Here is a 56,414-nt window from a genome sequence, read left to right as displayed (position 1 = left end):
GCCCAGAGGCGCGGAGCGGCGGGCGGAGATTCTCCGCGCCACCATCGAGGAGATCGCCGAACGCGGCTACCGCGGCACGACGTTGGGCGCGGTGGCCGAGCGGGTGGGCCTCACCCAGCAGGGACTGCTCCACTACTTCCCCACGAAGGAGGCGCTGCTCCTCGCCGTCATGGACGAGCGCGACCAGTGGGACACCGGGGGCGGCAGCCGGGGCGCGGACGGCTGGCGGCTGGAGCTGCTGACGTCGATGGTCGACTACAACGCGATGCGGCCCGGGATCGTGCAGACCTTCTCGGCGCTGCTCGGCGAGAGTGTGACGGAGGGTCACCCCGCCGGGGAGTTCTTCACCCGCCGCTATGTGCAGGTACGGGGCAACATGGCGGGCGTGCTGCGTGACGAGTTCGGCGACCGGCTGCCGAGCGGGCTCACACCCGAGCAGACGGCGCCGCTGCTGGTGGCCGTGATGGACGGGCTCCAGTACCAGTGGCTGCTCGCACCGGAGTCGGTGGACATGCCGGAGGCGTTCCGGGCGTTCGTGACGCTGCTGCGGGGTGGGGCGGAAGGGCCTGAGCGGTAGCGGGTGGCGGGCGCGGTAGCGGGTGGCGGGCACCGGAGGTGATACTTCCGCCACCCGACGGAAGGACTCCCGTGAGACTCGTGCGCACCACCGGCAACAAGGGCCGGCTCGGACTGGTACTGCTCGCATCGGCCGCACTGGTCGCCGTGGCGCCTCCCCCACAGGCCACGGCCGCCGTCGGCGCCCCCGCGGTCACGGTCGAGGAGGGGCGTCTCGACGGGGATGTGCCCCGGCGGATACTCGACGACAGCGGCTTCGACGGGGTCGCCCCGGCGTTCGCGACGTCGCTGCGCGGCGCCGGCTCGTACGCGCAGGCGGAGCGCGCGGCCGTACGGCATGGCGAACAGCTGTGGCAGCGGGCGGTGGACCGCGCGCAGGGGCGGGGTCCGGCGGGCGGTGAGCTGAGCCGGGACGACGACAGGCCGCTGTACTGGGCGCGGCTGGCCATGACCCGTGAACTGCGCGCGTGGCACGCGGAGTCCGGGCTCTCCGAGGCGGCGGGCGTACGGCTGCTGGAGCGGCTGGAGAGCGCGTCGCGCGGCCAGGACTCGATGACGGACCGGGGCAAGGAGCGGGCGCGGGACCGGGCGAAGGGCGTCAAGCGGATCGTGGTCACCGGCTTCGACCCGTTCACGCTGGACCGGGACATCCGGATCAGCAACCCGTCCGGGGCGGTCGCGCTCGCGCTGGACGGCACGGTCATCAGTACGGCCGACGGACCGGCGCGCGTCGAGACCGCCGTGTTCCCGGTCCGCTGGGGGGACTTCGCCGACGGCACGGTCGAACGCGCCCTGCGCCGTGCGCTGCCGCGCGCCGACCTTTTCGTGACGGTCAGTCAGGGACGGGTGGGGCGCATCGACGTCGAGCGGTACAACGGCGCCTGGCGCGGCGGCTTCGGCGACAACGAAAACGTGTCCGAGACCGGGCTCGTACCGGTGAAGGACCCGGCCACCCAGCCCCAGTGGACGAAGACCACGCTGCCCTACGCGGGCATCGTGGCGGCCGACACGGGGCGTTTCCCGGTGTACGACAACACGTCGGTCACCGAGATCCCGGCGGGCGCCACCGCCCCCGTCGTACGCCCGGACGGGCCGACGCCCGGCTCGGCGGCCCGCGCCGGTGGCGGCGGGGACTATCTGTCGAACGAGATCGCCTACCGGGCGACGCTGCTGCGTGACCGGCTGGGGCTCGACATCCCGGGCGGCCATGTCCACACGCCGGTGCTCCAGTTCGGGCCGGGCAACACCGACCCGGCGACCGGGACGGTGTCGGATCCGGTCTTCGTACAGAACAGGCAGGACATCACGGCGCAGCTTCGCACCATCGTGCGGGTGGCGGCGGAGGAGTCGTAGGGCGGGGACCGGAGCGGCTCACCGGGCCCGCCCGGTGAGCCGCGCGACCCGGCCGATGACCGCGTTCACCAGTCGCGCGGGACCTCGGGCGCCGCGCCGGAGCGGCCGGGTGCCGGAGCCGTACCACCGGTGAGGGGCGAACCGGCCTGCCCCGGCGCCGTGTTGAAGCGCAGCGTCGCCGGGTCCGCAGGGCCGGTGCCCGCGCCCTCCCCCGTCAGGTCGCGAGCCATCAGCGTCGCTCCCGCCACCGCGCCCGGCATCAGGAACACCGCGACGAACGGCACCAGGAAGGCGAGCGTCAGCGGGACCCCGAAGCCCACGGTGAGCAGCCGGCGGCGGCGCAACAGCGGGAGGCGTTCCTTGAGTTCGATACCGCGTCGCTGCATCGCGACCGCCGTGAGTTCCTCCGTGAGGAAGAAGCCGGACACGCAGAAGCCGAGCACGGGGACGACGGTCTGGCCGACGACGGGGATGAAACCGAGGGCGAAGAGCAGGACGCCGTACAGCACCACCCGTCCCAGGATCCGCAGGCTGTCCCGCGCGGAGATCCACAGTTCGCGCCAGAGCGGCAGACCCGACTCCGGTACGTCGCCGCCCTCCGACCGGTCCACGGCCTCGGACAGCGATTCGTAGAAGGGCTGCCCGACCAGCAGGGTCACGGCGGTGAAGGTGATCACGGCGACGAACAGCACGAGCGCGAAGAGCAGCACGGTGAGGAACCCGCGGAACAGCCCCTGCCACAGCGAGGACCAGTCGTCGGCGAAGGGCGTCGCCCAGGCCGTCAGGTCGTCGGCGCCGTAGAGCAGGCCGACGAGCGCCGCCGCGTACAGCACGAGGGTCACCAGTCCGGGCAGCAGCCCGAAGCCCAGCCATCTGCCGTGTGCGCCGACCCAGCGCTGGCCTTTCACCAAGTAGCCGAAGCCCACACCGAGATCACCCATGCCGTCACCCTATCGGGGTTGTTCCACGGCTGTTTCGGGGTGGTTCCCGGTCGGTTCCATGGTGCGGGCGGGACGGATGAGAGTCCGAGCACCCCTTGTTGTTGACACGTTCAACCGGTATGACCTGCCTATTGAACCGAACGATCGCCCCCCGCACGACCCGGAGGTACATCCGCATGGGGATGCCCAGACCCGTTCTGCTCGCCACCGCCACGGCCACCGCCGCCCTGATGCTCGCGCCGCTGCCCGCGCTCGCCGCCCCCGGCGCCGACGGTGACCGCTCGTCGCACCCGGTACGGGAGGGCGGCACCACGGACAGCCGCGTGGCCTCGTCCGCACTGCCCTCGGCCGGTGCCGCCGCGCTCTCCTCGGTGGGCAAGACCTCCCTCGGTCTGCGCAAGGACGGCGGCTACCCGCGCCGGAACGTCCTCGACACGCTGCCCGAGAACCCGGCCGACAAGGCCATCAAGCTGGGCCTGGCGCCGTACCACGCGCTCGCTCCGCGTCTCAACGCCCTTCAGGAGCTGGGCAATCGGGTCAGTGTCGAGGTCACCGGCCGGTCGGCCGGCGGGCACGACCTGTATCTCGTGACGGTCACGGCCCCGGAGAGCGCGAAGGAGGCCGCCGAGCAGGAGCGGATGCGCGAGCGCATCGAGAACTCCCCCGCGTCGGCCGCCAAGGACAAGCGCATCAAGGAGAGTTACAAGACTCCCGTCTTCATCAACAACAACATCCACGGCAATGAGTGGGAGGGCACCGACGCGGCCCTGAAGCTCATCGAGGAGCTGGCGAAGGCCAAGGACAGCCGTACGAAGAAGCTGCTGGCCACGAGCCGGATCCATCTCAACGTCACGGCCAACCCGGACGGCCGGATAGCCGGAACCCGTGCCAACGGCAACGGTATCGACCTCAACCGCGACTTCATCACCGCCTCGCAGCCGGAGGCGCGCGCGATCCGGCAGATAGCCGTCGACAAGCAGCCGGCGGTCATGCTCGATCTGCACGGGTACGTCAACGGCACGCTGATCGAGCCGACGACGCCGCCGCACGGCGAGAACTACGAGTACGACCTGTTCCTCAAGAATTCCTACGCCAACGCCCTCGGTATGGAGGAGGCGGTCAACGACCTCGGCTACACGTCCGAGAAGGACGGCGTCGAGCCGCCCGTCATCCCCTTCCGGGACCAGGAGGAGGGCTGGGACGACTGGCCGCCGATCTTCACCCCGCAGTACATGGCGTTCCAGGGCGCGGTCGCCTCGCACACCATCGAGATCCCGATGCGGGTCAACAACAACGACTACAACACCCTGCCCGTCGAGGAGTTGCGCCGCAGGTCCGCGATCAACACGGACGTCGCGGGCGCCGCGATGCGCTCCACGCTCGACTTCGCGCTGGACAACCGCAAGACCCTGATCGCCGACCAGATCGAGACGTTCCGGCGCGGTGTGGCGGGCGAGAAGCAGCGGGTCATCTCCGAGGAGACGGTGCCCGGTGTGCCCGGCATCGGTCCGGAGGACATCTACACGACCGACTTCCCGCGCGCGTACGTGATCCCGGCCGGCGACGGCCAGCGGTCGGCCTCGGCCGCCGCCCGGCTCGTCGACCACCTCATAGCCAACGACGTGAAGGTCGAGCAGGCCCGTAAGAGCTTCAAGGTGGCCGGCCGTAGCTACCCTGCCGGTTCGTACGTGGTCGACATGGAGCAGGCCAAGCGCGGTATCGCCAACGTCATCCTGGACGAGGGCCGGGACATCAGCGCCGACGTGTCGTCGATGTACGACATCTCGGGCTGGAGCCTCGGGCTGCTGTGGGGTGCGAACGTCACCAAGGTCCAGCGGGGCGGGCTGGACTTCTCCGGGCGCGAGGTGAACGCGGCCTCTCCGGTCGGCTCGGTGGCCCGTAACGGCGACCTGAAGCTGCGGCTGGACGACCCGAAGGAGTTCGCCGCCGTCAACTCCCTGCTCGCGCAGGGCGTGAAGGTGCGCAGGACCGCGGACGGCGCGGCGATCGTGCCGTCGTCGGCCCGTAAGAAGGCCGAGATCCTGGCCGACCGCTACGGCGTCGTCTTCACCGCCACGAAGGACAAGGGCGTCGCGGCGCTGCGTCGTACGACGGTCGCCGCGGCGGTCAACTCGGGCGAGCTGTTCGCGCTGCGCGAGATGGGCTTCGAGGTGCTGCCCGTGTCGACGGCGACGGCCAACGCGGGCTTCGACTGGTCGAAGGCCGACGCGCTGTACGTGTCGACGGGGCTGAGCCACAAGGCGCTCAACGAGACCGCCCGCGCGGCGCTCGGTGAGTTCCTCGCCGGGGGCGCCACGGTGGTGGCGCTGGGCTCCGGCGGTGCGACGTTCAACGCCGAGGCCGCGCTGCTGACGGCAACGCCGGTGCGGGGCAACGGGAACGCCAACGGCGTGGTGCGGGTGCTCAACACGCCCGGACCGATCACCGGTGGCACGCAGCCGCACTCGTTCGTCTACTCGCCGATCTGGTACACCGCGCTCGGCAAGGGCGTGCGTACGGAGCAGTCGTACGGCGGCGGCAACCCGCTCGTCTCGGGCCACTGGCGCGCGAATGAGGACGGCACGGGCGGTCCGCAGGCCGCGGCAGGACAGGCGGCGATCGTGAGCGGTACGTCGGCGGCCGGGGCGCCGGTCACGCTGTTCGGCACCGAGCCGCTGTTCCGCGACCACCCGAAGGGCTCGTTCGCCCAGGTGGGCAGGGCGCTGCTGAACCGGCTTCCGTAGGAGGCGCGCGCACGAAGGGCCGCACCCCGCTCGTGGGGGTGCGGCCCTTCGCGTGGCTATGGAGCGGCCGTACGGTCAGTCGTGCGATCGGCCGGTTGGACGGCCGACGGCCGGACGGTCCGTCAGACGACGGACAGCTCGACCTTGATGTTGCCGCGTGTGGCGTTGGAGTAGGGGCACACCTGGTGCGCCTTCTCCAGCAGGTCCTTCGCGGTGGCCGCGTCCACGTTCGGGATGGACGCTTCCAGCTCGACCTCAAGTCCGAAGCCGCCGGCCTCGGTCTTGCCGATGCTGACCTTGGCGGTCACGGTCGAGCCGGAGATGTCAGCCTTCTCCTTACGGGCCACGACGCCGAGCGCACTCTGGAAGCAGGCGCTGTAACCGGCGGCGAAAAGCTGCTCCGGGTTCGTACCGGCGCCGCTGCCACCCATCGACTTGGGCGGGTTGACGACGACGTCGAGCTGGCCGTCGTCCGAGGAGACGCGGCCGTCACGGCCGTTCTCCGCGGTGGCGACGGCGGTGTAGAGGGAGTCGATCTTCTGGATGGTCATTCGGGGTTCCTTCTTCTTTGTACGTCGCGGCTCGCGCCCACGGACCACGACGGCCTGGCACGAGCCTAACGGCTGAGGGTCGGTCGCCGTGGGTCGGACGGCGGTCGGTTGAGGGTGACGATCAGTCGAGGGTGACGATCATCTTTCCGGTGTTCTCGCCCCGGAGCAGCCCGAGGAAGGCGTCGTAGCCCTTCTCGATACCTTCGACCGACGTCTCCTGGTACTTGAGCTCGCCCGAGGCGAGCCAGCCGGAGACGTCCTTGACGAACTGCGGCATGAGGGCGCGGTGATCGTTGACGAGCATGCCCTGGAGGCGCAGCCGCTTGCCGATGACCAGCGCGAGGTTGTGCGGGGCGGGGGTGGACTCGGTGCTGTTGTACTGCGAGATCATTCCGCAGATGGTGGCGCGGCCGTGCAGGTTGAACGAGGAGAGCGCGGCTTCGAGGTGCTCTCCCCCGACGTTGTCGAAGTAGACGTCGATGCCGTCGGGCGCGGCCTGCTTGAGCTGCTCCTTGACCGAGCCGCCGCTCTTGTAGTTGAAGGCGGCGTCGAAGCCGTACTCCTCCGTAAGAAGCTTGACCTTCTCGTCGGATCCCGCCGACCCGATGACCCGCGACGCGCCCTTGATGCGGGCCAGTTGGCCCACCTGGTTGCCGACGGCGCCGGCTGCGCCGGAGACGAACACGGCGTCGCCCTCCTTGAAGGAGGCGGTCTCGAAGAGCCCGGCGTAGGCGGTGAGGCCCGTCATACCGAGGACGCCGAGGTAGGCGCTGAGCGGCGCGAGCGAGGCGTCGATCTTCGTGGCGTACTTGGCCGGCACCTGCGCGTACTCCCGCCAGCCGAGCCCGTGCAGCACATGGTCGCCGACCGCGAAGCCTTCGGCGTTCGAGGCGACGACCTCACCGACGGCGGCGCCGTCCATGGGGTGGTCGAGCTGGTACGGCGGGGTGTACGACTTCACGTCGTTCATCCGGCCGCGCATGTACGGGTCGACCGAGAAGTGCTTGTTGCGGACGAGGACCCGGCCCTCGCCCGGCTCGGCCACGGGGGCCTCGCGCAGGGCGAAGTCCTCGGGCTTCGGCCAGCCGTGCGGGCGGGCGACAAGATGCCATTCGCGGCCGGACGCGGGAAGAACGGTCATGGGTGCGGTGCCTCCTCGACTAAAGCTTCACTACCTGAAACAACCATGCCCCTCGATATTTCATGTTGTCAAGTAAACGGGTACTCTGCTGCGTATGGCTGAGCACACGGACCCCTTGACCCTCGAAGTCGTCGAACTCATCGGCACGGTCGTGGCGCGCTACTACGAGGAGTACGACCACGCGGCGGCGGAGCACTCCCTCACGGGCGCGCAGGCACGGGTACTGGGGCTGCTCTCCATTCAACCCATGCCCATGCGCCGGATCGCACAGAAACTGAAATGCGAGCCGTCGAACGTCACGGGGATCGTGGACCGGCTGGAGTCGCGCGGCCTGGTGGAGCGCCGCCCCGACCCCTCCGACCGGCGGGTGAAGCTCGCGGCGCCCACGGAGAAGGGGCGGAGCACGGCGCGTCAGCTGCGGGACGGGCTGAACTTCGCGCGGGAACCGCTGGCGGACCTCTCGGTGGCCGAGCGGACGGTGCTGCGGGATCTGCTGAAGCGGATGCTGGGGGCCGACGCCGGGCAGTGACCGCCGCGCCCTGCCCTGCCCTGCCCTGCCCTGCCCTCAGAAGCAGAAGATCAACAGGACGCAGCCGTCGTCGTCATCATCCTCCGCCGGGGGCGCCGAGGAGGTGGAGGACTGCGGCGACGAGGGCTGATTCGGCCGGCCGGGAGTGCTCGGGTCGGCCGGGGGACGGATGGAGCCCGTAGGACCGGGCGAGTCGCCCGGGTCCGGCCCGTCGCCCGGGTCGGCCGAGTCCGTCGGTGCCGGGGACTCCTCGCCGTCGGACGACCCGGATCCCGTCCCCGACGCCGAGGGGTCGGGCGAGCCGTCCCCGCCGGGGCCGGGCGAGCCGGTGGATTTGGAGGGCGTGCCGGTCACCGGGACCGGATCCTTGGGTTTCGTCGGGCCGGTCGGCGGCGGTCCGCCGTCGATCTCTATGGCCCGGTCCTCCTGTACGGAGGTGGCGTCGCCGTCGTCGCCGGACGACTCCAGCGCCAGCTCGGCCAGGCTCAGCGCGCCGACCGCCAGGACGAGACCCATCACGGTGAGCAGGACGGCGCGGCCCTTGCGCCGGTGGACACCGCGCTCGGCGCGCATCTCACGGCGCTCACGACGGGACACCTTGCGCTTACGGGAACCACGCTGCCGGCGCGGGCCCCTGGCAGGCTCCTGATCGTGTTCGCGCGTGGCGAGGACCACCTCCGCCTCGTGCGGGACGGGGTCGTGGAGCCGTAGCTCCTCGGCGGGCGTACCGCACCCGGCGCACGCCAGGGCGCCGTTGAGGTGCCGCTGGCAGTGATGGCAGTAGTCCATGGCGCCCTGAAGATAATCCGACTAACCCCGGAGCGGGCACCTGTCGTGTGAAGATCCTGTGCGGAATCGGCCCTTCCACCAATCCGCCGCCCGACCTGCCCCGAAGGTGCACGATGTCGCTATGAATGCCACGACATCAGCCGGAGCCGGTGGAACCTCCCGCCCTTTCGGACCACGCGACTTCCAGCTCGTACTGCTGCGCCGAATGGCCGACCACCAGGGTGAGTTGGTCGAGGACGCCCGGCATGAACTGGGCGCGTCGCTCGCCGAGATGCGGGAGGCCAACCGGCGCTGGCAGGCCATGGTCCGCTCCCCCCGCGCCCGGGGCACGCTGTCGCGCTACCGCTCGGTGCTGGGCGCGCCGGAGGCGACGTTCCCCCGGCAGGTCGGCGATCTGGCGTGCGAGGTGCTGCTGTGGCCCGTCCCGCTCTGGCCCACGCTCCGCTTCGAGGTCACGGCGGCGCCGGGCGGCGGCGTGTGGAACGAGTGGCTGGTACGGGCGCCGGGCGAACCGGGCCCCGAGCTGCGTACGGCGGACGATCTGCGCCCCTGGTCCTGCACGGTCGACGAGGTCGCCCGCGCGTTCGCCCCCGCCAGACCGATGGAGGGTACGGCGCCGAGCCGCTGGGGTCTCGCGTTCGACGCGCCGGGGACGGGGCCGTGCGTCGCGGAGTTCACCTGGGGTCTGCTGCAGCGTTGGTCGCCGGCGCGAGGCAGGTCGTAGGCGGGGCGGGTCGTGCGGGTCGTTCCTGGCGGCGCGTCAGGGCCCGTTCCCTGGCGTGGCGTCAGCTCCGTACCCCCGACCGGCGCATCCCAGCGCGCGCACCGCCCCTCGGGCGCCCACGATGCGAAGAGGACCGGCGGCCCGCCGGTGACCCACCTCAGCGCTCCCGGGAGAAGAACCCGCCGTGACCGTCAGCCTTGAGCAGTTGCGCCGTTGCCATGTCGCCGTCGACCTCGGGGCCGCCAGGACCCGGGTCTTTGTGAAGGGATCCGGGCTCGTCGTGGACGAGCCGAGCGTCGCCGCAGTGAACACCCGCACCGGCGCGCTCATCGCCGTCGGCGCCCTGGCCGAGCAGATGACGGGCCGTACGCCGGACTACATCCGCGTCGCCCGCCCCGTGACCGGCGGCACCGTCGTGGACATCGAGATGGCCCAGCGGATGCTCCGCCATCTCCTCGGTGAGAAGCTCCGCCGCCAGCTCCGCAGAAAGCCGCGGCTACGCGCGGCGGCCTGCACCCCCCACGACAGCGACCCGCTCGCCCAGCGCGCGGCGGTCGAGACCCTGGTCGGTCTCGGGGCCCGCCGGGTGGAGCTGGTCGACACGCTCATCGCCGCGGCCGTGGGCTGCGGGCTGCCCGTGGAGAAGCCGACCGCCACCATGATCATGGTGTGCGGCGCGGCGACCACCCAGGTCGCGGTCCTGTCGCTCGGTTCGATCGTGACGGCCCAGCGGATCCCCGTCGGCGGCAACGCCATCGACCACGCGGTCATCCAGCATCTGCGCCACCAGCACGAGTTGATGCTGCCGAGCCAGTCCGTCCGACCGCTCCAGCTGGCGCTGCGCGGCAACGGCATCACACCGGACGGCCCCACCTCGACGGAGATCCACGGCCGTGACGTGGCGACGGGGCTGGCCCGGTCGGTCTTCGTGGACACCGCCGCCGTACGGCAGGCCATCCACACGCCGCTCACCGCGGTGCTCGACGGCATCGGCAAGGTACTGCGCGACTGCCCGCCGGACCTGGTGGCCGACCTCGCCGACACCGGCATCATGATGGTCGGCGGCAGCGCGCTGCTGCCCGGCCTGGACCAGATGCTGCGCGACGCGACGGGCATGCCGGTACACATCGCCGAGCGGCCCGACGTGTGCGCGATCCTCGGGCTGGGGGCGATGCTGGACGGCAAGATCCAGCCGCTGGTACTCAACCCGCTGGCGCACGCCGAGTGACGTGACGACGGGCGGGGAGGACGGAGCCGCCGGGGGCGGGCACGCCGACCGGCGGCGGGAGGACAGGGAGGCCGGTGACCGGCGGGACGCCCGGGACCCGGACGGGCAGGGCGGGCGGGACGACAGCCCGTACGACCCGGACCGGTCAGGCTCCCGACGCGCCGCGGACCCCCCGAGCAGCCGCCCCGGAGGCACGCCCCGGTTGCCCATGCTGCTCGACGCCGTCCTCAACGTCGGGACCGAGGTCGAGTTGGCCTCCACGCTTCAGCACGTCGTCGACAGCGCCGCCGATCTCACCGGCGCGCGTTACGGCGCGCTCGCGCTCGCCGGGCCCGCGCACGGCCGGGGGCGGAGCCGTATCGCCGAGTTGTTCTCCGTCGGGCTCAGCGAGGACGAGCGCCGGCGGATCACTCGGCTTCCCACCGGGCACACCGGACTCCTCGGGCACCCCGGCAGCACCCTCAGCCTCGGCGTCCCCGTCCGTGTCAACAACGACGTGCTCGGTCATCTCTGCCTGGCCCGGAAGCGGCACGGCCCCTTCACCGAGGAGGACCTCGCCCTGCTGCGTGTGCTCGCCTCGCAGGCCGGGATCGCGATCGGCAACGCGCGCCTGTACGGGACCGCCCGCCAGCGCGCGCGGTGGATCGAGGGCGCCGCCGCCGTCACGACCGCGCTGCTCACCGGCGAGACCGCGGCGGACGCGCTGACGACCCTCGCGAAGTCCGCGCGGATCCTGGCCGGCGCCGCCGCCGGGGTGGTGCTCCAGCCCACCGACGAGGGCGGCATGGAGATCGTCGCCGCCTCCGCGCTGGACGACCCCGGCGACATCGTCGGTACGAACATCGCCCCCGGCTCGCCCGTACTCATCCAGCTCCTCGGCGGCGAACCCGTCTACATCGACGACTCGGCGACCGACCCCCGGATGACCACCCACGTACGGTCCCGCTTCGGGCCCAGCATGATGCTGCCGCTCCAGAGCGGCGGCCGGCTGATCGGCACGCTCGCCCTGCCGCGCAAGCGCGGCGGCCGCCCGTACACCTCCGTGGACCGGCTGCTGGCCACGCAGTTCGCCTCCCAGGCCGCGCTCGCGCTGGTGCTGGCCGACGCGCAGCACAACCGCGAGCGGCTGGCGGTCTTCGAGGACCGCGACCGGATCGCCCGCGACCTGCACGATCTGGTCGTGCAGCGGCTGTTCGCCACCGAGATGATGCTGGAGTCGACCCGGCGGCGCACCGGCGAGGGGGAGCTGGCCGATCTGCTCGGCCACGCCGTGGACGAGCTGGACTCCACCATCCAGGAGGTGCGGACCACGATCTTCGCCCTCCAGCAGCCTCCCGCCGACGCCCCGGCGAGCCTGCGCGGCAAGGTGCTGCGTGAGACGGCGGGGGCGGCGGCCCTCCTCGGGTTCCAGCCGTCCGTGCACTTCACGGGGCCGGTCGACACCCTCGTAGGGGATTCGCTGCACGCCGGGCTGCTGGCGGCGCTGCGCGGCGCGCTGGCCGCCGCGCACCGGCGGGCGGGCGTGACGTCGATCGAGGTGGAGGTCGACGCGACGGCGCGGCTGCCGGGCGGCCGGGACGGCGTGCGGCTGGTGGTCAGGGACGACGGCGACGGCGACGGCACCGAATCAGCGCCCGTCGTGTGGGAGGCCGAGCGGTAGCCCGGCACGCCGACAACAGAAGGCCCGGCACGGCAGGTTCGCCGTACCGGGCCCGCTGCCTCATCGCCCGGACCGGGGGTGTCTGGCACCCGGCACGGGCCGCTCTCACCGCAGCTTGGCCGCTCGCGCCGCCTCGAACTGGTTCACCCAGTACTGCGTGCGGTCAAGATACGCCGTCTCGGCGTCGGCCCCGGTCTTCCCGTACGCGCCCGAGAAGGTCTGGTAGCCGTGACCGGCCGGCGGGTTGCTCGACGCGGGTTCGATCGAGCTTCCCTCGTGCCATTCGTTGAAGGACGTGACGGAGACCCAGGTGGGTGATCCGCCGATGGCCGGGTCCAGCGCGTTGTTCCACTGCTTGTCGTACGCGGCGCCGTTGTCCCTGCCCAGGGTGGGCGTGGTGTTGCCGGGTACGGCGCGGTCGTCGATGTAGCCGGGGGCCACCGAGGGCGCCCAGACCAGATCGTTCGCCGCCGCGTAGTCCCCGGCGTTCTTCCAGCCGGGAGCGGTGGCGCCGGCGATACCGTCGTAGGTGTAGATGCCGTTGAAGTGCGCGATCTTCGACGTGTCGGTGGTCTGGGCCAGGACGATGTTGTTGTCGGTCACCTGGTCCAGGGCCGACCAGTCGGGCACGTCGAGGCTCTGGAAGACGTAGAACGCGTTGCTGTTGTTGCGCTCCGCGTCCCGGAAGTACGCCGGGTGGTCGCCGTAGTTCTCGTTGATGTAGTTGATGTCGTCCACCGTGGACGCACCGTTGCGACCGCTGTACGGCTCCAGGTGCCAGGCGACCTTGATGCCGTGGCGCTGGGCCGCGTCCATCACTCCGTCGACCAGGCCGTCCTCGTAACTGCCCTGGCCCCACCAGCTGTAGACCAGGACATTGGCGCCCGACTGCTTGATCCACTTCATGTGTTCCTCGACGGCGCCGGTGAAGTCACCGGAGTCGTACGCGCCGAGCTTGGGGTAGAGGTCGGCGCCGACGTCCTCGGGCGGGTTCTGGCCGCCCTGCTGCCAGTGCCGCCAGCTGCCGTTGACCTCGGGGCTGCCGTACCAGGGGTAGTAGAAGAGGTGCACGTTCTCCGAGGTGGCGGCCTTGGGGTCCTCGGCCGCGCCGGAGAGAGTGAAGCTGTCGATGTCGAACAGCGCGCCCGCTCCCCCGGTGAAGCGCAGGAACAGCGCGCCCGTCCCGGTGGCGGTCAGCGTGGTGGAGACCTCGGTGAAGGTCTCCCAGCTGCCCGTCGGAGCGACGTCGACCGAGCCGAGCAGGGTGCCGGTGGCGGAGCCGCTCCGGATCTCGACGGTGCCGCCCGCGCCCGCCGACGAGACGTCGGCGGTGAACTTCGTGGCACCGGCGGTGCCGACCTGCGAGTACCCGGCCCAGTCACCGTTCTCGATATGGCCGAGCGTCTGGCCGCCGCTGGCCGAGCCGTGGTTCGCGCGCTCCACGCCCGAGCCGGAGGTGTACGACTCCCCCTCCACGGCCGTCGGCTGCGGACCCGGGTCCTCGCCGCCGTCCGATGAGCAGTCGGCCTCGACCGCGCCGGCCGCGTACTGGATCCCGCCCAGCAGCACCTGCCGGAAGTCGGGATCGGCGTACGACTCCTGGGTGTGGCCGAGCCCGGTGTAGAACGACCGGCCCGCGGCCTGCTCGTCGCACCAGGTGATCGGGTGGTCGCCGCCCATCTCCCCACCGCTGTAGGTGGATTCGTCCAGGCTCTGGAGCACATGGACGCTGCCGCGCGGATTGGTGCGGTAGTTGTACCACTCGTCGGTCCTGGACCAGGTCGGGTCGAGGTGCGAGGTGGCCGGGTTCGTCCGGTCCTCGTTCTTGACCGTCGCCTGCTGGATCGCCGGGTGGCTCTTGAACCAGGCGCCGACCAGGCCCTCGTACGCCGGCCACTCGTACTCGGTGTCGGCCGCCGCGTGGACGCCGACATAGCCGCCGCCCCCGTCGACGTACGACTTCAGCGCCGTCTGCTGCGCGTCGTTGAGCACGTCACCGGTCGTGCTGAGGAAGACCACCGCCTCGTAGTTCGCGAGGTTGGCCGTGGTGAAGGCGCCGCTGTCCTCGGTCGCCGTGACCGTGAACTCGTTGTCCGCGCCCAGCGCTTGGATCGTCTGGATGCCGACCGGGATCGAATCGTGCCTGAATCCGGCCGTCTTGGAGAAGACGAGCACCTCGTACGGATCGGCCGCGGCCTCCGCGGACGCTCCGGTGGGTGCCAGGAACGCGGCCCCGAGCGCGACGGCCAGCACGCAGGACATGTGCCGCATACGCCGGGCGATATGACCTCTCATCGCTCAACTCCCTTGGCCGCCTTGGCCGCCGCACCGGTGGAGAAGGTGAAGGCGTCCAGGTCGAAGAGGTTGCCCTGGCCGGTCGCGCCCTTGAAGACGAGGAACAACTCGGTTGTCCCGGCGGGGGCGCCTGTGATGTTCCCCGTGACGTCGACGAAGTTCTCCCAGCCGCCGGTCGGGGCGACGGTCAACGTGCTGAGCAGCGTGCCGGTCGCGGAGCCCGCCCGTACTTCGAGCGTGCCGCCGACGCCGCCGGAGGCGACGCGCGCCGAGACGCTGGTCGCGTTGTCCACCGCGTACGGCTTGAAGGAGACCCAGTCGTTGTTGTCGGTGAAGCCGACCGTGGCACCGCCCTCGGCGTTGCCGTGGGCCGCCACCTCGATGCCGGACTGGGCGCCGAAGTGCTCGCCCTGCCGGTGCCGGGGCTGGAGGATGCTGTCGCTGTGCGTGGTCAGGCCGCCCGCGTCGGTGTACTCGGCGTCGAAGACCCCGTAGATGTTGGCGGCGGTGTCGTGCTCACCGTCGACGGGGACGTCGATGGTGCCGGAGCAGCCGTTCTTCGAGGTGATCTGGTGCCGGTGCTCGTCGTGGCCCAGCAGATACGTCACCTTGACCTTGGTGCAGTCGACGGTGCCGTCCTCGGGGTCACTGGCCGTCACGGTGAACGGGACGCTGTCGCCCCAGGAGAACAGCTCGCCGTCGGCGGGCGTGTTCAGGGTGACGGTGGGCGCGCTGTTGCCGGCGGTCACGACGAGGCTGGCGGAGCCGGTCAGGCCCTCCGGGTCGGTGACGGTGAGGGTCGGCTGGAACGTTCCGGCCTCGGTGTAGGTGTGGCTCGGGTTGGCGTCGGTGGACTTCGTACCGTCACCGAAGTCCCAGGCGTAGCTGAGCGCTCCGCCCTCGGGGTCGGCGCTTCCGGCGGACGAGAAGGCGACCGCGAGCGGTGTCGGGCCTGATGTCTTGTCGGCGACGGCCTTGGCGACCGGGCTGCGGTTGCTGCCGGCCAGGTACTCGACGCGGTACAGCGCCTGGTTGTTGGAGCCGGTGCCGTAGTCGAGGACGTACAGCGCGCCGTCGGGGCCGAAGGCCTGGTCCATGACCTGGGTACCGGTCCATGGGAAGTTCTCGATGACGCCGGGGGAACCGTCCGCCTTGACCTCGATGGCCTTGATCCACTTGCGGCCGTACTCACCGGCGAAGAAGCGGCCGTCGAGGGACTCGGGGAACTTCACGGCGGAGTCGAGACCCGCGTCGTAGTTGTAGACGGGACCGCCCATGGGCGACTCGGAGCCGCTGCCGAACTCGGGCGGGGAGCCCGCGTCACCGGAGTAGCGGATCCAGGCGGCCTTGGCCGGCGGGAGCTTGCTCTGGCCGGTGTTGTGGAGGGAGTTGTTGGTGGGGCCGCCCGCGCAGTCGTACTTGCCCGCGGAGGGTCCGTCCGGGAACGCCCACTCGCCGTACGTCTCGGTGGTGGTGTTGGTGCCGGTGCAGTACGGCCAGCCGAAGTTGCCGGCCTCGGTGATGCGGTTGAACTCGACCTGGCCGCTGGGGCCGCGATCGGCGCTGGTACCGCCGGAGTCGGGGCCGTAGTCACCGAGGTAGACGATGCCGGTCGACTTGTCGACGGACATCCGGAACGGGTTGCGGAAGCCCATCGCGTAGATCTCGGGGCGCGTCTGGGCCGTACCCGCGGCGAAGAGGTTGCCGGACGGGACGGTGTAGCCGCCGTCGGCCGTGGGCTTGATACGGAGCACCTTGCCGCGCAGGTCGTTGGTGTTGCCCGAGGAGCGCTGGGCGTCGAACTGCGGGTTGCGGTTGGCGCGTTCGTCGATCGGTGAGTAACCGGCGGACTCGAACGGGTTCGTGTCGTCGCCCGTCGTCAGGTAGAGGTTGCCCTGCGCGTCGAAGTCGATGTCACCGCCGACGTGGCAGCACTGGCCACGGTCGTTGGGGACTTCGAGCACGACCTTCTCGCTCGCGGCGTCGAGGGTGCCGTCGGCCTTGAGCGTGAAGCGGGAGAGGTTCAGGTGCCCCTTCCACGGCTCGAAGTCGGCCGCGCTGCCGGTCACCGGGGCGTCGCCGCCAGGGGTGTTGAGCTTGGGCGAGTAGTAGAGGTACAGGTACCGGTTGGTCGCGAAGTTCGGGTCTGCCGCGACTCCCTGGAGACCTTCCTCGTCGTGCGTGTAGACATCGAGCTTGCCCGACGTCTTGGTGTTGCCGGCGGCGTCCGTGAGGCGGACTGTGCCGTCCCTCGCGGTGTGCACGACCGAGCGGTCGGGCAGGACGGCCAGCGACATGGCCTCGCCCAGTTCGGAACCACCGAGGGCGAGTTGCACCTGCTGGTAGTCCGCTGCCGGGATCTCGGCGGCCTCGTGCTCCGGGTGACCGGGGTGGGCCACGGCCGCGGGGGCGGCGGTGAGACCGGCGGAGAGTACGAGGGCGAGCGCCGCGAAAATTCTGGACCACGCTGGTGGGCGTCGTGACATGAAATTTCCTTCCTGACCAGAGGTGGGGTGTGTCAGGCAAGGCGCGCGCCGTCGCGCTTTGCAGCCGAGCGGTGGGGGCGGTGCGGTGGTGCGGTGGTGCGGGGGGTTCGTCGTGGGGGGTTCTGGAGGACGTCGTGTGTTCGCCCGGGAGCCATGTCCACAGTCCGAGCGAGTTGCATGCTGGCAACGCCGAATTAATTTGTCAAGGTCGTGTCAAAATTGACTCAGGCCATCCCGGCGGCCTCCCCCGTACGCGCGCGAGACCGAACTTGCCCCGCGTAGACCGGCCTTGGCCTGCCGCGTTCCAAGAACGATCTCGCGGCGCAGGGCACCGGCAACTGCCCACGTTTCGGACACTGTTGTGTGACTGAACAAATTCGCCGAGGTTACGGGAAACGCCCCCGTAACGCGACGTGCGGCGCTCAGCGAGGAGCCGGCTCCCGCCCCTTCGCCTCCCCCGGCCGGGACGGTTCGGCGTCCCTCGGCGCGACGAACACGGTGGCCGCGAGCGCCGGCACGAGCAGCGCGGCACAGACGTAGCCGCAGATCGCCAGCCCGCTCGTCATCGCCTCGCGCGCGGCGTCCGCCACCCCCGCCGCCTCGTCCTCCTCGATCCCCAGGTCCGCGAGACGGTCCCGCAGACCGGAGTTGAGTGTGCTGAGGAACAGCGTGGTGAGTACGGCGATACCGAGCGCCGAGCCGAGTTCACGCGCCGCGGGCCGAATGCCCGACCCCTGGCCGGCGCTCTCGGCGGGCACGTCGACGAGAACGACGTTGGTGACCTGCGCCGTCGCGAACCCGACGCCGACGCCGTAGACGAACAGCGCGAGCGCGATCAGCCACCAGGCGCTGTCGGTGGCCGCGATCAGCCCCAGCGTCACCAGCCCGGCGGCCGTCTCGCCCGGCACCGTCGAGACCGACATCCACCCCTGGCCGGCCGACCCGGCCGCCAGGGCGCACGCCGCCGCGTTCTCCGTCTTCGACCGCGTCGGGCAGCCGGCCGACGTCGCGGACGTCGTCGCCTTCCTCGCGGGCCCCGACGCGCGGTGGGTGACCGGCCAGAACATCGACGTCAGCGGCGGATCAGGCCTCTGAGGCACGGCTGCGCCCTTGGCGTCGACGCCAAGGGCGGCCAACACCGGACAAGCCGGGTTTGCCGGGCGGGGAGAGACTGTGCGACTCTCCGATGTCATCTCTCCGAAAGGGCTGATCGTGACACTCGGCATGGTTCTCGGCGACATCTCCTCTCGCGCTTCGACGCGGGAGCGGTAGACCGGCCCCACCACCTGCCCTCTCATTCGCGCCTGTGCCGTAGCACGCGGTACCGGCCGTTTCTCACGCTCCTCGTCGAAGTGCTCTTCGTGCCCCCGCACGTTCGATCACGAGGAGTCTGTGATGCCCACGATCAGCTGGACCGAAGGCCACCGGACCGACAGGTCCGACCGCACCGACCGCACCGCCGACTGGCACTCCGAGAGCGAGTCGCCGACGCCGGAGCGAGTCGTCGTCGCCGACGACCGGATGACGGCCGACACCGCCTATCGACTGGCCCGCAAGGGCACCGCCCTGCTCTGGCGGGGCGATTTCCACAACGGGCGGCAGCTGCTGACCGCGATGAGCCGCCGCGTCGAACGCGAACCCGCTCGGCCCGGCACCACCACCACCCCGGCCGAGTCGTTCCGTACGCACCGCCGCGCCCGTGGCCATCGGGCGCGCGTGCTCGGCAAGTTGCTCGTCACACTGGAGGCCGACCACTCCCTCGCGCTGCGCAGGGCGCCCGATGTCCGCCGGGCGTGCGCGGAGGCGTACGGTCCGCCGTCCGGCGTCCGCGTGGTCGCGCTCAGCGAACTGCTCGGCATCATCGGCGCGCGGCAGTGGCGCGACAAGGGCGTGGAGGTGCCGGCGCTCGGCTCGCGCGTGCATCCCCATTACGGCGTGTTCTCCCCGGTCAGAGGGGAGTACGTCGACCTCGTCGCGCGAGCGCCGCTAAGTGCCGGGCCCCGCACGGCCTTCGACCTCGGCACAGGCACCGGCGTCCTCGCCGCCGTCCTGGCAGGGCGGCGCGGACTCGACCGCGTCGTCGCCACCGACATCAGCCCGCGCGCCCTCGTCTGCGCCGACGAGAACGTCCGCGCGCTGGGCCTCGCCGAGAAGATCGAGATCGTGGGCCCGTGCCTGTACCCGCAGGGCCGCGCCGATCTGGTCGTCTGCAACCCGCCGTGGATCCCCGCGCGGCCTACCTCCCCGGTCGAGATGGGCGTCTACGACCCGGACGGCAGCATGCTGCACGGCTTCCTGGACGGACTCGCGAGCCATCTCGAACCGGGCGGTGAGGGCTGGCTCGTCCTCTCCGACCTGGCCGAACACCTCGGTCTGCGGACGCGGGACGAGCTGCTGTCGCGCATCGGGTCGGCGGGCCTGCGTGTGGTGGACAGGGCCGACACGAAGCCGCGCCATCCCCGGGCGTCGGACACCACGGATCCCCTGCACGCGGCGCGCGCCGCGGAGGTCACGTCGCTCTGGCGGCTGAGCCCCGTCCAGGACGCCTGAGCGACGCCGGCTCCCTCCCCTCAGCCGCCGGCTCCTCCGCCTCCCCCGAGATCGCCGGGATGTGCCGCAGCAGTACGGCTACCAGCACCGCCGTCACCAGCGCGAACGCCACGCTGACCAGAGCCGCCGCGTGGAACCCGGCGGTGAAGGCGTCCCGTGCGACGGCCAGCAGCTCGTCCCCGGTTCGGACAGCGTTACGGTCCGGTTCGGATGCCGGGTCCGGCTCCCGGCCCCCGGCCCCGTAGATCAGCTCAGCAGCGCGCGCAGCGAGACCGCCGTGCGCGTGATGAACGCGTCGCGGGCCGTCTCGTCCAACAGCTCCAGCGACAGGAACGGATTGAGGTCCTCCAACTCCACCAGCAGCAGCTCCCCGTCCGGCGCGCGGCACGCGTCGACGCGCTGGATGCCGTGGTCGAGGGTGTTCCAGTCGATGAACTTCCGCGCGAAGTCGAGATCGACGGCCCTGGCCTCGTACGGTACGAGCTGCCACCGCCGGTCCGGGTCGGGTGCGTGGAGCGCGTACTGGAAGTCGTGGTCGACGAAGTAGAAGGAGACCTCGTACGAGAAGGGGATACGCGGCTGCACGAGCAGGTCCCGGAGGTTCGCGAGGTCCGCGATATCGCCGAGCCGGTCGCGCGGCACGAACCGCATGCCTATGGAGTCCGCCCCGTCCTTCGGCTTCACGACGTACTCGTCGGCGTCCGGCAGCCGCCCCAGGTCCTCGGCCCTGTCGACGGTCGGGATGACCGGCAGCCCGGCGGCGCTCAGCTCCACCAGATACTGCTTGCCCGCCATGTCGCCGCGCCCGGTCAGCGGGTTGTAGACGCGCACGCCGTCGGCCAGCGCCCGGTCGCGGAAGGCCTCGTACCGCTCCCGGTAGTGGATCACGGGCCCGCTGTTGCGTACGACGACACCGTCGAACTCGCCCATGAGGCGGGCGGCGTCGGCCGGATGGCACGTGGCGACGGTGAAGTCCCGCCGCAGCCGGGAGGAGAACAGGATGTCCTCGTCGCAGTAGCGGCGGCCCTTGGCCTCGTAGGCGAGGTCGGTGACATAGAGGACGCGGGGAGGTACGGCGGCGGACATCGTGCTCCTGAGAGTTACGGGGATGTCCGCAGGCTACGCCGGGTGCGGAGTCACCCGGCGACCACGGTCGCCTCCGTCGCCTTCACGCTCGTCCAGACGGGCACCCCGTCGGCCAGTCCGAGTTCGACGGCGGCCTGCGGGGTGATCTCGGCCACGAGGTCCGGTGCCTGCGCCGAGGTGATCAGCACCCGCAGCCGGCTGCCGCTGGAGGTGATCTCGCGTACGGTGCCGGGCCAGACGTTACGGGGGCTGCCGCTCGGCCGGTCGCGGTGCACGGACACGGCCTCCGGCGCGATGATCGCCAGCGCGCGTGTGCCCGGGGGCAGCGGATCGGCGACGACCAGCAGGCCGCCGTCGGTGAGCGCGAGGCCGTCGGCGGTCGCGGTGCCGGGCCAGGCGTTCCGGCCGAGCATCCGGGCCACCCACGGCGAGCGGGGGTGGCGGGTGACGTCGGCGGGCGGCGCGTCCTGGACGACGCGGCCCTCGTCCAGGACGAGTACGCGGTCGGCCAACGACACGGCCTCCACCGGATCGTGAGTGACCATCAGACAGACTCCGCCGAAGCCGTCGAGGTGACTGCGCAGGGTGTGCCGTACCCGTGCGCGGGTCGTCTGGTCGAGCGCGGCCAGCGGCTCGTCGAGCAGCAGCAGCCGGGGACTGGTCGCCAACGCCCTGGCCAGTGCCACTCGTTGGGCCTGACCGCCGGAGACCTGGGCGGGCCTGCGGTGCGCGAGGTGGCCCACCCCGAGCCGGTCGAGCCACAGTTGGGCGGTCCGGCGGGCCTCGGCGCGCGTGACGCCGTGGGCGCGGAGCCCGTACGCCGTGTTGCTCAGAGCGCTCAAGTGCGGGAACAGCGCGCCGTCCTGGGGTACCCAGGCGACACCCCGGCGGTGCGGTGGCAGCCCCGTGACGTCGAGCGCGCCGAGGCGCAGCTCGGCGTGGGCGCGTGGGGTCAGACCGAGGAGGGCGCGCAGGAGGGTGGTCTTGCCGGCGCCGTTGGGGCCCACTACGGCGATGGTGGTGCCGGGTTCGGCGTCGAGCGTGAGGCGGGTGAAGCCGGTGACGTCGGCGTGCAGCGCCCACCGTTCCTCGACGGTCGTCGGTCCACCTTGCTCGACGAGGGCCAGGGGCGCCGTGGGAGCCGCGTCCGTCACCGCCCCGGGGTCGTCGTCGTCCGGTGAAGTGGCCTGCTTCCGGCGCCTGTCGGCGGCCTCGGCGGTGTCGCGTGGCGTACCCGTCCAGCGCCCGCGCAGCGCGATCAGCACGGCCATGGCGATGGCGAGCAGCAGCAGCGACACGGAGGTCGCGGCCTCCGGCGAGCTCTGGAGCAGCAGATACACCTGGAGCGGGAGAGTCTGGGTGGTGCCGGGCAGATTCCCCGCGAAGGTGATGGTCGCGCCGAACTCACCCAGCGCCCGCGCCCAGGTCAGCGCGGCCCCGGCGAGCAGCCCGGGGGCGACCATCGGCAGGGTGACGGTGGCGAACACCCGTACCGGCGAGGCGCCGAGGGACGCGGCGGTCTCCTCGTAGGTGGGGCGCAGTCCGCCCAGCGCGCCTTCGAGGCTGATGACGAGGAACGGCATCGCGACGAACGTCGCCGCCACGACCGCGCCCGAGGTGTGGAACGGCAGCGTGATGCCGAACGTGTCCTCCAGCCACGGGCCGAGGAGTCCGCGCCGCCCGAACGCGAGGAGCAGCGCGACGCCGCCGACGGTGGGCGGCAGCACCATCGGCAGCAGGACCAGGGACCGTACGAACGCCTTGCCGGGGAAATCCACCCGCGCCAGCAGCCAGGCCAGCGGCACCCCGAGGACCAGGGAGAGCGCGAGCGCCCAGAAGGAGACGAGGAGCGAGAGTTCCAGCGCCTCGACGACTCCGGGGCTGGTCAGATGCGTACCGACCTCGCCCCAGGAGGTGCGGGCGAGGATCCCGATGAGCGGCAGAAGCAGGAACGCGACGGCGAGCAGCGCGGGGACGGCGAGCGCGACGGGAGTACGGGTACGGGTACGGGTGCGCGTACGGGTACGGCCCGGCGCCCGGCGGATCAGGCTGAGACGGCTCATCGGGCTCCTGCGGGCTGCTTCGGCTGCTGCGACGGGCGGGCGGGCGGCTGCCGAACCGCCGACCGCCCCACCCGCCTTCTCACTCACGCACGCACGCACGCGAGTTGAACGGGAGTCGACGTGGGTTACGGCTGCTGGAAGCCCGCGTCCTGGAGGAGCTTCTGCGCCTCGGGGGTGCTGAGCCACGCGACGAACGCGGCAGCCGCTTCGGCGTGTTCGGACGTCTTGAGCGTGGCGGCCGGGTATTCGGCGACGGCGTTCTGCGCGTCGGGGATCTCGATCGCGTCCACCTTGTCCGTGGCGGTGGCCGCGTCCGTCTTGTAGACGATTCCGGCGTCGGCCTCGCCGAGTTCGACCTTGCTGAGGACGGCGCGGACGTTCGGCTCCTCGGAGACCGGCTTCACGTCGATCTTCTGCGCGTCGAGGACCTGCTCGCTGTACCGGCCGACCGGGACCTCGGGCGCCGCGAGGACGACCTTGAGCTTGGGGTCGGCGAGGTCCTTGAGGTTCTCGATCTTCTCCGGGTTGCCCTCTTCGGTGGCGATGACGAGCCGGTTCTTGGCGATGACGGTCGGCGTGCCGGTGTCACCCTTCAGACCGTCCATGGTCTTGGTGTCGGCGGTGACCAACGCGTCTGCGGGGGCGCCCTGTTCGACCTGCGCGGCGAGTTCCTGGGAACCGGCGAAGGAGAACGTCACCTTGGTGCCGGGGTTCTCCTTCTCGTACGCGGCGCCCGCCGTCTTGAAGACGTCGGTGAGCGACGAGGCGGCGAGAACGGTCAGGTCCGCCTTGGGGGCGCCGGTGGCGGTGGCCGACTCGGTGGACTTGGCACCGGTGTCGCTGTCGTCGCTGTCGTCGCCGCCGCACGCGGTCAGCGGGACGAACAGGGCCGCGGTGAGCGCGGTGGCCGCGGCGCGACGTGCGGCGGTGCTGAGGGTGAAAGACATGAGGGTGAGGACTCCCTGGAAGGCTGGAAAGCTGGGGTGAGGCGGAGCGGCTGATCTGCGACGAGGGTCAGACGCGGTCGATGTGCACGCTGGTCGACTTCACGCGGGCGGTGGCCTGCATGCCGACCTCCAGGCCCAGCTCCTCCACGGCCTCCCTGGTCAGGAGCGAGACGAGCCGGTGCGGCCCGGCCTGGATCTCGACCTGGGCCGCGACGTCACCGAGCTTGACGGCGGTGACGATGCCGGGGAACGCGTTGCGGGCGGAGGTGTACGAGACCTCCTCCTCGCCGCCGTTGCCGCTCTGGCCGACCTCGATCGAGAACGCGGCCAGGTCGCGGCCGTCGATGAGCCGCCGCCCGCCCTCGTCGCGATGGGTGGCGACCCGGCCGGCGTCGGCCCACCGACGGGCGGTGTCGGTGCTGACGCCCAGCAGGCGTGCCGCCTGACCGATTGTGTAGGACTGCATGCGCGGAAAGATAGGCCGCCAGCCTCGCATTTGCAAGGTTTGAGGTGATTATCCATGGCAGATGCGCGGCACCTTGGAGGAACCCCCAAAGCCGGCGACCGGCTCACACGGGCACGGGAGCCGGGCCGGGAACGAGACGGGCGCCGACCCACACGCTCGTGATCGCGCTGATGTAGCGCGCCCCGCAGCGGTCGGTGGGTACGACGAGCTGACTGCCCACCAGGTCCAGGGCCACCCCGTCGAGCGTGGTGGCGAGCAGGGCGGGCACGGCACCGAAGTCGGGGTCGATCTCGCCCCAGGACAGCACCGTGTGATGCCCGTCCCCGCCGGTGACGGCCAGCAGGAAGCGGGACCGGTCCCGCCGGCGCCGTACGTCGAAGTCCGGCCGCGCGTCGGCGACGACCTCGCGCAGGAGCGGCCCCTCGAAGGTGTGATGCCGGGGCCCGCTGCTCGCGCACTCGAAGACCACGTCGGCGCGGTGCTGCTCCCAGCCCTCCCGCAGATCGGCGACGGTCAGCGTGCCGGGACATCCCACCTCACCGAGCAGGGCGAAGGCCCCGGTACGTACGGAAGGAGGGCCGCCGGGTGGCGTCTTGAGTCGACCCATCGAATATCCCCCTTCGAACGGCGCACGCGCGACACCGCGACGGGGTGATGCCCGCCGGGCGGGCGGCGGAATCATATCTGCGGGCCTTGGGGCGGCTTTTACCTTGCTTCTGCGGGCGCGGGACGGGGAATCGCCCGCGAATGCGCGTCGTCGGCCGGGCCGCCGTCGGCATGGCGAGCGGCGTGCCCGGGGACAGCGGTGTGTGCGAGCTGAGGTCGGTGTGGGTCGGTCCCGGGGCGCGGGGTCTCGGTGTCGCGGACCGGCTGATCGCCGCGGTCGAGACATGGGCGCGGCAGTCGGGTGCCACGACGCTGAGGCTCGCGGTGATCCCGGGCAACGAACCGGCCGCCGCGCTGTACCGCCGTAACGGCTTCGTCCGCACCGACGAGCGAGGGGACCGGCTGTCCGACGGCGTGACCACGGAGGACGTGATGACGAAGACGCTCCGGCCCGTCGCGAAGGACAGCTGACCGGGACGAGGGGGCCAGGACGAGTGGGCCAGGACGAGTGGGCCAGGTGCGAGCGGGGACGCGCACCTGACCCGGATTCCGGTCGGCCCCGTGTGGTCGAAGGGCGACGGGCCGCCGGGTCGGACCACGGGTGGGTCAGACGGTCAACAGGGTCGGGCTGGCCGCCTTGTCGGTGCCGATGAAGGTGTCCGGCACCGGGTACTGCCCCAGCACGTAGTGCAGGATCGCCGCGTGCATCGCCTCGACCGGGGCGATCGTCGCCGCGGTGTTGATCCCCCCCGCGCTCTTGACGTTGAACGTCGCGAACACGTACGTCTGCGCCGCCTGGTCCTCCAGTTGCAGCGCCAGCTTCGCCACTCCGGGCACGTCCTTGACCTGGCCCAGCGCCTTGGTGACCGCCTCCTGGTTGGACAGCGGAACGTCGGTGATCGTGGGCTTGCCGGACGACGCCAGGACCGCGTTCCACGCGTTCGCGTGGTCCTTGTGCTGCGCCATCGCCGTCTGCGCGAACGTCGTGAACGCCACCGGTACGGTGCCGAGCTTGCCCGCCGTGGCCGCCTTCAGTGCCGCGTCGTACGCGCCCACGGCCTGGTTCTCCAGGGCCACCGCCAGCGCGACGACCAACAGGTCGCCGGTGTAGGTGCCGGACCCCGACGGTGAGCTTCCGGTCCCGGACGGGCTGGGGCTGGGGCCCGCCGCGTCGATCTCGGACTTGCCGCCGCACGCGGCGAGCGCGAGCATCGCCGCGGACGCGCCGGCGCCCACCAGGAAGCGGCGGCGCGCCAGGTGCGGGTGCCGCTCCTGACCGCCGTCCGGGGTTACGGCGCCGAGATCCCGCAGCTCCTGCGAGAGGCCGGCGGCGGACGCGGTCATCACCGGCAGGGTCGCCCGGTGCGCCTCGTCCAATTCCCTGGTCAGCCGGGACAGTTCGCCCTCGCTGATCGGCAGCTCCCGGCCGCCCTTGTTGTCGCTGCTCATTTCACGGCCCCTTCGCTGACCGGCGATGCGTCCTTGGTGGGGTAGAAGGTGTCGGGGATGCCGACGCTGCCCGCGGCGGCGGGGAGCTTCGCGGCGTCCGTGGGAATCGCCACGAGAGCGTTCAGGTCAGCGGCCAGCAGCGCCTGCACCGCCAGCAGCGTGGCCCGGTGCTGGGCCTCGACGGGCGCGACCGAGGCGAACAGCTGCCGCAGATTCGCGTCCTGGACCTGCCCGACGTTCTTCGTGTACGTCTGCGCGGCGACGTCCTCCAGCGTGATGGCCAGCTTGACCACGTCCGCCGGCGTCTTGAGCGACGGCAGCTGCTCATTGACGATGGCCGCGTACTTCGGGTCGGGCTCGGTCTGGGCCTTGCCGCCGGCCTTCGTGGCCGCCGAGTTGAACGCCTTGCCGTGGGCGAGGTGCTGCTCCGTGGTCTTCGTGATGAACGCGAGCACGGTCTTGTTGCCGTTCTTGATGAACGACAGTCCGGCGGCCGTCCGGTAGACGTTCACCGCCAGGTTCTCCAGCGACGCCGCGGTCTGCAACGCCATGATGTCGTTGCTCGCGGCCGCCGCCCGCCCGGATCCCAGCAGGGTCGCGGCCCCGAGCCCACCCAGCAGCGCGCCGCTCCGCCGCCACCAGCGCCTGTTCGCCGGTTCGGCGGTCTCGCTGTAATCGGTCAGCGCGGCGTTGGTGACGCGCAGCGCGTCGCTGTTCAGATCTTGCGACTGCTCGGTGAGTTCCCTCAGCAGCCTGGTGTCGATGTTGTCTGTTCCCATCGCGTCCCGTCTCCTTCCCCGTGCCCGAACGGCACAGGTGTCGGGCCTCACCCTTCGTCAGGAGGGAGCGGAGAACGCGCCGGATGCCCCCGAATGACGCGCCGGGCTACCCGAAGGAAGGACGGGGATGATGCCGGTCGGCGTCGTCGCCGTACGCTCACGGCTTCCGCTCGAACGGATCGGCGCCCCGCGCTGCCCGGCCCGCCCCGTGAAGGCGGCGCCGCTCGCCGGCATCGGCGTCATCCTGGCCACCACCGTCGACACGGCGCGTCTCCCGGCGGACGTACGCGCGGGCATCGGCGCCGCCGACAGCCCCGACCGCTCCTGGCGGCAGGCCCGCACCGCCCTCCGCTTCACCACCCGACGCGAACGGTCGTCCGTCCACACCGGCTTGGGCGCGCCGGCGCTGCTGAACGACTGAACGACTGAGAGGGCCCGCGGCTCGGTGGGACCGTCTCGCGCCGGGGGCGTGGGCGGCCGAGGGCAGTGACCCGGGTGATTCTCCGCGCGCCCTGCCAAGGGTCACGGCCCCCGGAAATGATGAGCGGACCGCACGTGATCCAGACGACTCCGCATATCTGGCCCTTGCCGGTCGGCATGCGGTGGAAGGAATCCACGTTGTTGCTTCTCATCTCTCCCGACAGTGTCGAAGAAGCCCTCGACTGTGTGAAGGCGGCGGAACACCTCGACATCGTCGATGTCAAAAGACCCGCCGAGGGCTCGCTCGGCGCCAACTTCCCCTGGGTGATCAGGGAGATCCGTGACGCGGTCCCGGCCGACAAGCCGGTGTCCGCCACGGTCGGAGACGTACCGTACAAGCCCGGCACGGTGGCTCAGGCGGCGCTCGGCGCGGCTGTCTCCGGAGCCACCTACATCAAGGTCGGCCTCTACGGATGCGCGACGCCCGAGCAGGCCGTCGATGTGATGCGAGGGGTCGTCCGGGCGGTGAAGGACTACCGGCCGGACGCGTTCGTCGTCGCCTCGGGGTACGCCGACGCGCATCGGATCGGCTGTGTCAACCCGCTCTCACTGCCCGACATCGCCCGCCGGTCCGGCTCGGACGCGGCCATGCTCGACACCGCGATCAAGGACGGGACACGGTTGTTCGACCACGTTCCGCCCGACGTCTGCGCGGAGTTCGTCAGGCTGGCCCACGAGGCCGATCTGCTGGCCGCCCTCGCGGGCAGCGTCAAGGTGGGGGACCTCGGTGTGCTCACCGGCATCGGCACGGACATCGTGGGGGTACGGGGGGCGGTCTGCGAGCGAGGCGACCGCGATACGGGACGGATTCAGCCGCACCTGGTGGCCGCCTTCCGGGCGGAGATGGACCGGCATGCCCGGGAACACGCGGCCACCGTCACCGCCGTCACCGCCGCGAGCTGACCGCCGGCATGCCGACAAGCCGGCCCTGTCGGGTGCCGACGACCCGTGGTGAGCGCTTCACCGTCCTCGATCCGGCTACGGGCAAGGCCTTCGACGAGGCTCCCGACCAGCGGCCGGACGAGTTGGACGCCGTCGTCGAGCGGGCTCACCGGGCCTGGCTCGGCTGGCGGGTCGACCCCCTCGCCCGCGCCAAGGCGCTGCTCACGGCTGCCGACGCCGTGGCGGCGGCCGGGGCCGACCTCGCTCCCCTGCTCACCCGTGAACAGGGCAAACCCCTGGCCGAGTCGTACGCGGAGGTCGCCCGCACGGCGGCCCGCCTGCGCTACTTCGCAGAACTGACCGCCGAACCCCAGAAGATCACGGACGGCCGGCCGGTACGCAGCGAGATCCGCTGGCGCCCGCTCGGGCCCGTCACCGCGATCGTGCCGTGGAACTTTCCCCTGCAGCTCGCGTCGGCGAAGTTCGCGCCCGCGCTCGCCGCGGGCAACACGGTGGTGCTCAAACCCTCCCCGTACACGCCCCTCGCCACCCGACTGCTGGGATCGGTCATCGCCACCGCCCTCCCCGAGGACGTACTGACGATCGTCACCGGTCACGAACCCCTCGGCGCCCGCCTCGCCTCCCACCCGGGGATCCGTCATACGACCTTCACCGGTTCCATAGCCACCGGACGGGCCGTCGCGGCCGGCGCGGGGGCCTCGCTCGCCCGGGTCACCCTGGAGTTGGGCGGCAACGACGCCGCCATCCTGCTGGACGACGTTGATGTGGAGCGGATCGCGGAGCGGCTGTTCTGGGCGGCGTTCCGCAACTGCGGGCAGGTCTGCATGGCGGTCAAGCGAGTCTACGCCCCGGCCCGGCTCTACTCACAGGTGGTCGAGGCGCTCGCGCAGCACGCCAGGACCGTGGTCGTGGGGGCCGGGCTCGACCCGGGCTCACAGTTGGGGCCGGTCAACAACGCCCCCCAACTGGCCCGAGTCGACCAGTACACGGCTCGGGCGTTGGCGGACGGCGCCCGAGCCGTGGCCGGCGGCCACCGGCTGGACCGGCCGGGCTACTTCTTCGCCCCGACCGTCCTGGCCGATGTCCCGCCGGCCAGCCGGGTGGTGACGGAGGAGCAGTTCGGTCCTGTCCTGCCGGTGCTGCCGTACAGCAGCCTGGACGAGGCCGTCGAGGCGGCCAACGACACCCGCTTCGGACTGGGCGGCTCGGTATGGGGGACCGACCTCGACCGGGCCGAGGCGGTGGCCGACCGGCTGGAGTGCGGGACGGCGTGGATCAACCACCACGCGGAGCTTTCCCTCGCCCAGCCCTTCGCGGGCATCAAGGAGAGCGGTGTCGGCGTCGCGGGCGGGCCCTGGGGGCTCTACGGAAACCTCAGACCGTTCGTCGTGCACCGCCCGGAGGAGGCATGACGAGGAAGTTCGGCGCGGCGGTACTGCGCTCGTACGAGAGCCGTTTCGCCCTTGAGGAGGTGATCCTGCACTCGGGACCGGCCGACGGCGAGATCCTGGTCAGGATCGCGGGCTGCGGGATGTGCCGAACCGATCTCGCGGTCCGCCGTTCGGCCGGCCGCTCCCCGTTACCGGCCGTGCTCGGCCACGAGGGAGCCGGGGTCGTGGTGGAGACGGGCGGCCCGGCCACCGGCCTGAGTGTCGGCGACCATGTCGTGCTGAGCTTCGACTCCTGCGGACACTGCCGGAACTGCATGGGCGCGGCCCCCGCCTACTGTGACTCCTTCGCCTCGCTCAACCTCTTCGGAGGGCGCGAGGAGAACGCGGCACGGTTCACCGACACGGCCGGGGGCGGACTGGCCCCCCGGTGGTTCGGCCAGTCCTCGTTCGCCGCGTACGCGATGGTCCCGGCCCGCAACGCCGTACGGGTCGATCCCTCGCTGCCCCTCGAACTGCTCGGACCGCTCGGCTGCGGTTTCCTCACCGGCGCCGGAGCGGTCCTCAATTCCTTCGGTGTCGGCCCCGGCGACACCCTCGCGGTCTTCGGCGCGGGAGCGGTGGGCCTGGCGGCGGTGATGGCGGCGACCGCCGCCGGGGCGGTGACCGTGGCCGTCGACCGGCACCCGGAACGGCTGGCCCTCGCCGAGCGGCTGGGCGCGACCCCGCTGCACGCCGCGTCGGCCGGCCCGCCCGACCTGCCCGAACGCGTCCGGCGGCTGACCGACGGCGGCGCGCGGTACGCGCTGGACACCACGGGCTCCGCCCGGCTGATCAACGACGCGCTCCGGGCCCTGCGCCCGACCGGCCACCTCGGCCTGGTGGCCCGGCTCCACACCGCGCTGCCGCTGGAGCCGGGGACGCTGGACCGGGGCCGCAGGATCTCCCACATCTGCGAGGGGGACGCGGTGCCGGGACTGCTGATCCCCCGGCTGACCGCGCTCTGGCAGGCCGGGCGGTTCCCTTTCGACCAACTGATCCGTACGTACCCACTCGCCGACATCAACGAGGCCGAACGCGACTGCGACGCGGGCCGCGTGATCAAACCCGTCCTGATCCCGGAAGGATGAGCATGACTGACACAGCGCATCGGAGCACCAGCACGGAAGGCGTGGCGGGGGGTGTCGGTCTGACCGCCCTCCTGGTCGCCGCGGCACGGGCGATCGAGACCCACCGCCACGACAGCCTGGCCCAGGACATCTACGCGGAGCACTTCGTACGCACCGCACCGGCGTCCGCGAGCTGGCCGGTCCACATAGGACAGGTTCCGGACGGGGACGCGAACCCGCTGTGGGGACGTTTCGCGCGCTACTTCGGTCTGCGGACGCGGGTCCTGGACGACTTTCTGCTTCAGTCGGTGCACGCGGGAGGTGCCCGCCAAGTTGTCCTGCTCGGGGCGGGGTTGGACGCGCGGGCCTTCCGGCTCGACTGGCCTCCCGGCTGCGTGATCTTCGAGATCGACCAGGAGGGCGTGCTGGCGTTCAAGCACGAGGTGCTCGACGGACTGTCGGCCACCGCGAAGGCGACGCGCGTACCGATCCCGATCGACCTGCGCGCCGACTGGGTCGGCGCACTGACGGACGCCGGCTTCGACGCGGCGGCACCGACCGCCTGGCTGGCCGAGGGGCTGCTGTTCTACCTGCCCATCACGGCCGAGACGTATCTCATCGACACGGTGGACCGGTTGAGCGCGGGGGGAAGCGCTCTGGCGTTCGAGGTCAAGCTGGAGAAGAACCTGCTGGACTACCGCGACAGCCCGCTCTACGTCTCCACGAAGGACCAGATCGGCATCGACCTGCTCACTCTGTTCGACGGCGAGCCACGGCCCGACTCGGCGGGTGATCTACGGAGCAAGGGCTGGTCCGCATCGGTCCACACCCCGTTCGACTTCACCCACCGCCACGGCCGCGGCCCGCTGCCGGAGCAGAACGACGCGCTGGAGGGCAACCGTTGGGTGTTCGCGAACAAACCCCGGCCGTGACACGTCCGTCAGGCACACCGGCCGTGACGCGTCGGTCAGGCACACCGGCCGTCACGCGTCCGTCCGGCGGCGAGAACGCCCCCTGCCCGGCCTGAAGGCCCCCGTGGGGCGGGGCTCCGTCGCGTTCGAACCCGGCCGCACATCCACTGGCCGAGATCACGTTCCCTGATCGCCGAACTCTCGGGCGAGCACGGGGCGAGCAGAAAGGCCCCGGCGTGTCCTCCACGCTTGGGGCCTCGGTCCGTGCATTCTGTTCCCGCAGGTGAAAACGTTTCGTCACCTGCGCCGCGCGGTGGGGCGGGTGGGACTCGAACCCACGGCCGACGGATTATGAGTCCGCTGCTCTAACCGGCTGAGCTACCGCCCCTAACGGCGCGTCGCGCACATTTGTGCGCGCCGTCTGCCGCAGCATAGCCGCTCATACGATCTCCTGCCTCGGATGGTCGGCAACGCCTGACCATGAGGACTTCGTCCCGCGTCGGCCGGTTCCAGGAACCCCGAAGATCACCCGGAAGACGGTCCTTGAACCGTCCCCGTACCGTTCGCGCGCCGTCGGCGGGCGGACGCGGGCACAAGAAAGAGGACCCCGAGGGGTCCTCTTCCGTGCTTGCTCTCCCGACTGGACTCGAACCAGTAACCTGCCGGTTAACAGCCGGCTGCTCTGCCAATTGAGCTACAGGAGATCGCGCTCCCCCGACTGGACTCGAACCAGTAACCTGCCGGTTAACAGCCGGCTGCTCTGCCAATTGAGCTACAGGGGATTGCTGCGTATGCACCGAACGTACCCACCCCGGCTCTGCCGGGCGGCGGACGTTCGCTGCGACACATACATTAGCGCAAGCAGGGGGGTGCTCCGCCAATCGGTATCCCGCCGGGTCACACTGGGTGATCTCGGGCCTGGGGGGTAGGCGGACGTCACGGCTCAAGGTCCGATGCCAACGAACTAACGAAGGGTGGCAGGCCATGCGGCGCCTCACGTTCATCGCGGGACTGGCTGTCGGTTACGTACTGGGTACCAGGGCCGGGCGCGAGCGCTACGAGCAGCTCAAGAAGTCGGCCAGCCGGATCTCGCAGAACCCGGCCGTGCGCAACGCCGCCGAGACGGCGGCGCTGTCCGGGCGTGAGTACGCGGGCAAGGCGTACCACTCGGTGAGCGACAAGGTCGGGGACAAGGTCCCCGGGTCCGTCGCCGACCGGGTCCGGTCGCTGCGCTCGCGCAACCACAACGGTGAGGACGACTGGGGGACCACCAACACCTGACCGGCGGTGCCGGGTGTCCGGCACCCGGGGCGGTCCCGGACACCGCCGCCGCTTCGCGCGTGCGGCAGAATCGTGCCATGGGAATAGTCGCCGGGTTGGACAGTTCGTCGGGTTCCACGCGCATCGTCGTGTGTGACGCGGACACGGGTGCCGTGCTGAAGCAGGGATACGCGGCGCATCCCGTGGAGGCCAAGGCCACCGAGGTCGATCCGCAGGCCTGGCTGCTGTCGCTCGGCGAGGCCGCGGGCGGCGGGCTGTTGGAGGGCGTGGAGGCCATCGGTGTCTCCGCGCAGCAGCACGGGCTCGTGCCGCTGGACCAGTCCGGCAATCTCGTACGCCCCGCGCTGCTCGGCAACGACAAGCGCGCGCAGGTCGCCGCCGCCGATCTGATCGACGCGCTCGGCGGGCGGCAGGCCTGGGCCGAGGCCGTCGGGTCCGTGCCGCAGTCCGGTCAGCCGGTGGCGAAGCTGCGATGGCTGGCGCGGCACGAACCGGACGCGGCGCGGCGTACGGCGATGATCCTCCAGCCGCACGACTGGCTGGTGTGGCAGTTGCTCGGCCGGCCCGCCCGGCGGACGACGGACCGGGGCGCGGCGTCCGGTTCCGGTTTCTGGTCGGCCCGCACGGGTGCGTACCGGCCGGATCTGATGGAGCTCGCGCTGGGTCACCAGGCGGCGCTGCCGGAGGTGCTCGGTCCGGCCGAGGCCGCCGGGACCACCCCCGAGGGGCTGCTGATATCCGCCGGTACGGGCGAGACCATGGCCGCCGCCTTCGGGCTCGGCGTCGGGATCGGTGACGCGGTCGTGTCGCTGGGCGCCTCCGGGTCGGTGATGACGGTGCACCACGAGGCGCTGGCGGACCCGTCCGGGATGATCACGTCGTTCGCGGACGCCACGGGGATGCATCTGCCGGTCGTCCACACGCTCAATGCCGTACGGGCGCTGCGCGGCACGGCGGAGCTGCTCGGGACCGAGGACCTGGACGAGCTGTCGGCGCTGGCGCTCAAGTCCACGCCGGGTGCGTCCGGTCTGGTGTTCCTGCCCTATCTGGAGGGCGAGAAGACGCCGCAACTGCCGCACACGGCGGGCACGTTGACCGGTCTGCGGCGTGAGTCGATGAAACCGGAGCATCTGGCGCGGGCCGCGTTCGAGGGGATGCTCTGCTCGCTGGCCGACGCGATGGACGTGGTGCGCGGGCGCGGGGTCGAGGTGCGGCGGGTGTTCCTGCTGGGGGCGGCGGCCGGGCTGCCCGCCGTGCAGACGTCCGCGCCGGGGATCTTCGGGGCGCAGGTCGTCGTGCCCGAGCCGGCCGAGTACGCGGCGCTCGGCGCGGCGCGGCAGGCCGCCTGGGCGCTGGGTGTCTCGAAGAACACACTGTCCCCGCACAGCCCGCCCGACTGGCGCGGCGCGGCGGCGCAGGTCTTCGAGCCGGGCGAGGAGGCGGCGGTCGGCGCGGCGGTACGCCAGCAGTACACGGCCGCCCGGGAGCAGATCCACCCGGGCGCCTTCTCGGCGGCGCCGGGGGTGTAGGGGTGCGGGACCGGGGCCTCCCGTTACGCCCTCTCCGGTATGACAGTCGTTCTTGACCGGTCCTTTGTGGAAAACCCTTGGGTTCCGGTGGCCGGAGTGCCGCAGGATGGGTCCGACCCCCGATCTTGCCGAGCCCGAGAGACAGCACGTGCTGCTACGACTACTCAGAACGCATCTGGTCCCCTACAAGAGAGCCATCGGCCTGCTGGTGGCGCTCCAGCTGCTGCAGACCTGCGCCACCCTCTATCTGCCCACCCTCAACGCGGACATCATCGACAACGGTGTCGTGAAGGGGGACACGGGCTACATCATGGAGTTCGGCGGTCTCATGATCGCCGTCAGCGTCGCCCAGGTCTTCGGCCAGATAGGCGCGGTCTACTACGGTGCGCGCACCGCGTCGGCCCTCGGCCGTGACGTGCGGGCCGCGATCTTCGACCGGGTGCAGAGCTTCTCCGCCCGCGAGGTCGGCCAGTTCGGGGCGCCGTCGCTGATCACGCGTACGACCAACGACGTCCAGCAGGTCCAGATGCTGGTGCTGATGTCGTTCACGCTGATGGTGTCGGCCCCGATCATGTGTGTCGGCGGCATCGTGATGGCGCTCGGCCAGGACGTGCCGCTGTCGGGGGTGCTGCTCGCCGTCGTGCCGGTCCTCGGTATCTCCGTGAGTCTGATCGTGAAGCGGATGCGCCCGCTGTTCCGCACCATGCAGACGCGGCTCGACACGGTGAACCGGGTGCTGCGTGAGCAGATCACCGGCAACCGCGTCATCCGGGCCTTCGTCCGGGACGAGTACGAGAAGGAGCGGTTCAAGGGCGCCAACACCGGTCTCACCGAGATGCAGTTGGCGACCGGCCGGCTGATGGCGCTGATGTTCCCGGTCGTGATGACGGTCGTGAACGTGTCGTCGGTCGCCGTCGTCTGGTTCGGCGCGCAGCGCATCGACAGCGGCGGGATGCAGATCGGCGCGCTGACGGCGTTCCTCGCGTATCTGATGCAGATCGTGATGGCCGTGATGATGGCCACCTTCATGTTCATGATGGTGCCGCGCGCCGAGGTGTGTGCCGAGCGCATCGAGGAAGTGCTGGACACCAGGTCGAGCGTCGTGCCGCCGAAGGATCCGGTGCGGACGCTGCGCCGGCACGGTCATCTGGAGGTGCGGGGCGCGGAGTTCCGCTACCCGGGGGCCGAGGAGCCGGTGCTGCGCTCGGTGTCACTGACCGCGCGACCGGGCGAGACGACCGCCGTCATCGGCTCGACCGGCAGCGGCAAGTCGACCCTGCTGGGGCTGGTGCCCCGGCTGGTCGACGCGACGGCCGGTGAGGTGCTGGTGGACGGCGAGGACGTACGCGGTCTCGATCCTGTCCTGCTGGCCAAGACGGTCAGTCTGGTGCCGCAGAAGCCGTATCTGTTCTCGGGCACGGTGGCGACGAATCTGCGGTACGGGAATCCGGACGCGACGGACGAGGACCTGTGGCACGCGCTGGACGTGGCGCAGGCCAAGGAGTTCGTCACCGACCTGGAGGGCGGGCTGAACGCGCCCATCGCGCAGGGCGGCACGAACGTCTCCGGTGGGCAGCGCCAGCGCCTCGCGATAGCGCGCACGCTGGTGCAGCGGCCGGAGATCTATCTGTTCGACGACTCGTTCTCCGCGCTGGACTACGCGACGGACGCGGCACTGCGCGCCGCGCTGTCCCGCGAGACCGCCGAGGCGACGGTGGTGATCGTCGCCCAGCGGGTGGCGACCATCCGCGACGCCGACCGGATCATCGTCATGGACGAGGGCCGGGTGGTCGGTGAGGGGCGTCATCACGAGCTGATGGCCGAGAACGAGACATACCGGGAGATCGTGCTCTCCCAGCTGACCGAGGCGGAGGCGGCCTGATGAGCGGTCCTGGTGGACGCATGATGGCGGCCGGCGCGGGTGCTCCTACGCAGCGGTCGATGGATTTCAAGGGGTCGAGCAAGCGGCTGCTGCGGCAGCTGGCGCGCGAGAAGGTCACCCTGTGGTGGATGCTCGCCGCGGGTGTGCTGAGCGTGGCCGCGTCCGTGGTCGGCCCGAAGATACTCGGCTCGGCGACCGACCTGATCTTCGCGGGCATCGTCGGCCGTCAGACGTCGGGGGGTGTCAGCAAGGAGGACACCGTCTCGCGGCTGCGGGAGGAGGGCGACGGCGGGCTCGCCGATCTGCTCTCCGGGGTGGACTTCACGCCGGGGCAGGGCATCGACTTCGACGCGGTCGGCCGGGTGCTGCTGGTGGCGCTGGCGGTGTACGTGGCGGCGGGGCTGCTGATGCTGGTCTCGACGCGGCTGTCGATCCGGGTCATCAATCTCACCATCTACCGGATGCGTGAGGACGTACAGGCCAAGCTGTCGCGGCTGCCGCTGTCGTACTTCGACCGTCAGCAGCGTGGTGAGGTGCTGAGCCGGGCGACGAACGACGTCGACAACATCTCGCAGACGCTCCAGCAGACGATGGGCCAGCTCATCAACTCCCTGCTGACGATCGTCGGCGTCCTGGGGATGATGCTGTGGATCTCGCCGCTGCTGGCGCTGGTCGCGCTGATCACCGTGCCGCTGTCGGTACTGGTGGCGACGAAGGTCGGCAAGCGCTCGCAGCCGCACTTCGTGCAGCAGTGGAAGTCCACGGGCACGCTGAACGCGCATGTGGAGGAGATGTACACGGGGCACGCCCTGGTGAAGGTCTTCGGGCGGCAGGACGAGTCGGCGCGGGCGTTCAAGGAGCAGAACGACGCGCTGTACGAGGCGGGCTTCAAGGCGCAGTTCAACAGCGGGATCATGCAGCCGCTGATGTTCTTCATCTCCAACCTCAACTATGTGCTGGTGGCGGTCGTCGGCGGGCTGCGCGTCGCGTCGGGCACGCTGTCCATCGGCGATGTGCAGGCGTTCATCCAGTACTCCCGCCAGTTCTCGATGCCGCTGACGCAGGTGGCGTCGATGGCCAACCTCGTCCAGTCCGGGGTCGCGTCCGCCGAGCGGATCTTCGAACTGCTGGACGCGGACGAGCAGGAGAAGGACGCGCCGTCGGCCGAGCGCCCGCACGAGCTGCGGGGACGGGTGGCGCTGGACAACGTGGCGTTCCGCTACGAGCCGGACAAGCCGCTCATCGACGACCTGTCGCTGTCGGTCGAGCCCGGCCAGACGGTCGCGATCGTCGGCCCGACGGGCGCCGGCAAGACGACGCTGGTCAATCTGCTGATGCGGTTCTACGAGGTGACGGCCGGGCGGATCAGTCTGGACGACATCGACATCGCCACCATGTCGCGTGAGGACCTGCGGTCCCGAATAGGCATGGTCCTCCAGGACACCTGGCTGTTCGGCGGCACGATCGCGGAGAACATCGCGTACGGCGCGTCGCGCGAGGTCACCCAGGAGGAGATCGAGGAGGCGGCACGGGCGGCGCACGCGGACCGTTTCATCCGGACCCTGCCCGACGGGTACGAGACTGTGATCGACGACGAGGGGTCGGGCGTCAGCGCGGGCGAGAAGCAGCTGATCACGATCGCGCGGGCATTCCTGTCGGACCCGGTGATCCTGGTGCTGGACGAGGCGACCAGCTCGGTGGACACCCGTACCGAGGTGCTGATCCAGAAGGCGATGGCCCAACTGGCGCACGGGCGGACGAGCTTCGTGATCGCGCACCGGCTGTCCACGATCAGGGACGCGGACGTGATCCTGGTGATGGAGAACGGCGCGATCGTCGAACAGGGCACGCACGAGGGGCTGCTGGCGGCGAAGGGCGCGTACGCGCGGCTGTACGCGGCGCAGTTCGCGCAGGCGGTCGCGGAAGTGGACTAGGGCCTGTTCGGCGGAGCTTCGGAGCCGGTGCCGGACGGGTCGCGGGTGCGGCCCGTCCGGTTCCGTCCCGTCCGGTCCTCAGTCCAGGTAGCCGCGGAGTTGGTCGGCGAACGCGTGGTCGCGGAGTTTGCTCAGGGTCTTGGACTCGATCTGCCGGATCCGCTCGCGTGTCACGCCGAAGATCCGCCCTATCTCCTCCAGCGTGCGCGGGCGGCCGTCCGCCAGGCCGTAGCGGAGCTGCACGACCTTGCGTTCGCGCTCGCCGAGGGTGGAGAGGACCGCCTCCAGATGCTCGCGGAGCAGCAGGAACGCCGCCGACTCGACGGGTGAGGCCGCGTCGCCGTCCTCGATCAGGTCTCCGAAGGCGACATCGTCCTCCTCGCCCACCGGCGCGTGCAGCGAGACGGGTTCCTGGGCGAGCCGCAGGACCTCGCCGACCCGCTCGGCGGTCAACTCCAGCTGTCCCGCGACCTCTTCGTGGGTCGGTTCGTAGCCCCGCTCCTGGAGCATGCGGCGCTGGACGCGGACGACGCGGTTGATCAGCTCGACCACATGGACGGGGACCCGGATCGTACGGGCCTGGTCGGCCAGTGCGCGGGACATGGCCTGGCGTATCCACCACGTCGCGTACGTGGAGAACTTGTAGCCGCGCGCGTAGTCGAACTTCTCCACGGCCCGGATCAGGCCGAGGTTTCCCTCCTGGACGAGGTCGAGCATCGTCAGTCCGCGGCCGACGTAGCGCTTGGCGACGGAGACGACGAGCCGCAGATTCGCCTCGATCAGCCGTCTCTTGGCCATCCGGCCGAGGACGACGAGCCGGTCGAGGTCGAGGGCGAGCTGCGAGTCCAGGTCGGGTGTGGAGCCGAGCTTCTCCTCGGCGAAGAGTCCGGCCTCGACGCGGCGCGCGAGGTCCACCTCCTCGACGGCGGTGAGCAGTTTGATCCGTCCGATCTCCCGCAGATACTGCCGGAAGAGGTCGGACGAGGGCCCGCCGTTGTCGGCCTTGCCGCGCGGACCGACACGTTCGGGGATCTCGGGGATGTCCACCGGGTCCTCGGTGACGGTCTCCGGGGCCGGCTCGGGGGTCGCCTCGGGGTGGTGCGCCGCGCGGCTCTGCGGTGGAACCGCCGACGCCAGCTCGGTCTCGGTCAGGGTCTGGGTCTGCACGGGGGCGGCCTCCAGGGTGATCGCTGCCGGATCGGGGGCGTGCGGCAGCGGGACGTGGGCGGCCGGGCCGCCGTCAGTCCCGTACACGATGAGCGGATCCGCGGGGGTCAGAGGTCCACGGTGGGTGGACCGGCCGCGCTCCGAGAACACAGGCACCGCTGCCCAGTGTGGCGTACGGCACAGGGCCGCCACGAGAGGTGTGCGGGGACTTTCTGAGTCCCGTGCGTAACCGGCCGGTTACCTAAGGATGTTTAGAACGGCGGGAGTTGGGGCGGGTGGGGATGGAGTGGCTGCGGAGGTATCGGCGCCGGGCCCGCACGGTGGGCGGTTCGCTTCTCGATCGCCGGACGGACTGCGCGGCCGTCCGGTGCGGTGCGTCGCAGGGCGGAGGACCGGCGTGGTGGACGGCCCGGCCGTACGCGGCCGACTCCGGGGGGAGGTGCCGTCCGGGCGTCGCGGGCTCGCGAAGATCCGCCGGACAAGCCCCAAGGCGTGTCCGCAAGTGGCGCCGTCCGCCCGCAGGGCGGGGCCTACGGGCACCGCGGAGCGGCTCATGTCTCGTTGGTGCGGTGCATCGCAAGGCGGAGGACCGGCGTGGTGGACGGCCGGGCCGTACATGGCCGACTCCGGGGGGGCGCCGTCCAGGCGTCGCGGGCCGCGAAGATCCGCCGGACAGACCCTAGAGCGCTGCCGCGCCGCTGTTGCGCAGCGACTGGCGGTACTGCTGGAGCACCCACAGCTCATTCTGCACGGCCTGGTGGCGCTCCGCGTCCGCGCCCGTGCCCAGGCGGGCCAGCGTGCCCGTCACGTCGTGGATGCGGATGTCGACGGCGCGCAGCCGGACCCGGACCAACTGCTCCCCCGCGTACGCCTCGTCGATCGTCTTACCGTGGAACACCTCCACCGCCAGCTCCGTGACGAGCGCGCGCACCGCGTCGTTCGGCGCGGCCTCGCGGACCCCCGCCAGATACTCGGGCGCCGAGGCGATGCCCTGCTCGGCGCCGCCCGCGTCCTCGACGGCCCGGCGGACCGCCGCGTACGGCGGGGCGGTGAACTCGTCCACGCCGTAGGCGTCGAAGGCCGGGGAGACCAGCTCCGGGCGCTGGAGGGCGAGCTTCAGCAGCTCGCGCTCGGTGCGGTGGGCGGGGCTGCGGAGGTTGAGCGCGGGGCCGGAGAGGGCCGGGGACCGGCCGGAGTCGTACGAGGACGACGGGCGGCCCGCCTGGCCGCCGCGCTCCGACGCCGGACCCGCCGGTCCGCGGCCGCCCCGGTCGCGCGCCCAACGCGCCATCTGCGCGACGCGTTTGACCACGAACTGGGTGTCCAGGATGCCGAGGATGCCGGCGAGCTGGACGGCGACCTCGTGCTGCGACGCGCCGTTCTTGATGCGGGCCACGATGGGACCGGCCTCGTCCAGCGCGGACGCGCGGCCGGCCGGGGTCTCCAGGTCGTACCGGGACACGATCTGGCGGATCGCGAACTCGAAGAGCGGCGTGCGCGGTTCCACCAGGTCCTGGACCGCCGCGTCGCCCTTGCTGAGGCGCAGTTCGCACGGGTCCATGCCGTCGGGCGCGATCGCGATGTATGTCTCGGCGGCGAACTTCTGGTCATCCTCGAAGGCGCGCAGCGCGGCCTTCTGGCCCGCCGCGTCACCGTCGAAGGTGAAGATCACCCGTGCGCTGCCGTTGTCCATCAGCAGCCGGCGCAGGATCTTGATGTGGTCGGTGCCGAAGGCCGTGCCGCAGGTGGCGATCGCGGTGGTGATGCCCGCCAGATGGCACGCCATCACGTCCGTGTACCCCTCGACCACCACCGCCCGGCTGGCCTTCGCGATGTCCTTCTTGGCCAGGTCCACCCCGTACAGCACCTGCGACTTCTTGTAGATCGCGGTGTCGGGGGTGTTCAGATACTTCGGCCCGTTGTCGTCGTCGCGCAGCTTGCGCGCACCGAAGCCGACGACTTCGCCCGAGATGTCGCGGATCGGCCACATCAGCCGGCCCCGGAACCGGTCGATCGGGCCCCGGCGGCCGTCCTGGGAGAGCCCGGCGAGCAGCAGTTCCTTGTCGCTGAAGCCCTTTCCGCGCAGGAATCGGGTCAGATGGTCCCAGCCCGCCGGGCTGTAGCCGACCCCGAAGTGCTCGGCCGCCGACTGGTCGAAGCCCCGCTCGGCCAGGAACTTCCGGCCGATCTCGGCCTCTTCGCCACCGAGCTGCTCCACATAGAAATCGGCCGCCGCCTTGTGCGCCTCGACCAGCCGGATGCGCTCGCCGCGCTGGTGGGTGGGGTTGTACCCGCCCTCCTCGTACCGCAGGGTGATGCCCGCCTTGGCGGCGAGGCGCTCGACCGTCTCGGAGAAGGAGAGATGGTCGATCTTCATCACGAAGGCGATGGTGTCCCCACCCTCCTGGCAGCCGAAGCAGTGGAAGAGACCCTTGCTCGGACTGACCTGGAAGGACGGGGACTTCTCGTCGTGGAAGGGGCACAGGCCCTTCATGTTGCCGCCGCCGGCGGGGCGCAGTTGCAGGTACTCGGACACGACGGTGTCGATCGGGACCGCGTCCCGAACCACCTTCACGTCGTCGTCGTTGATCCTGCCTGCCACGCCAGAATTCTACGGGCCCGCACCGACAGTCCGTTACGCCCGGTCCCCCGGACCGCTCAGTGGCCGAGCGTGTCCAGCGGCACCGTCGGGTCGGCGAGGGCGTCGAGGTCCTGCTGGGCACCGGAGCGGATGAGCCGCTGGATGTCGCCGGTGACGTCCCACACGTTGACGTTCATCCCCGCGAGCACCCGGCGGTCCTTGAGCCAGTAGGCGATGAACTCCCGCTTTCCGGCGTCGCCGCGCACCACGACCTGGTCGTAACTGCCGGGCGGCGCCCAGCCCGAGTACTCCAGGCCCAGGTCGTACTGGTCGGAGAAGAAGTACGGCAGCCGGTCGTACGTCACGTCCTGGCCGAGCATCGAGCGGGCGGCGGCCGGGCCGCCGTTGAGCGCGTTGGCCCAGTGCTCGACGCGGAGCCTGTCCGCCGGCAGGTCGGTGCCGGGCAGCGAGAACGGGACGGAGGCCACGTCGCCCGCCGCGTAGATGTCCGGGTCGGAGGTGCGCAGGCCCAGGTCGACGGCGATGCCGCCGCCGTCCTCGCGGCCCACGAGGTCGAGACCGGCGGCCTCGGCGAGACCCGTACGGGGCGCGGCGCCGATCGCGGCGAGCACGTCGTGCGCCATGTGCTCCTCGCCGTCGTCCGTACGGACGGAGAGGACCATACCGTCCTGGCCGACGATCTCGGTGAGCCGGGCGCCGAAGTGGAACCGTACGCCGTGCTCGCTGTGCAGTTCGGTGAAGAGCTGGCCCAGCTCCGGGCCGATGACCTGGTGGAGCGGCGTCGGGTGCGGCTCGACGACGGTGACCTCGGCGCCGTACCCACGGGCGGCCGCGGCGACCTCCAGGCCGATCCAGCCGCCGCCGGCGATGACCAGATGGCCGTTGTCGCGGCCGAGGGCGCTCAGGACATGGCGCAGCCGGTCGGCGTGGGCGAGCCTGCGCAGATGGTGGACGCCCGCGAGGTCGGTGCCGGGGATGTCGAGGCGGCGCGGTTCGGAGCCGGTGGTGAGGAGCAGCTTGTCGTAGCGCACGGAGGTGCCGTCGCCGAGGTGGACGCAGCGCGATTCGCGGTCGACCTCGGTGACCGTCTGGCCGAGGTGCAGCTCCACCTGGTGCTGGGCGTACCAGGCGGGTTCGTGGACGAAGACGCTGTCGCGCTCCTCCTTGCCGGTCAGAAAGCCCTTGGACAGCGGGGGGCGTTCGTAGGGGTGGTCTCCCTCGTCCCCGATGACGATCACTCGGCCGGTGAATCCGTCGGAACGGAGGGTTTCCGCGGCCTTCGCCCCGGCGAGCCCACCACCGACGATGACGAATGTCCGATGTGCGTCGACCACTTGATGCCTCCTCGTTACGCTGCCGCCATCTGTGAGCGTCCCGCACGGAGCGTGATGGCGAAAGAGGGGAGGCTCCACGGGCATGGTTCCGGCTTGATGTGGCTACCTTGCTACACGCGTCACCCCATGGCGGGGCGGCTCGGCCCGCTTCGGCCGTTGGCTGAATATGACGGGTGCGGGGTGCGGGCCGCTCTTGTCGCGGACCACGGCGGTCAGGTGCGTCCCGTGAGTGCCGTGTGGAGGGAGCGCGCCGCGGCGTCGGTGAGAGAGGCGATCTGGTCGACGATCACGCGCTTGCGGGCGCGGTCGTCGGACGCCGTCTCGAACAGCGCGCGGAACTGTGGATCCAGCCCGTCGGGGGCGCGGGCCGTGAGCGTCCAGGCGAGTTCGGCGAGCACGATGCGCTGGTCCGCGCGGAGGGATTCCTGGTCGGCGCGCTGCATCACATAGCGGTGGGCGACGGCTTTCAGTACGGCGCACTCGTCGCGCGCCTCGCGCGGGACGACCAGCGAGGCGCCGTACCGGGTGAGCCGGCCGGTGCCGTACTCCACCCGGGTCGCGCCCTCGGCGGCGAGACAGAACCGGCCGATGAGCTGGCTGGTGGCGTCCTTGAGCCTGGCCTGGGCGACGGCCGTCCCGTCGTAGCCGTGCGGCCACCACTCCTCGGCCATGAGTCGGTCGAGCGCGGCGGCCAGTTGGTGCGGGTCGGTGTCGTGCGGTACGTAGCGGCCGATCGCGACCGCCCAGATCTCGTCCCGTTCGGGCCCGGAGAGAAGCGTCTTCGGGTCGACGTGGCCGGCGTGCAGGCCGTCCTCGAAGTCGTGGACCGAGTACGCGACGTCGTCGGCCCAGTCCATGACCTGCGCCTCGAAGCAGGTGCGGTTGGGCGGGGCGCCGCGCCTGGCCCATTCGAAGACCGGCAGGTCGTCCTCGTACACGCCGAACTTCACCGAGCCGGGGTCGGTGGGGTGGGCGCCCTGCGGCCAGGGGTACTTCGTCGCGGCGTCGAGGACGGCGCGGGTGAGGTTGAGGCCGACGCTGACGAGGCGGGCGCCGCCGCCGGTCTCCGCGCCGGCCTCGACGGCCGCCTCGGCCTGGGGCGCGGTGATCGCCGGGGACACCGAGTCGGCGCGGACGAAACGCTTCGGCTCGATGCGGGTGAGCAGCCGCAGCGACTGGGCGTTGCCCTCGAAGCCGCCGCAGTCCTTCGCGAAGTCGTTCAGCACCTGTTCGCCGTTGTGGCCGAACGGCGGATGGCCCATGTCGTGCGAGAGGCACGCCGTCTCCACGAGGTCCGGGTCGCAGCCGAGCGCGGCGCCGAGTTCGCGGCCCACCTGGGCGCACTCCAGGGAGTGCGTCAGCCGGGTGCGCGGGCTGGCGTCCCACTCCCGGCTCTGCGAGCCGGGGGTCACCACCTGGGTCTTGCCGGCGAGACGGCGCAGGGCTGAGGAGTGCAGGACGCGGGCGCGGTCGCGCTGGAAGGCGGTGCGGCCGGGGCGCTTGTCGGGCTCGGCCGAGAAACGTGCGGTGTCCGCCTCGTCGTAGGCGCTGTCGTCGTGAGGTGCGGTGATGCCTTCCATGCGTCGAAGGTAACCGGGTCCGGGTCCGGGCGTGTCCGCGCCTCCTCCCGGCACTCGTCGTACCGGTGCAGGAGGAGGTGCGCCAGGTCCGGGTGGTCGCCGAGCGGGGCGGCGGCGATCCAGGGGGCGTGGGCGGCGGAGCGGGTGGCGAAGTGGCCTGGCGCGGTGAAGTACGACGCGAGCGCGATACGGCTCCGCCCGCGTGCGGCCAGGTCCCGTACGGCGTCGGGGACGGTGGGCGCGGCGGCCGACGCGTAGGCGGGGACGACGGGCACCCCGCCGAGCCGCGCGCTCAGCAGCGCGGCGGTACGGCGGGTGGCGGCGGCCGACCGGGGGTCGCGTGATCCGGCGGCGGCGAGTACGACGCCGGTGTCGTTCACGCGGTGCGGTTCGTCGCGCCAGCCGGCCTCCACGAGGCGCGCGTGCAGCGTCTGGGCCAGCAGTGGGTGCGGGCCGAGCGGCGCGGCGATCGTGGTGCGCAGCCGGGGTGCGGCGGCGGCAGCGCGCGGCAGGTCGTAGCTGACGTGGTGGCCGGGTCCGAGCAGCAGCGGTACGAGTACGGCCCGGCCGCCTCCCAAGGAGGCGAGCGTGTCGGTGAGGGACGGCTGCTCGATCTCGATGTGCCCGAGCCGGACGGTGAGGCCGGGCCGCTGCCGCTCGACGCGTCGCAGCAGGGCCCTGACGGTGCGCAGGGCACGGGGGTCTCGGCTGCCGTGGGCGACGACGACGAGGGTGGGTGCGAAGGCGGGCGCGAAGGCGGGCGCAGGGCTGGGCGGCTCATCCATGGGGCGATCCTGTGGGGCGGACGTTGCCGGGTGGTTGCCGGGTGTGTCGTGGGGGTTTTCGGGGTGCTCACAGACGGGAGGGGCGCGCGGCGAACTCTTCGGCGGTGCCGATCGTCGTACCGAGTACGTACTCCGTACGTACGGATGATGGGGGCTCATGTTCATGCCGAAGACGCCGACGACGCCGACGACGGCACGGCTGCGGAAGGTGCTGCCCGCCGTTCGGCTGCGAGCGGTACGGCTGCGGAAGGCGGTGCGGCTGCCGAGGACGCGGCGGGGGCAGCGGCGTGGGGTGCAGGCCGTCATGCTCGGGTGCGCGCTGGCGCTCGTGCCCGCGACATGGCTGTACACGACGGCCGACGCCCATGTCCGTACGGTCGCCGACGTACCGGCGCGGGACGTCGCGGTCGTCTTCGGGGCCGGTCTGCGCGAGGGCGCGCCGACGCCGTATCTGGCGCACCGTCTCGACGCCGCCGCCGAGTTGTACGAGGGCGGAAAGGTGAGGGTCGTGCTCGTCACCGGGGACAACAGCCGGGAGGAGTACGACGAGCCGGACGCCATGCGGACGTATCTGACGGCGCGTGGGGTGCCGGACGACCGGATCGTCAGCGACTTCGCGGGCTTCGACACGTGGGACAGCTGCGTCCGGGCGAAGAAGATCTTCGGCGTCGAGCGGGCGGTGCTGGTGACGCAGGACTTCCATGTGCGGCGCGCGGTCGCGCTCTGCCGGGCGGCGGGTGTCGATTCGTACGGTGTCGGGGTCGCCGAGCGGCGTGACGTCACCTGGTACTACGGCGGGGTCCGGGAGCTGGCGGCGGCGGGGAAGGCGGCGCTCGACGCGGTGACGCGGCCCGATCCGCACTTCCTCGGCCCGGTCGAGACGGGTGTGCGCGAGGCGCTGGCCGGGTGAGAGCGTCCTCACAGCGGCGGGGCGTCGTGCGGGAGGTGCGCGTGTCGGGGGCGTAACCGCGTACGGGCGGGGGCGTAACACCGTGAACGCACGCTTTGGCCATGACGACCGATGGAGCCGTGACCGACGCCGTCCCGACCCACTGCCCCTACTGCGCGTTGCAGTGCGGGATGGGTCTGCGGCGGGCGCCGGACGGCGCCGGTGTCGAGGTCGTCGAGCGCGTCGACTTCCCCGTCAACCGCGGCGCGCTGTGCGGCAAGGGGCGTACGACGCCGGCCGTGCTGTCCTCGCGGGTGCGGCTCACCGAACCGCTCCTCCGGCGGTCCCCGGGCGGCCCGCTCGAACCCGCCACCTGGGACGAGGCGTTGGGCGCCGTCGCCGACGGGCTCGCGCGGACGCGGGCGGGTCACGGGCCGGACGCGGTGGGCGTCTTCGGCGGGGGCGGGCTGACCAACGAGAAGGCGTACGCGCTCGGCAAGTTCGCCCGCGTCGTGCTCGGGACCTCGCAGATCGACTACAACGGGCGCTTCTGCATGTCGTCGGCCGCCGCCGCGCATCAGCGGGCGTTCGGGCTGGACCGGGGGCTGCCGTTCCCGCTCGACGACATCCCGCGTACGGGGTGCGTGATCCTCGTCGGTTCGAATCTCGCCGAGACCATGCCGCCCGCCCTGCGCTATCTGACCGAACTGCGCGAGAACGGCGGCACGTTGATCGTCGTCGACCCGCGCAGGACCAGGACCGCCGAGCAGGCGGACCTCCATCTGGCGCCCCGGCCCGGCACGGATCTGGCCCTGGCACTGGGCCTGGCGCACCTGGTGGTGGCGGGGGGCCGGACGGACGAGGAGTTCGTACGGGAGCGTACGACGGGCTGGCCGGCGGCCAGGGCGGCGGTGATGGCGCACTGGCCGGAGCACGTCGAACGGATCACGGGGGTCCCGGTGCCCCAACTCCGTGAGGCGGTGCGGCTGTTCTGCGACGCGCCGACGGGCATGGTGCTCACGGCGCGCGGGCCGGAGCAGCACTCCAAGGGCACCGACACCGTGGGCGCCTGGATCAACCTCTGTCTCGCGACGGGCCGCGCGGGCCGGCCGCTGTCCGGCTACGGCTGTCTCACCGGTCAGGGCAACGGCCAGGGCGGGCGCGAACACGGCCAGAAGGCCGACCAGTTGCCCGGCTACCGGAAGCTGACCGACCCGGCCGCGCGGGAGCATGTGGCGCGGGTGTGGGGGGTGGCCGCCGAATCGTTGCCGGGGCCGGGGCGCAGCGCGTACGAACTGCTCGACGCGCTCGGTGGTGATGTGAAGGCGCTGCTGCTGATGGGTTCGAACCCGGTCGTCTCGGCGCCGCGCGCCGCGCACATCGAGGGGCGGCTGCGTTCGCTGGACTTCCTGGCCGTGGCGGACGTGGTGCTCTCGGAGACGGCGGCGCTCGCCGACGTCGTGCTGCCGGTGGCGCAGTGGGCGGAGGAGACGGGGACGACGACGAGTCTGGAGGGGCGGGTCCTGCTGCGGCGCCGGGCGATCACCCCGCCCGCGGGCGTACGGAGCGATCTTCAGGTGCTGCACGGGCTCGCGGGGCTGCTCGGTCACGAGAAGGGGTTCCCCGCGGACCCGGAGGAGGTCTTCGAGGAGCTGCGCCGGGCGTCGGCGGGCGGTCCGGCCGACTACTCGGGGATCACCTACCGGCGGATCGCGGCGGAGGACGGGGTGTTCTGGCCGTGCCCCGAGGAGAGCCACCCCGGCACGCCGCGCCTCTTCCTCGACCGGTTCGCGACGGACGACGGGCGGGCCCGCTTCGTACCCGTGGTCCACCGCCCGGCCGCCGAGGAGACGGACGCGGAGTATCCGGTACTGCTCACGACGGGGCGGGTCGTCGCGCAGTACCAGTCGGGTGCGCAGACCCGGCGCGTGGCCGAACTGAACGCCGCCGCGCCGGGCCCCTTCGTGGAGTTGCACCCACGGCTCGCGGACCGGCTCGGGGTGGCCGAGGGCGACCGGCTCGCCGTGGTGTCACGGCGTGGCCGGGCGGTCGCGCCGGCGCGGATCACGACCGCGATCCGCGCGGACACGGTCTTCATGCCGTTCCACTGGCCGGGCGAGGGCCGGGCGAACAACCTGACGAACCCGGCGCTCGACCCGGTGTCCCGGATGCCGGAGTTCAAGGTGTGCGCGGTGCGCGTGGAGCGCGTGGAGCCCGCGGGTCCCTAAGGTGTGGCCGGAATCACCGGCAGCAGCAGGTACGACGCGTGGTCGCCGCCCGTGTGGACCGTCGTCCGGCCGTCGTACGTGCCCGCCGCCCGGTCGTGGTCGTCGTTGTGCAGGAACGGACCGCAGCCGGTGAGGTCGTTCTTCAGGTTGGACAGCCGGGCGCTGGGGCCGGGGTAGACGTAGTCCTTGCCCCGTACCTGGAGCGCGATCCGGTAGCCGGCCGGGACGACCAGACAGGTCGGCAGGATCTCGATGTCGAGTTCGTGCACCTCCCCCGGCACCAGCGGCTCGGCGCGGTCGTGCAGGTGGTAGGGGCGGTGGGCGGTGGACAGTTCGGGGTCGAGGCGGCGGCGCGAGGCCCGGAGCCAGCCCTGGGCGACGGGGGTGTGCGGGTCGAGCGCGCCCTGGAAGACGACCTCGTCGCCGGTGGGTGAGTAGACCCGTACGACGAGGAACAGGTCGGCGTCGGTGGTGCTGGTGGAGACGTACAGCTTGGCCGCCAGCGGGCCGGTGATCTCGGTCTCCTCGGTGAGCGGCGGGGTGCTGAACTCCAGGCCGTCGCCGAGCGCGGCGAACTCCGCCGACGCCCCGCCGGCCGGTGCCCCGGCGGCGAGGGACGAACCGGCGGCGTCCAGATGGAGTTTCGTCCACCGCGTGGACGGCAGCGGCCAGGCGTCCTCGCCGCGCTCCGTGAAGGTCGCGTCGACGTGCCGGATCTGCAGCTGCACCGCCGGACGGTCCTCCCAGCCGTTGGGCTCGTCCTTGAGATAGCGGTCGAAGAAGCGCTTCTGGAGGTCGACGCCGTAGTCGGTGTAGAACAGCGGCCAGTGCGCGTGACCGTGCATCTCCAGCCACTTGGCGTCGGACGCGGCCCGTACGAAGCCCTCCACGTTGCCGCGCAGATGCAGGCCCTGGCCGCCCCAGTTGCCACAGCTCAGGACCGGCACGTCGATGGCGTCCCAGTCGGCCGACCGGTCCCGGTGGTACGCGTCGTGGAAGGGGTGCGCGGCGATGTCGGCGCCCAGGTCGGTGCGGTTCTTGGCCAGTTCGGCCGCGTCGAGGAGGTCGTCGCCGCAGATGAGCTGCCCGGTGCTGGGGTTGCGGCCGCCGGTCTCGCCGACGCCGTACTGCACGGTCTTGACCTGCATGTCGTACCAGTGGTCCCAGAAGGTGGAGCGGATGCCTCCTTGGTAGGAGCCGTCGCGGTAGAAGTCCGACGCGCCTTCCCACGGGCAGATGGCGGCCAGGTGCGGGGGCCGCAGGGAGGCGACCTGCCACTGGTTCATCGCGTAGTAGGAGATGCCGTTGAGGCCGACGCGTCCGTTGCTCCAGTCGCGGGTGCCCGCCCATTCCACGCAGTCGTGGAAGTCCCGGGTCTCGCGCGGCGAGAACGGGTCGACGCGCCCCAGTGAGCGGCCGGTTCCCCGCGAGTCGACGCGCACGCACGCGTAGCCGTCCGGCACCCACTTCTCCGGGTCGACGACTTCCCAGTTCTGGTACGTGTTCGAGGTGCCGGCCACGGTGTCGGGGTGGTCCCGCGCCATGGCCTCCCACGCGCTGGGGTAGCCGCGCTCGAAGGGCAGGCCCTTCGCGTACGGGCCGTACGTCATGATCACCGGTACGGGTCCTTCGGTCACCGGGCGGAACACGTCCGCCCGCAGGACGATCCCGTCGTCCATCTCGACGGGCACGTCCCATTCGACCCGCATGCTGCGGACGATCTCGGTCCGGAACGGCCGCCGTGCGTCGGCGTCGTCGGGCATTTCTCGCTCCTTGCTGTTCTGGGGGCTGCGGGCCTGTCGGCCGGTCAGCGGTTGACGTGCAGATGCCAGGGCGCGAGCCGGCGCAGCGCCGCCTCGGTCCCGGTGCGCGCGGCGATGCCGAGCACGGCCAGCACGAGGACGGCGACGAACGCGGCGTCCTGGTCGAACGAGCGGGCGTTGGTGAGGATGAACGTGCCGAGACCCGGCAGGCTGGCGAGGAACTCCACCGCCACCGCGCCGACCAGCGCCCGGCCGACGGCGACCTGAACGCCGGCGACGACGAACGGGAGGGTGGCCGGCAGCAGTACGTCGACCACCACCCGGGGGCGGGACAGCCGCAGCATCTGGGCGAGTTCGGAGAGTTGGACCGGTACGTTCCGGGCGCCGTCGCCCGTGCTGACCACGCAGGGCAGGAACGCCGAGAGGGCGATGACGGCCAGCCGGGTCTGGCTGGAGTAGCCCAGCCAGATCGTCGCCATCGGGACGATCGCGAGCATCGGCATGGCGTAGAGGCCGCTGACGTACGGCGAGGTGAGGTGGCGCAGCCACGGCACCCGTCCGACGGCGAGACCGAGTCCGGTACCCGCGACGCAGCCGATGAGCAGACCGAGCAGCACGCCGCCCAGGGTCTCGCCGAACGCCGTGCGGAAGTCCGACGAGGTCAGGGTCGGCCAGGCGGCCCCGGCGACGCCGGTGGGGGTGGGCAGATAGTCGGGCAGCCACAGCCGTACGGAGACTTCCCAGACGGCCAGGACGAGGGCGGCGACGGTCAGTTTCCCGAGTACGTCGGCGCGTCGGCCGACGGGCCGGTCGGTGCGCCGGGGCCGTTTCGGGGGCCGTACGGGCGCGGGCGCGGCGGCGGACGCGGGCGTCTTGGTCAGCGCTTCCGGGGTCATGACTTCACCTCCCGCCACCGTGCGAAGTAGCCCTCGACGGCCCGGCCGACGCCCATCAGGGCGACCGCCAGGACCGACACCAGCAGGGTCAGTCCGAGCACGGTGGCCGAGTCGAACCGGGTGCTCGCGGCGAGCAACAGCCCACCCACGCCACTGGCGTTGAGGAAGAACTCGGCGGCGAGGGTGCCGACGAAGGCCATCGCGATGCCCTGCCGTACGCCGGTCATGGCGTACGGCACGGTGTGCGGCAGCAGGACGTCCTTCCAGATCCGCCACTCGCTGCTGCGGAACGTGCGCGCGACTTCGAGCAGGGTGGCCGGCACCCGGTGTGCTCCTTCCGCCGTGTTGACGGCGATGGGGAACACCGCTGTCAGGAACACCACCAGCGTCTTGGCCGGCAGTCCGAAGCCGAACGCCGACAGGATCAGCGGGGCCAGGGCCACGATCGGGACGGACTGGAGGGCGAACAGCAGCCAGTCGGTGCTGCTGCGCAGCAGCCGGGCCCGGGAGAGCAGCAGGCCGAAGCCGACCCCGGCGACGATCGCGAGGGCGAGTCCGACGACGAGCAGCCGGCCCGACGAGAGCAGCGCGCTGGGCAGCGTGCCGTCCTCGGTGATGGTGGCCAGCGCGGAGAGCGAGCGGCCGGGGGTGGCGAACAGGACGGGGTCGCGCTGTCCGGCCCACTGCCAGAGGCCGAGTCCGACGAGCAGGCCGGCGGCCGAGATGCCGAGCGGTATCAGCCGGCGGGCGACGCGGCGCTTGAGCCCCGGGCCGGCCGGGGGTGCGGTCCCGGGTTCGGCCGGTTCCTCGGCCGGTGCGGCGGATGTGGCGGCGGACGTGGCGGCGGGCGGTGCCCCCGCCGATCCCGGTGGCGCGGAGGTGGATCGGTCGGTGGCCCGATGGGTGGCCGGGGGCGTACCCATCACTTGCCCGTCGCGTCGGCGAACACGGACGGGTCGACCATGTCGTCGTACGTCGGCGCCTTCTGCTTGGGGACGTTGCCGGCGGCCACGGCGCCTTCGATGGTGTGCTCGATGGCGTTACGGTCCAGGCCGTCGCCCGACTTGGGCCACACACCCAGCGAGAGGAACGTGGGCAGCGCCGCCTCGGTGACGCTCGCCGGCTCCTTGGTGACGCTCGCCGCCACGGCCGCGACCTCCTTGAGGTTGGCCGGGTCGTTCATGTAGGCGACGGACTCGCGTACGGCGGCGACCATGTCGACCCACTGCTCACGGGCCGCGCCGTCCAGCGCGCTCTTGGGCGCGACGAGCACCGTGTAGTGCTCCAGCGGGTCGACGCCGGCCAGCGTCATGATCTCCTCGGCCTTCGTGCCGGGCTTGATCTTCTCCCGTACGGTGGCGAGTTCGTCCGGGTGCAGTACGGCGACCTTGACCTGCCCGGCCACCAGCGCGTCGACCGTCGGCGGACCGCCCACGTTGATCGTGCTGACGTCCTTGGGGCCGAGGCCGCAGCTCTTGAGCATGCCGGCCAGGGCGAGGGCCTTCGGGGCGCCGACCGCGTCCACGGCGACCGTCTTGCCCTTGACCGCCTCGCAGGTCGTGACGCCCGGGTCGGTACTGGCCAAGAGGTACGTCGGCTTGGGGAAGCCCATCACGGAGACGACCGAGCCGCCGGTGGCCCGCAGGGCGACGGCGCCCGGGGTGCCGATGATGCCGCCCTGGATCTCGCCGCTCTGCACCGCGCGGCCGACGTCGGCGCCGGTGGTGAGCGGGCGCAGGGTCACATCGAGGCCGCGGTCCTTGAAGAAGCCCTGCTTCTCGCCGACGTACATCACGGTGTTGAGGAAGATGGGCGGGATGCCCGGCACGCCGATCGTCATCTTGCCGCCGCCGCCCGAGGCGGAACCCGCCGCCGTGTCGGAGCCGCTGTCGCCGCAGCCGGAGAGGACGCCGACGAGAGCGAGGACGGTGGCCGCACCGACCAGGGCGGACCTGCGCCGCGGAATCTTCATGAGAGTTGCTCCTTCTTCTTCCGCGCGACGGTGCACGGCGGGCGGGGCTGGCTGAGGGTGGGTGTGGCGGGTGCGTGGGGGCGAGCGAGATGAGGGGGCGGGTGCGTGGGGGCGAGCGAGATGAGGGGGCGGGTGCGTGGGGGCGAGCGAGATGAGGGGGCGGGTGCGTGGGGGTGGGCGGGCGGGGCGGGCGGTGTGGCTAGCGGCCCGATTCGGCGTTCATGATCAGGGACCAGACGCGCTCGCGGATCGCCAGGAACTCCGGCGTCGCCAGTACGGAACGGTCCCGCTCCCCGTCCTGTGGAAGCTTCACGTCGATCAGCTCGGCGACGCCGCTGGGCCGGCCGCCCAGTACGGCGATCCGGTTCCCGAAGAGGACGGCCTCGTCGATCGAGTGGGTGACGAACAGCATCGTCACGGGGTGGTCCTGCCAGATACGCAGCAGTTCGAACTGGAGCACTTCGCGTGTCTGGGCGTCCAGCGCGCCGAAGGGCTCGTCCATGAGGAGCAGCCGGGGGCGTACGGCCAGTGCCCTGGCCAGGCCGGTGCGCTGCTGCATGCCGCCCGACAGCTGGTGCGGGTACGACTTCTCGAAGCCGTCGAGCCCGACGAGGGTGATCAGCTCCCGGGCCCGGTCGAGCGCTTCCTTCTTTCCTGTCCCCCGCACGCGTAGCGCGTAGGCGACGTTCGACTCGACCGTCTTCCAGGGGAAGAGGCCGAAGTGCTGGAAGACCATGGCCACGCCGTCCGGGGTGCCGTCCACGACGCGGTCGTCGATACGGACCGCGCCCTCGGCCGGCGGGATGAGGCCGGCCACCGCTCTCAGCAGGGTGGTCTTGCCGCAGCCGGACGGTCCGACGATGGAGAGCACCTCGCCGGCGCCGATGGTCAGGTTGATGTCTTTGGAGACCGTGCGCTCACCGAATCGCATGGTCAGCCCGTCCAGCAGCACGGTGGCACCGGCACCGGCATTCGCTCCGGTACTCGCTCCGGTGCCGTCGCCGTCGCCGGCCGGTACGGCTTGGCGCACCGATTTGATCGTGGTCATAGTGGGGATTCTGGGTCTAAGATGCCTGACACGCAATAGCTATACTTCAGAAACTGGAAAATGCATCATCTTGGTATGAGGTGCCTATGACGACGAGGGCGAACCCTCTTCTCCTGCTGCACACCTGGGGCGGCGACGCCGCGACCTGGGGGCCCGCGCTGGGTCATCTCGGCGTGGGCGGGCGGCACTTGAAGGCGCTCGACCTGCCGGGCCACGGGGCCCGCGCCGCCGAGCCGTTCACCGTGGACGGGGCGGTGGGCGCGGCCGTGTCCGCCTACGAAGGAGCGCCCCTGGACATCGTGGGGTCCGGGCTCGGCGCGCTCGTCGCGCTCGCCCTGGCGCAGCGGCACCCGGACCGGGTGCGTGCGCTGACGCTGGTCGGGTTCCCCCCGGCCGACGGCGCCGAGGCGGCCCGCCGCCCGGCGGACACCCGGGCCGCGCTGGAGCGCGACGGCGTGGACCTCTTCGCCCGTAACTACGTCGACAGCACACTCCTTTCCGCCGACCCCGGCCACCGTGACCTGCTGCGCCGCGCGATGGCCGGCACCCGGCCCGAGGTCCTGCTCGACTCACTGCGCGCCACGCTCGGCTGGGCCACGCACGCCCCGGCCACTCCGCTCGGGCTGCCCTGTCAGGTGCTGCGCGGCGCGCGGGACCACCGGGTCGCCGCCACCGCGGCCGAATCGCTCGCCGGCCGGCTCGGCGGCATCAGCGCCGTCGTGCCCGGCGCGGGTCATGTCGCCTACCTGGACGAGCCGGCGGCCTTCGCCGCCGCGCTCGCCGCCTTCCACGACGGGATCCGCACGGCGCCCGCCGACTGACGTCCGTCGTCCGTTCGCCGCGCCACACCGGCCTGTTCCGTTCGATGGGACACTCGTCGAGCCCGCCGCCCCGCACCCCGCCCGCACCCCCACCGCTCCCCGAGCACCGCTCCCCGAGCGCCCACGACAGAAGGACCACGACATGCCGCCGCAGTCCCGACGAACCAAGACCGCCACGACTGACGGCGTCGTACCCAAGCGCGTCGCCAAAGCCGTGCCGAAACCGGCGAAGGCACCCACCAAGCGGGACCGCATCGCCACCGAGCTGCGGCGGATGATCAGCGAGGGCGAGCTGCCCCGGGGCAGCCGTATCCAACAGGACGTGCTCGCCGCGATGTTCGACACGAGCATCACCCCGGTCCGCGAGGCGCTGCGGCTGCTGGAGGCCGAGGGGGTGCTGGTCGGGGAGCCGCACAAGGGCGTCCGGGTCGCGGACGCGGACTACGAGCAGGTCAAGACCGTCTACCTGCTGCGGCGTCTCGTGGAGCCGTACGCGATGCAGCGGGCCGCCCGGCGGCTCTCCCCGCTGGACATCGACCTCGCCGAGCGGCTGGTCACGGACATGGAGCAGGCGGCGGAGGAGGGGGACCGGGCGCGGCTGAACGCGGCCAACTACCAGTTCCACTTCCTCTTCTACGCCAAGTGCGGCAACGAGGGGCTGGCCGCGGAGATCGACCAGCTCTGGCAGAAGTTCCCCTGGGACGTGCTCCAGGTGCTCCACGACCGGGCCGACGAGACCTCCAACGAACACCGCTCCATGCTGGCGGCGGCCCGGCTCGGCGACGGTGACGCGCTGGCGAAGGCCACGGAGTGGCACCTCTCGCGCAGCTTCCTCGCGCTGGGCAAGCACTTGACGGGCCGGCCGGTGGCCGACCCGTTCGACGTCGACAACGACTGAGGCGCGTGTCGTCGTTCGCCGGAGGGGCCGCGGGTACGCACCCGCGGCCCC

General features: G+C 71.5%; 45 protein-coding genes, 3 tRNA genes and 2 pseudogenes (1 of these 50 running past the window's edge). 23 read left to right on the top strand and 27 right to left on the bottom strand.

The window, feature by feature from the left end; translation table 11 throughout:
* Together ACFT9I_RS28850 and ACFT9I_RS28845 are read left to right on the top strand one after the other, a co-directional pair.
* Positions 1-577, top strand: the 3' portion of a protein-coding gene (locus ACFT9I_RS28850; RefSeq protein WP_382568992.1) for a TetR/AcrR family transcriptional regulator. It extends 8 nt beyond the left edge of the window; 577 of the gene's 585 nt are visible here — the last part of the coding sequence; the start codon falls outside the window, past its left edge; it ends in the stop codon at positions 575-577.
* Between the two features lie 71 nt (positions 578-648).
* Positions 649-1,929, top strand: coding sequence for a pyroglutamyl peptidase (locus ACFT9I_RS28845; protein WP_382568991.1), 1,281 nt, complete (start codon positions 649-651; stop codon positions 1,927-1,929).
* Between the two features lie 65 nt (positions 1,930-1,994).
* Here ACFT9I_RS28845 and ACFT9I_RS28840 read toward each other — a convergent pair whose 3' ends face one another.
* On the bottom strand, positions 1,995-2,870 hold the full coding sequence (locus ACFT9I_RS28840) for an EI24 domain-containing protein (RefSeq protein WP_382568989.1): 876 nt from the start codon (positions 2,868-2,870) through the stop codon (positions 1,995-1,997).
* A gap of 176 nt (positions 2,871-3,046) precedes the next feature.
* Between ACFT9I_RS28840 and ACFT9I_RS28835 the strand changes: the two genes are divergently transcribed.
* Positions 3,047-5,614: a M14 family zinc carboxypeptidase gene (locus tag ACFT9I_RS28835; protein ID WP_382568987.1), complete on the top strand. Its 2,568-nt coding sequence runs from the start codon at positions 3,047-3,049 to the stop codon at positions 5,612-5,614.
* Between the two features lie 122 nt (positions 5,615-5,736).
* On the opposite strand, the gene ACFT9I_RS28830 is transcribed toward ACFT9I_RS28835, so the two are convergent.
* Together ACFT9I_RS28830 and ACFT9I_RS28825 are read right to left on the bottom strand one after the other, a co-directional pair.
* Positions 5,737-6,165, bottom strand: a complete 429-nt coding sequence (locus ACFT9I_RS28830) for an organic hydroperoxide resistance protein (RefSeq protein ID WP_382568985.1) — start codon at positions 6,163-6,165, stop codon at positions 5,737-5,739.
* Between the two features lie 121 nt (positions 6,166-6,286).
* A complete protein-coding gene (locus tag ACFT9I_RS28825) occupies positions 6,287-7,306 on the bottom strand; it encodes an NADP-dependent oxidoreductase (protein ID WP_382568983.1) in 1,020 nt (339 codons plus the stop codon).
* Between the two features lie 94 nt (positions 7,307-7,400).
* Between ACFT9I_RS28825 and ACFT9I_RS28820 the strand changes: the two genes are divergently transcribed.
* Positions 7,401-7,835: a MarR family winged helix-turn-helix transcriptional regulator gene (locus ACFT9I_RS28820; RefSeq protein WP_382568981.1), complete on the top strand. Its 435-nt coding sequence runs from the start codon at positions 7,401-7,403 to the stop codon at positions 7,833-7,835.
* A 36-nt stretch (positions 7,836-7,871) separates the two neighbouring features.
* On the opposite strand, the gene ACFT9I_RS28815 is transcribed toward ACFT9I_RS28820, so the two are convergent.
* Entirely contained in the window at positions 7,872-8,624 is a 753-nt protein-coding gene (locus ACFT9I_RS28815; RefSeq protein WP_382568979.1) for a hypothetical protein, read from the bottom strand.
* A 121-nt stretch (positions 8,625-8,745) separates the two neighbouring features.
* Between ACFT9I_RS28815 and ACFT9I_RS28810 the strand changes: the two genes are divergently transcribed.
* From ACFT9I_RS28810 to ACFT9I_RS28800, 3 genes are all read left to right on the top strand, one after another.
* The gene (locus ACFT9I_RS28810) at positions 8,746-9,348 is read left to right on the top strand and encodes a hypothetical protein (RefSeq protein ID WP_382568977.1); all 603 of its coding nucleotides are present in this window, start codon (positions 8,746-8,748) and stop codon (positions 9,346-9,348) included.
* Positions 9,349-9,532: 184 nt separating this feature from the next.
* Positions 9,533-10,576 carry a rod shape-determining protein gene (locus tag ACFT9I_RS28805; RefSeq protein ID WP_382568976.1) on the top strand — a complete coding sequence of 348 codons (1,044 nt, stop codon included), beginning with the start codon at positions 9,533-9,535 and terminating at the stop codon, positions 10,574-10,576.
* Between the two features lie 208 nt (positions 10,577-10,784).
* Entirely contained in the window at positions 10,785-12,236 is a 1,452-nt protein-coding gene (locus ACFT9I_RS28800) for a GAF domain-containing protein (RefSeq protein WP_382569004.1), read from the top strand.
* Between the two features lie 105 nt (positions 12,237-12,341).
* Here the strand turns inward: ACFT9I_RS28800 and ACFT9I_RS28795 are convergent, their stop codons facing one another.
* The 3 genes from ACFT9I_RS28795 to ACFT9I_RS28785 form a co-directional block, all read right to left on the bottom strand.
* Positions 12,342-14,531, bottom strand: a complete 2,190-nt coding sequence (locus ACFT9I_RS28795; protein WP_382568974.1) for a ThuA domain-containing protein — start codon at positions 14,529-14,531, stop codon at positions 12,342-12,344.
* Entirely contained in the window at positions 14,528-17,017 is a 2,490-nt protein-coding gene (locus ACFT9I_RS28790; RefSeq protein ID WP_382568972.1) for a PQQ-dependent sugar dehydrogenase, read from the bottom strand. Before ACFT9I_RS28790 ends, ACFT9I_RS28795 begins: the two co-directional genes overlap by 4 nt.
* Before the next feature lie 422 nt (positions 17,018-17,439).
* Positions 17,440-17,898 carry a hypothetical protein gene (locus ACFT9I_RS28785; RefSeq protein WP_382568970.1) on the bottom strand — a complete coding sequence of 153 codons (459 nt, stop codon included), beginning with the start codon at positions 17,896-17,898 and terminating at the stop codon, positions 17,440-17,442.
* 10 nt (positions 17,899-17,908) lie between these two features.
* Between ACFT9I_RS28785 and ACFT9I_RS28780 the strand changes: the two are divergent.
* Positions 17,909-18,112, top strand: a pseudogene (locus ACFT9I_RS28780) (SDR family oxidoreductase); the annotation flags it as partial.
* 300 nt (positions 18,113-18,412) lie between these two features.
* Positions 18,413-19,567, top strand: a complete 1,155-nt coding sequence (locus tag ACFT9I_RS28775; protein ID WP_382568968.1) for a methyltransferase — start codon at positions 18,413-18,415, stop codon at positions 19,565-19,567.
* Between the two features lie 246 nt (positions 19,568-19,813).
* Here ACFT9I_RS28775 and ACFT9I_RS28770 read toward each other — a convergent pair whose 3' ends face one another.
* The 5 genes from ACFT9I_RS28770 to ACFT9I_RS28750 form a co-directional block, all read right to left on the bottom strand.
* Complete coding sequence (locus ACFT9I_RS28770) at positions 19,814-20,653, bottom strand: hypothetical protein (RefSeq protein ID WP_382568966.1); 840 nt, start codon at positions 20,651-20,653, stop codon at positions 19,814-19,816.
* Between the two features lie 50 nt (positions 20,654-20,703).
* Positions 20,704-22,716, bottom strand: coding sequence for an ABC transporter permease (locus tag ACFT9I_RS28765; RefSeq protein ID WP_382568964.1), 2,013 nt, complete (start codon positions 22,714-22,716; stop codon positions 20,704-20,706).
* 125 nt (positions 22,717-22,841) lie between these two features.
* On the bottom strand, positions 22,842-23,663 hold the full coding sequence (gene modA / locus ACFT9I_RS28760; protein WP_382568962.1) for a molybdate ABC transporter substrate-binding protein: 822 nt from the start codon (positions 23,661-23,663) through the stop codon (positions 22,842-22,844).
* Between the two features lie 67 nt (positions 23,664-23,730).
* The gene (locus ACFT9I_RS28755) at positions 23,731-24,129 is read right to left on the bottom strand and encodes a molybdopterin-binding protein (RefSeq protein ID WP_382568960.1); all 399 of its coding nucleotides are present in this window, start codon (positions 24,127-24,129) and stop codon (positions 23,731-23,733) included.
* 103 nt (positions 24,130-24,232) lie between these two features.
* Complete coding sequence (locus ACFT9I_RS28750) at positions 24,233-24,736, bottom strand: molybdopterin-dependent oxidoreductase (RefSeq protein WP_382568958.1); 504 nt, start codon at positions 24,734-24,736, stop codon at positions 24,233-24,235.
* Between the two features lie 140 nt (positions 24,737-24,876).
* On the opposite strand from ACFT9I_RS28750, the gene ACFT9I_RS28745 reads away from it, so the two are divergent.
* Positions 24,877-25,206 (top strand): GNAT family N-acetyltransferase, encoded by a 330-nt coding sequence (locus ACFT9I_RS28745; protein WP_382568956.1) that lies wholly within the window; start codon positions 24,877-24,879, stop codon positions 25,204-25,206.
* 135 nt (positions 25,207-25,341) lie between these two features.
* Here ACFT9I_RS28745 and ACFT9I_RS28740 read toward each other — a convergent pair whose 3' ends face one another.
* Both ACFT9I_RS28740 and ACFT9I_RS28735 read right to left on the bottom strand, forming a co-directional pair.
* Positions 25,342-26,184 (bottom strand): ferritin-like domain-containing protein, encoded by an 843-nt coding sequence (locus ACFT9I_RS28740; protein ID WP_382568954.1) that lies wholly within the window; start codon positions 26,182-26,184, stop codon positions 25,342-25,344.
* On the bottom strand, positions 26,181-26,963 hold the full coding sequence (locus ACFT9I_RS28735; protein WP_382568953.1) for a ferritin-like domain-containing protein: 783 nt from the start codon (positions 26,961-26,963) through the stop codon (positions 26,181-26,183). Before ACFT9I_RS28735 ends, ACFT9I_RS28740 begins: the two co-directional genes overlap by 4 nt.
* A 127-nt stretch (positions 26,964-27,090) precedes the next feature.
* Here ACFT9I_RS28735 and ACFT9I_RS28730 point away from each other — a divergent pair, with 127 nt between their 5' ends.
* The 5 genes from ACFT9I_RS28730 (at position 27,091) to ACFT9I_RS28710 (ending at position 31,775) form a co-directional block, all read left to right on the top strand.
* Entirely contained in the window at positions 27,091-27,384 is a 294-nt protein-coding gene (locus tag ACFT9I_RS28730) for a hypothetical protein (protein ID WP_382568951.1), read from the top strand.
* A 197-nt stretch (positions 27,385-27,581) separates the two neighbouring features.
* Positions 27,582-28,346, top strand: coding sequence for a (5-formylfuran-3-yl)methyl phosphate synthase (locus ACFT9I_RS28725; RefSeq protein ID WP_382568949.1), 765 nt, complete (start codon positions 27,582-27,584; stop codon positions 28,344-28,346).
* An 8-nt stretch (positions 28,347-28,354) separates the two neighbouring features.
* The gene (locus tag ACFT9I_RS28720; RefSeq protein WP_382568947.1) at positions 28,355-29,758 is read left to right on the top strand and encodes an aldehyde dehydrogenase family protein; all 1,404 of its coding nucleotides are present in this window, start codon (positions 28,355-28,357) and stop codon (positions 29,756-29,758) included.
* A complete protein-coding gene (locus tag ACFT9I_RS28715) occupies positions 29,755-30,864 on the top strand; it encodes an NAD(P)-dependent alcohol dehydrogenase (RefSeq protein ID WP_382568945.1) in 1,110 nt (369 codons plus the stop codon). Before ACFT9I_RS28720 ends, ACFT9I_RS28715 begins: the two co-directional genes overlap by 4 nt.
* 2 nt (positions 30,865-30,866) lie before the next feature.
* Entirely contained in the window at positions 30,867-31,775 is a 909-nt protein-coding gene (locus ACFT9I_RS28710) for a class I SAM-dependent methyltransferase (protein WP_382568943.1), read from the top strand.
* Positions 31,776-32,068: 293 nt separating this feature from the next.
* On the opposite strand, the gene ACFT9I_RS28705 is transcribed toward ACFT9I_RS28710, so the two are convergent.
* The 3 genes from ACFT9I_RS28705 to ACFT9I_RS28695 all read right to left on the bottom strand — a co-directional run bounded on the left by ACFT9I_RS28705 (position 32,069) and on the right by ACFT9I_RS28695 (position 32,536).
* Positions 32,069-32,142 (bottom strand) — tRNA-Ile (locus ACFT9I_RS28705).
* Between the two features lie 243 nt (positions 32,143-32,385).
* Positions 32,386-32,458: transfer RNA gene (locus tag ACFT9I_RS28700), tRNA-Asn, on the bottom strand.
* Positions 32,459-32,463: 5 nt separating this feature from the next.
* Positions 32,464-32,536, bottom strand: a tRNA-Asn gene (locus tag ACFT9I_RS28695).
* 202 nt (positions 32,537-32,738) lie between these two features.
* Here ACFT9I_RS28695 and ACFT9I_RS28690 point away from each other — a divergent pair.
* The 4 genes from ACFT9I_RS28690 (at position 32,739) to ACFT9I_RS28675 (ending at position 38,380) form a co-directional block, all read left to right on the top strand.
* A complete protein-coding gene (locus ACFT9I_RS28690; RefSeq protein WP_023541990.1) occupies positions 32,739-33,035 on the top strand; it encodes a hypothetical protein in 297 nt (98 codons plus the stop codon).
* Between the two features lie 77 nt (positions 33,036-33,112).
* On the top strand, positions 33,113-34,564 hold the full coding sequence (locus ACFT9I_RS28685) for an FGGY family carbohydrate kinase (RefSeq protein WP_382568941.1): 1,452 nt from the start codon (positions 33,113-33,115) through the stop codon (positions 34,562-34,564).
* Between the two features lie 148 nt (positions 34,565-34,712).
* A complete protein-coding gene (locus ACFT9I_RS28680) occupies positions 34,713-36,446 on the top strand; it encodes an ABC transporter ATP-binding protein (protein WP_382568939.1) in 1,734 nt (577 codons plus the stop codon).
* On the top strand, positions 36,446-38,380 hold the full coding sequence (locus tag ACFT9I_RS28675; protein WP_382568938.1) for an ABC transporter ATP-binding protein: 1,935 nt from the start codon (positions 36,446-36,448) through the stop codon (positions 38,378-38,380). Before ACFT9I_RS28680 ends, ACFT9I_RS28675 begins: the two co-directional genes overlap by 1 nt.
* A gap of 78 nt (positions 38,381-38,458) precedes the next feature.
* On the opposite strand, the gene ACFT9I_RS28670 is transcribed toward ACFT9I_RS28675, so the two are convergent.
* The 5 genes and pseudogenes from ACFT9I_RS28670 to ACFT9I_RS28650 form a co-directional block, all read right to left on the bottom strand.
* Positions 38,459-39,703, bottom strand: coding sequence for a sigma-70 family RNA polymerase sigma factor (locus ACFT9I_RS28670; protein WP_382568936.1), 1,245 nt, complete (start codon positions 39,701-39,703; stop codon positions 38,459-38,461).
* Between the two features lie 523 nt (positions 39,704-40,226).
* Positions 40,227-42,149 carry a DNA primase gene (dnaG, locus tag ACFT9I_RS28665; RefSeq protein WP_382568934.1) on the bottom strand — a complete coding sequence of 641 codons (1,923 nt, stop codon included), beginning with the start codon at positions 42,147-42,149 and terminating at the stop codon, positions 40,227-40,229.
* Positions 42,150-42,205: 56 nt separating this feature from the next.
* Positions 42,206-43,483 carry an NAD(P)/FAD-dependent oxidoreductase gene (locus ACFT9I_RS28660; protein WP_382568932.1) on the bottom strand — a complete coding sequence of 426 codons (1,278 nt, stop codon included), beginning with the start codon at positions 43,481-43,483 and terminating at the stop codon, positions 42,206-42,208.
* Positions 43,484-43,695: 212 nt separating this feature from the next.
* Entirely contained in the window at positions 43,696-45,063 is a 1,368-nt protein-coding gene (locus ACFT9I_RS28655; RefSeq protein WP_382568930.1) for a deoxyguanosinetriphosphate triphosphohydrolase, read from the bottom strand.
* A 29-nt stretch (positions 45,064-45,092) separates the two neighbouring features.
* Positions 45,093-45,848: pseudogene (locus ACFT9I_RS28650) on the bottom strand (sirohydrochlorin chelatase); the annotation flags it as partial.
* A gap of 163 nt (positions 45,849-46,011) precedes the next feature.
* Here ACFT9I_RS28650 and ACFT9I_RS28645 point away from each other — a divergent pair.
* Positions 46,012-46,758, top strand: a complete 747-nt coding sequence (locus ACFT9I_RS28645) for a vancomycin high temperature exclusion protein (RefSeq protein ID WP_382569002.1) — start codon at positions 46,012-46,014, stop codon at positions 46,756-46,758.
* Between the two features lie 101 nt (positions 46,759-46,859).
* A complete protein-coding gene (locus ACFT9I_RS28640; RefSeq protein ID WP_382568928.1) occupies positions 46,860-48,965 on the top strand; it encodes a molybdopterin oxidoreductase family protein in 2,106 nt (701 codons plus the stop codon).
* Here ACFT9I_RS28640 and ACFT9I_RS28635 read toward each other — a convergent pair.
* From ACFT9I_RS28635 to ACFT9I_RS28615, 5 genes are all read right to left on the bottom strand, one after another.
* A complete protein-coding gene (locus ACFT9I_RS28635) occupies positions 48,962-50,728 on the bottom strand; it encodes a CocE/NonD family hydrolase (protein ID WP_382568927.1) in 1,767 nt (588 codons plus the stop codon). The genes ACFT9I_RS28640 and ACFT9I_RS28635 overlap by 4 nt on opposite strands.
* 44 nt (positions 50,729-50,772) lie before the next feature.
* On the bottom strand, positions 50,773-51,624 hold the full coding sequence (locus tag ACFT9I_RS28630) for an ABC transporter permease (RefSeq protein ID WP_382568925.1): 852 nt from the start codon (positions 51,622-51,624) through the stop codon (positions 50,773-50,775).
* Positions 51,621-52,547 (bottom strand): ABC transporter permease, encoded by a 927-nt coding sequence (locus ACFT9I_RS28625; protein WP_382568923.1) that lies wholly within the window; start codon positions 52,545-52,547, stop codon positions 51,621-51,623. The genes ACFT9I_RS28630 and ACFT9I_RS28625 overlap by 4 nt, the downstream gene beginning before the upstream one ends.
* Positions 52,547-53,596, bottom strand: a complete 1,050-nt coding sequence (locus tag ACFT9I_RS28620; protein ID WP_382568921.1) for an ABC transporter substrate-binding protein — start codon at positions 53,594-53,596, stop codon at positions 52,547-52,549. Before ACFT9I_RS28620 ends, ACFT9I_RS28625 begins: the two co-directional genes overlap by 1 nt.
* A 199-nt stretch (positions 53,597-53,795) precedes the next feature.
* Entirely contained in the window at positions 53,796-54,644 is an 849-nt protein-coding gene (locus tag ACFT9I_RS28615; protein WP_382568919.1) for an ABC transporter ATP-binding protein, read from the bottom strand.
* A gap of 86 nt (positions 54,645-54,730) precedes the next feature.
* Between ACFT9I_RS28615 and ACFT9I_RS28610 the strand changes: the two genes are divergently transcribed.
* Positions 54,731-55,465: an alpha/beta fold hydrolase gene (locus ACFT9I_RS28610; RefSeq protein ID WP_382568917.1), complete on the top strand. Its 735-nt coding sequence runs from the start codon at positions 54,731-54,733 to the stop codon at positions 55,463-55,465.
* A gap of 142 nt (positions 55,466-55,607) precedes the next feature.
* Positions 55,608-56,363: a GntR family transcriptional regulator gene (locus tag ACFT9I_RS28605; protein ID WP_382568915.1), complete on the top strand. Its 756-nt coding sequence runs from the start codon at positions 55,608-55,610 to the stop codon at positions 56,361-56,363.
* Positions 56,364-56,414: the final 51 nt, after the last annotated feature.

The organism is Streptomyces sp. NPDC057137, assembly GCF_042670825.1.
Classification (GTDB): Bacteria; Actinomycetota; Actinomycetes; order Streptomycetales; family Streptomycetaceae; genus Streptomyces.
This window is presented reverse-complemented; position numbering and strand designations above follow the sequence as displayed.

Excerpts from the sequence above, each read along its gene's own strand:
- ACFT9I_RS28635 (WP_382568927.1), bottom strand. The coding sequence starts at position 50,728 with ATGCCCGACGACGCCGACGCACGGCGGCCGTTCCGGACCGAGATCGTC.
- ACFT9I_RS28640 (WP_382568928.1), top strand. The coding sequence starts at position 46,860 with ATGACGACCGATGGAGCCGTGACCGACGCCGTCCCGACCCACTGCCCC.
- ACFT9I_RS28795 (WP_382568974.1), bottom strand. The coding sequence starts at position 14,531 with ATGAGAGGTCATATCGCCCGGCGTATGCGGCACATGTCCTGCGTGCTG.
- ACFT9I_RS28800 (WP_382569004.1), top strand. The coding sequence starts at position 10,785 with ATGCTGCTCGACGCCGTCCTCAACGTCGGGACCGAGGTCGAGTTGGCC.
- ACFT9I_RS28770 (WP_382568966.1), bottom strand. The coding sequence starts at position 20,653 with ATGTCCGCCGCCGTACCTCCCCGCGTCCTCTATGTCACCGACCTCGCC.
- ACFT9I_RS28675 (WP_382568938.1), top strand. The coding sequence starts at position 36,446 with ATGAGCGGTCCTGGTGGACGCATGATGGCGGCCGGCGCGGGTGCTCCT.
- ACFT9I_RS28710 (WP_382568943.1), top strand. The coding sequence starts at position 30,867 with ATGACTGACACAGCGCATCGGAGCACCAGCACGGAAGGCGTGGCGGGG.
- ACFT9I_RS28735 (WP_382568953.1), bottom strand. The coding sequence starts at position 26,963 with ATGGGAACAGACAACATCGACACCAGGCTGCTGAGGGAACTCACCGAG.
- ACFT9I_RS28605 (WP_382568915.1), top strand. The coding sequence starts at position 55,608 with ATGCCGCCGCAGTCCCGACGAACCAAGACCGCCACGACTGACGGCGTC.
- ACFT9I_RS28620 (WP_382568921.1), bottom strand. The coding sequence starts at position 53,596 with ATGAAGATTCCGCGGCGCAGGTCCGCCCTGGTCGGTGCGGCCACCGTC.
- modA (WP_382568962.1), bottom strand. The coding sequence starts at position 23,663 with ATGTCTTTCACCCTCAGCACCGCCGCACGTCGCGCCGCGGCCACCGCG.
- ACFT9I_RS28825 (WP_382568983.1), bottom strand. The coding sequence starts at position 7,306 with ATGACCGTTCTTCCCGCGTCCGGCCGCGAATGGCATCTTGTCGCCCGC.
- ACFT9I_RS28815 (WP_382568979.1), bottom strand. The coding sequence starts at position 8,624 with ATGGACTACTGCCATCACTGCCAGCGGCACCTCAACGGCGCCCTGGCG.
- ACFT9I_RS28730 (WP_382568951.1), top strand. The coding sequence starts at position 27,091 with ATGATGCCGGTCGGCGTCGTCGCCGTACGCTCACGGCTTCCGCTCGAA.
- ACFT9I_RS28750 (WP_382568958.1), bottom strand. The coding sequence starts at position 24,736 with ATGGGTCGACTCAAGACGCCACCCGGCGGCCCTCCTTCCGTACGTACC.
- ACFT9I_RS28615 (WP_382568919.1), bottom strand. The coding sequence starts at position 54,644 with ATGACCACGATCAAATCGGTGCGCCAAGCCGTACCGGCCGGCGACGGC.
- ACFT9I_RS28645 (WP_382569002.1), top strand. The coding sequence starts at position 46,012 with ATGCCGAAGACGCCGACGACGCCGACGACGGCACGGCTGCGGAAGGTG.
- ACFT9I_RS28830 (WP_382568985.1), bottom strand. The coding sequence starts at position 6,165 with ATGACCATCCAGAAGATCGACTCCCTCTACACCGCCGTCGCCACCGCG.
- ACFT9I_RS28715 (WP_382568945.1), top strand. The coding sequence starts at position 29,755 with ATGACGAGGAAGTTCGGCGCGGCGGTACTGCGCTCGTACGAGAGCCGT.
- ACFT9I_RS28775 (WP_382568968.1), top strand. The coding sequence starts at position 18,413 with ATGCCCACGATCAGCTGGACCGAAGGCCACCGGACCGACAGGTCCGAC.
- ACFT9I_RS28655 (WP_382568930.1), bottom strand. The coding sequence starts at position 45,063 with ATGGAAGGCATCACCGCACCTCACGACGACAGCGCCTACGACGAGGCG.
- ACFT9I_RS28755 (WP_382568960.1), bottom strand. The coding sequence starts at position 24,129 with ATGCAGTCCTACACAATCGGTCAGGCGGCACGCCTGCTGGGCGTCAGC.
- ACFT9I_RS28840 (WP_382568989.1), bottom strand. The coding sequence starts at position 2,870 with ATGGGTGATCTCGGTGTGGGCTTCGGCTACTTGGTGAAAGGCCAGCGC.
- ACFT9I_RS28625 (WP_382568923.1), bottom strand. The coding sequence starts at position 52,547 with ATGGGTACGCCCCCGGCCACCCATCGGGCCACCGACCGATCCACCTCC.
- ACFT9I_RS28690 (WP_023541990.1), top strand. The coding sequence starts at position 32,739 with ATGCGGCGCCTCACGTTCATCGCGGGACTGGCTGTCGGTTACGTACTG.
- ACFT9I_RS28720 (WP_382568947.1), top strand. The coding sequence starts at position 28,355 with ATGCCGACAAGCCGGCCCTGTCGGGTGCCGACGACCCGTGGTGAGCGC.
- ACFT9I_RS28630 (WP_382568925.1), bottom strand. The coding sequence starts at position 51,624 with ATGACCCCGGAAGCGCTGACCAAGACGCCCGCGTCCGCCGCCGCGCCC.
- ACFT9I_RS28835 (WP_382568987.1), top strand. The coding sequence starts at position 3,047 with ATGGGGATGCCCAGACCCGTTCTGCTCGCCACCGCCACGGCCACCGCC.
- ACFT9I_RS28745 (WP_382568956.1), top strand. The coding sequence starts at position 24,877 with ATGCGCGTCGTCGGCCGGGCCGCCGTCGGCATGGCGAGCGGCGTGCCC.
- ACFT9I_RS28740 (WP_382568954.1), bottom strand. The coding sequence starts at position 26,184 with ATGAGCAGCGACAACAAGGGCGGCCGGGAGCTGCCGATCAGCGAGGGC.
- ACFT9I_RS28820 (WP_382568981.1), top strand. The coding sequence starts at position 7,401 with ATGGCTGAGCACACGGACCCCTTGACCCTCGAAGTCGTCGAACTCATC.
- ACFT9I_RS28765 (WP_382568964.1), bottom strand. The coding sequence starts at position 22,716 with ATGAGCCGTCTCAGCCTGATCCGCCGGGCGCCGGGCCGTACCCGTACG.
- ACFT9I_RS28685 (WP_382568941.1), top strand. The coding sequence starts at position 33,113 with ATGGGAATAGTCGCCGGGTTGGACAGTTCGTCGGGTTCCACGCGCATC.
- ACFT9I_RS28790 (WP_382568972.1), bottom strand. The coding sequence starts at position 17,017 with ATGTCACGACGCCCACCAGCGTGGTCCAGAATTTTCGCGGCGCTCGCC.
- ACFT9I_RS28810 (WP_382568977.1), top strand. The coding sequence starts at position 8,746 with ATGAATGCCACGACATCAGCCGGAGCCGGTGGAACCTCCCGCCCTTTC.
- ACFT9I_RS28610 (WP_382568917.1), top strand. The coding sequence starts at position 54,731 with ATGACGACGAGGGCGAACCCTCTTCTCCTGCTGCACACCTGGGGCGGC.